Consider the following 57091-nt stretch of genomic DNA (forward strand, 5'->3'; position numbering starts at 1 on the left):
TGGCGTCGGCGGAAAGACGGCGATTTTAACAGGCCGCATTGGCGCTACGCCCGCATTCGGGCAACAATTCGCCCCGGATACGCCGAGCAATGGAACCTTCGATGCGCCGCAGCCTTGCCTTACTCCTGTCTTTCGCGCTGTGCCTGCCCGCCGCGGCCGCCCTGGCCCAGGCCGGTCTGCGCACCGAAGGCGACGTCGCCGGCGCGCAGAGCCCCTACGACGCCGAGGTGCCGGTCAACAGCCAGAGCGAGGCCGACCGCAATGGCGCGGTGGCGCGCGCGCTGGGCGTGGTGCTCGGCAAGATCTCCGGCGACCGCGCGGTAATGTCGCGCCCGGGGGTGACCCAGGCGCTGCGCAACGCCAAGAACTTCGTCGACAGCTACGACTACCGCCAGGACCAGGGCACCTCGCCGAGCGGCGCGCCGACCTTCCGCACCACCCTGATCGCGCGCTTCCGGCAGAGCGACGTCGACGGCCTGGCCGCGGCGCTGGGCCTGCCGCTGTGGCCGCAGCCGCGGCCCAAGCCGGTGCTGTGGCTGGCGATCGACGACGGCAGCGGCCCGCGCCTAGTCGGCGTGCAGCAGTCCAATGCCGCGCGCAGCGCGCTGGACCGCGCGATCGAGCGCGGCTACCGGCTCGGCCTGCCCACCGGCAGCGCCGCCGAGCAGGCGCTGGTCGGCGCGATCTGGCGCCAGGACACCGCCGCGGTGGCCAGCGCCTCGTCGCGCTACAGCCCGCCGATGCAACTGATCGGCAAGCTGTACCGCGGCAAGTCCGGCGGCTGGACCGCCGACTGGGTGTTCGTCGACAGCGGCAAGACGCTGTCCAGCTGGTCGGCCAGCGACGCCGACGCGCGCCGCGCGATCGCTGCCGGCGCCGACGGTGCCGCCGACGCGCTGGTCAAGCGCTACGCCAAGGCGTCCAGCACCGGCCCGGCCGGCGTGTACCGGGTGGTGATCAGCGGCATCCGCAGCGCCGACGACTACCTGCGCGTGTCCGCGGCGCTGCAGAACACCTCGGTGGTGCGGCGCATCGTGCCGATCCAGGCCAGCGGCGACCGCCTGGAACTGGACCTGGACCTGCTCAGCGGCGTGTCCGGCCTGAACCGCATGCTCGGCGCCGACAGCCCGCTGCAGCCGGTGACGGTGCCGGTCGAGGGTGGGCCGATCATCCTCAACACCGAGCGCACGGAGTACCGGCTCAAATGACGCTGTCCCCCGAAGCGGAAATCGCCCAGTTCCTGCGCCGCCTGAAATGGGCCGCGGTGATCCTGGGCGTGCTGTGGGTGATAGCGCTGCTGGCGCCGATTCTGACCCCGTTCGTGCTGGCGCTGCTGCTGGGCTGGCTCGGCGATCCGCTGGTCGATCGCCTGGAGCGCGCCGGCCGTTCGCGCAACATGGCAGTCACCCTGGTGTTCGTGCTGATGGTGCTGTTGCTGGTGCTGGCGCTGCTGATCCTGGTGCCGATGCTGGAACGGCAGATCGTCACCTTCATCGACGTGCTGCCGCAGGCGCGCGACTGGTTCACCGGCACCGCAATCCCCTGGGCCGAGCAGAAGACCGGGCTGCAGCTGATGGCGTGGCTGGATCCGGAGCGGCTGATCGAATGGATCCGCGGCCACTGGCAGCAGGCCGGCGGCGTCGCCGCGACCTTCTTCGGCTATCTGTCGCGCTCGGGCTTCGCCATGGTCACCTGGGTGGTGAACCTGGTGCTGCTGCCGATCCTGACCTTCTACTTCCTGCGCGACTGGGACATCCTGGTCGAGCGCGTGGCCGCGACCATCCCGCGCAACCACGTCGCCACCGTCGGCCGCCTGGCGCGGCAGTCCAACGACGTGCTGGGCGCGTTCATCCGCGGCCAGTTCCTGGTGATGCTGGCGCTGGGAGTGATCTACGCCGGCGGGCTGAGCCTGATCGGGCTCAACCTGGGCCTGCTGATCGGCATCGTCGCCGGCCTGATCAGCTTCATCCCGTATCTGGGCGCGACCACCGGCATCCTGCTGGCGATCCTGGCGGCGCTGGTGCAGTCCAAGGGCTTCGACCTGCAACTGATGATCCTGGTCGGCGTGGTGTTCACCGTCGGCCAGTTGCTGGAAAGCTACGTGCTGACCCCGCGCATCGTCGGCGACAAGATCGGCCTGCACCCGGTGGCGGTGATCTTCGCGGTGATGGCCGGCGGCCAGCTGTTCGGCTTCCTCGGCATGCTGCTGGCGCTGCCGGTGGCGGCGGTGGCCAACGTGCTGCTGCACTACCTGCACGAGCAGTACCGGCAGAGCGAGCTGTATGCCGGCGACAAGTCGGCGATCCTGCTCGATGGCAGCGCCGAGCGCGCGCCGCTGATCGAACTGCCGCCGCGTAGCTCCGACCAGCCGTGAGCGTGCCGCAGCTGCCGTTGGCGTTGCGCTATCCGCCGGAGCAGCGCTTCGACCGCTATGTCGGCGCCCCGGCCGGGTTGCTGGCGCAATTGCAGGCCGTCGCCGACGGCAGCGACGTGGACTGGATCTACCTGTCCGGCCCCGCCGGCACCGGCAAGACCCATCTGGCGCTGGCGCTGTGCGCGGCCGCCGAGCAGGCCGGGCGCAGTGCCGCCTACCTGCCGCTGCAGGCCGCATCCGGGCGCCTGCGCGACGCGCTGGAAGCGCTGGAAGGCCGCGACCTGGTCGCGCTGGACGGGCTGGAGGCGATCGCCGGGCAGCGCGAGGACGAAGTGGCGCTGTTCGATTTCCACAACCGCGCGCGCAGCGCCGGCGTGACCCTGCTGTACACCGCGCAGGCGATGCCCGACGGCCTGGCGCTAACCTTGCCCGACCTGCGCTCGCGGCTGGCGCAATGCACGCGCATCGCGCTGTCGCCGCTGGACGATGCCGGCCGTGCCGCGGTGCTGCGCGAGCGCGCGCAACGCCGCGGGCTGGTGCTGGAAGATGCGGCGATCGACTGGCTGCTGACCCATGCCGGCCGCGACCTGGCCGGCCTGGTCGCGCTGCTGGAGCGCCTGGACCGCGAATCGCTGGCGGCGCAGCGGCGGGTCACGGTGCCGTTCTTGCGGCGGGTGTTGGAGGGGCCGGGATTGGGGATTGGGGATTCGGGATTCGGCAGCAGCTGAGTTCAAGCAGCCTGTTTGCGCCCAGCGCGCGGGGTGCGCAATCGAATTCGGTTTGGGAAATCCTGCTGCCAGCCGCGGCAGGCGCGTGTCGGCGTGCTCAGCTTTTGCCGAATCCCGAATCCCCAATCCCCAATCCCGGCACGCGACCCAGCTCGCCATCCAACTCTGCCAGTCGCTGCGGCGTCCCCACATCGGTCCACCGGCCGCGATGGTGCAGGCCGTGGATGCGGCCGGCGGCCATGTGCGCACGCAGGATCGGCGCCAGTGCGAAGCGCGGCGGCGTGGCGTGGTCGGCAATCGGCGTGGCGAATGCCGCCTGCCAGTCGCGCAGCAGCTCCGGCCGATAGACGCCCACGCCGGCGTAGGTCAGCAGCGGCGCGCCGTCGCTGCGCAGCGTGGTATCGGCATGCAGCGCGAAATCGCCGTGCGCGGCGTAGGCCGGCGGATCGACCAGCGCCAGTTGCGCCAGTCCGGCCGGTTGCGGCGTCAGCTGCGCGAAATCGAAATCGGTCCAGATGTCGCCGTTGACCAGCAGGAACGGCGACGGCCCCAGCAGCGGCAACGCGTGCAGCATGCCGCCGCCGGTCTCCAGCGGCGTGGCGCCTTCGTAGGAATAGGCGATGCGCAGGCCGAACGCGCTGCCGTCGCCGAGCGCCTGCGGGAACTGCTCGGCCAGCCACGAGGTGTTGATCACCACCTCGCGCACGCCCAACGCCGCCAGCTTGCGCAGGTGCCAGACAATCAAGGGCGTGCCGCCCACCGCCAGCAACGGTTTGGGCGTGCGTTCGGTCAGCGGGCGCATGCGCTCGCCGAAACCGGCGGCGAAGATCAGCGCCTTCATGCGCCGGCCGCCGCGCGCTGCGCCAGCGCCGGCTTGATCCGCGCCTGCAGCAGCTGCGCCAGCGGTTGCAACTGCGGGTGCCGCGGCAACACCTCGTCGAGGTAGCCGATGAAGCGCGGCACGTTGTCCAGGTACCAGGTCTTGCCGTCGCGGTAGTTCAGCCGCGCGAAGATGCCCAGGTTCTTCAGGTGCCGCTGCACGCCCATCCAGTCCGCATCGCGCAGGAACTGCGCCAGCGGCGGCAGCGCGATCCCGGCCTGCAGCGCACGCGCGTGGTAGCACGCCAGCCAGGTATCGACCCGCGCCAGCGGCCAGCTCACCGTGGTGTCCTTGAACAGGCTGATCGGGTCGTAGGCGACCGGGCCGAGCACGCAGTCCTGGAAATCCAGCACCGCCGGGCCGTCGGCCACCGGCATCAGGTTGCGCGGCATGAAGTCGCGGTGCACCAGCACCCGCGGCTGCGCCAGCGCATTGTCCATCAAGCGGCGCTGCACCAGTTCGAGCGCATCGAGCTCGGCGCAGTCCAATGCCAGGCCCAGGTGCCGGCGCAGGAACCACTTTTCGAACAAGCCGGCATCGCGCTGCAGCAGCGCCTCGCCGAACACGCCCAGGTCCGGCGGCGGTGCGATCGTCTGCAGCCGCAGCAGTTGCCCGAGTGCGGCATCGAAGTGGGCATCGGCCGAGGCGACGTCCAGCGTCTGCGCCAGGGTCGGTCCGCCAAGATCCTCCAGCAGCAGGAAGCCGGCCTCCGCGTCCTGCGCCAGGATCGCCGGCACGCGAACGCCGCCTTGCTGCAGCAACGCGTGCATACGCAACCACGGGCGCACGTCCTCCAGGCCCGGCGGTGAATCCATCAGCACGCGGCTGGCGCCGGTGCCGTGGCTGCGCCAGTAGCTGCGCCAGCCGGCGTCGATCGACGCGCGCTGCAGCGTCGCCTGCGCATCGCCCAATGCGGCGCGCGCCCATTGCTGGCGTTGTGCGGCGCGCAGGTCCGGCGCGTCGGGAAGATCTGTGCTGGAACTCATCGGGACGCTGCGGCGGACATTGGCCGCACAGCGTAAACGTGCGGCGTCGGCATGGCGAGCCGTGCCGGCGCCGCGGTGCGGCGTCAGCGTTTGCCGAGGAACAGCCGCAGCAGCGCGAGCAGGGCGATGGCGCCGAGCAGCGCGCCAAGGAAGCCGGCCGGCTCGCCGCGGCTGTACCAGCCCATGTAGTGGCCGAACCAGCCGGCCACCAGCGCGCCGGCGATGCCGAGCAGTACGGTGAACAGGCAGCCGGAGCGGCCGCCGCTCGGACCCAGGAAGCGCGCCAGCAGGCCGACCACGAAGCCGACCAGGATGACGTACAGCCAGCTGTCGCTGCCGAACAGGTTGTGCATGGGAGCGTACCGAAACGTGGAAGTGAAGCGGATCGTGCCAGATTCGCCCGCCACGCGGCGTGGATGCAGGCGCGGCCGGCGATGTCCTTTAAGCGGCCATGCAGGCGCGGCTCGCGCGCACGCGGTGGCGACGCACCAACGCGGGCAGGGCTCGCAGCTTGGCGGCCGTCGTCGCCGACGGCCGCCGCAGGCTCAGCAGCAGCCGTGCCCGCCGTGCTGCTCGCCGCCGGCCACCGCGGCGCTGCCGGTGGTCTCGCCGCGCACGCTGGCGGCATGGTGCTCGGCGATCACCTTCGACACGCAGGCGGTGACCCGCTTGCCCATCGGGATGTGCAGGAACTCGTTCGGCCCGTGCGCGTTGGAATGCGGTCCGAGCACGCCGGTGATCATGAACTGCGCGCCGGGGAACTTCTCGCCGAGCATGCCCATGAACGGGATCGAGCCGCCTTCGCCCATGTACATCGCCGGCTTGCCGAACGCCGCCTGCGAGGCGGCCTCGATCGCCTCGGTCAGCCACGGCGACTGCGCCGGCGCGTTCCAGCCCGAGGACGACTTCTCCAGCGCCAGCGACACCTCGGCGCCGTACGGCGGATCGCGCAGCAGCACGTCCTTCAGCAGTTCGCCGGCGCGCTTGCCGTCCAGCGTCGGCGGCAGGCGCAGCGACAGCTTCACCGCAGTCTCCGGGCGCAGCACGTTGCCGGCCGAGGCCAGCGGCGGCAGGCCGTCGGCGCCGGTCACCGACAGGGCCGGGCGCCAGGTGCGGTTGAGCACCAGTTCGGTGAGATCCTCGTTCATCGGGGTCATCCCCGGCAGGAACGGGAACTTGCTGTAGACCTCGTCGCCGAGCACCTCGGCGACCTTGCTGGCCTGCGCCAGGCGTTCTTCCGGAATCTCCGAATACAGGCCCTCGATCTTGATCCTGCCGGTGGCCTCGTCCTCCAGCCGCGACAGCAGGTCGCGCAGCACGCGGAAGCTGGACGGCACCACGCCGGACGCATCGCCCGAATGCACGCCTTCGCTGAGCACCTTGACGCTGAAGTTGCCGCCGGCCAGGCCGCGCAGCGAGGTCGTGCACCACAACTGCTCGTAGTTGCCGCAGCCCGAATCCAGGCACACCACCAGCGACGGCTTGCCGATGCGCTCGGCCAGGTGGTCGACGTAGGCGGGCAGGTCGTAGCTGCCCGATTCCTCGCAGGCCTCGATCAGCACCACGCAGCGCGCGTGCGGGATGCCCTGGTCCTGCAGGGCCAGGATCGCGGCCAGCGAGCCGAACAGCGCATAGCCGTCGTCGGCGCCGCCGCGGCCGTACAGGCGGTCGCCCTTGAGCACCGGCGTCCACGGACCCAGGTCGTCGTCCCAGCCGGTCATCTCCGGCTGCTTGTCCAGGTGCCCGTACAGCAGCACCGTGTCCGCGCCGGTCTCCGCGCCGGTGGCCGGCACTTCCAGATAGATCAGCGGCGTGCGCCCTTCCAGCTGCACCACCTCGACCACCAGGCCCGGGATGGCCTGCGCGCGCGCCCAGCGCTCCATCAGCCGCACCGCATCGTCCATATAGCCGTGGGCGACCCAATCGGCGTCGAACATCGGCGATTTGTTGGGGATGCGGATGTAATCGACCAGCTGCGGGACGATGTCGTCGTCCCACTTCTCGCTCAGGAAACGGTCGATCTTGGCATTGTCCATCGTGGAACTCCGGGATTTGTCGCAAAAGAGGTGGCCACCATTCTACGCCGCGGTCCCCGTGTAGGGTTTTTCCTACACGTTGACGCGCCGTTTACCTGCTGTTTGGAAAGGGCGTTGGCGATAGGCTGTACCCATGTGGCGAGGGATGCTTTCGACACCGGCAGGAGAGGCCGGTGAAGTCCCCATCCAAGTCACAAGGAGTGTTGCCATGCAGTCTTTTATCGTGGTCCTGAAGTCTCTGGTCCTGGCGTTGCTGCTGACCGGTTCCGCGCTCGCCGCGGACAAGGTCAACATCAACTCCGCTAGTGCAGCGGAAATCGACCGGGTGTTGTTGAACGTGGGTGCCTCCAAGGCACAGGCGATCGTCGACTACAGACAGGCGCACGGCCCCTTCAAAAGCGTCGAGGACCTGACGCAGGTGAAGGGAATCGGACTCAAGACGGTCGAACGGAACCACGACCGGATCGAAGTGGGAGCCACGAAGGCGACCACGCCGACGGCAGCCAGGACGGCAGCCGCCAAGCCGGTGGAAAGGCGTTAAACGGATTTAAGGATTAAACGGATTTAAAAGCATTCAAGGGATTTGAAAGGACAGAGGATACGGCTGGCGCAGGACGCGCGGTCGCGACCTCGCTGAGCAGGACGCTCAGCGGGGGAGGCAGGAAGCCGACAAGGACGTACATCGTCGCCCGGTGTTGCACAGTGAAGTGCAGCCGGGCGACGTTTTTTGTGGGCGAAGGTTTTTGTCGGGCGCTTCGCGCCGGTCGGCTCGCCGCGATTCGGTACTCCTGCTGCCGGCGGCTGTCCCTGCTGCAGACAGCTGCCATGGCGGCGGGCGCATGGGCAAGGTGCGGTCGCACGCGCGTCCGACTGGCTCCTGGAACCATGAGGCGCTGCGCGTCGTACCCTCACCCCAACCCCTCTCCCGGTGGGAGAGGGGCCAGGTTGTTCCTTCTCCCGTCGGGACCATGGCCCCCTTTTCGGGGGAAGGTGGCCCGCAGGGCCGGATGAGGGTACGGGCCCAGCCTCTCGCGCCCGCACACAAGCATCCTACCTGCCCAATAGCCACGATCCCGCAGCGCCACGCATGGTCGCCTCGCTGCGACTTGCGCTGGCGCGCCGATGTGTCTTGCGCCGGCGCGACTCGCCGATGTCGCAGAACGGGCGATGGCCGTCGCGATTCTCGAAAGGTCGCGTCGCAGGCCAGTTGCCGCATTTCCCTGGAGCTGCAAAACTTCCGGTTCCGGCTGGCGTTTGCCAGCACCATTCGTACTTGCTGACGGCCGGGATAGGCGCGGGAAACCGCAGATGCCTGCCGCTGTCGCGGCATCCGGCAGCGCCGCCGGATCGTGCAGAATGCGCCGATGGACTGGTGCAACATGCTTTCGCGGGTGATCCCCGCCAACGACTACCGCCGCGAGCGCTGGCGCAACGGACTGGGTTGGACGCGGGAGATCCTGCGCCTGCCGCAACCGGACAGCGATGACTGGCTGCTGCGCCTGTCGATCGCGGAGATCGAGCAGGACGCGGCCTTTTCCAGTTTCCCCGGCATCGATCGCGAACTGGTGCTGCTGCACGGCGCCGGCCTGCGCCTGCGCTTCGACGACGGCGCCGTGCATCTGCTCGAACCGCCGTACGCGCGGCTGCGCTTCGCCGGCGAGCGGCCGCTGCGCGGCGAACTGCTCGACGGCCCCACCCACGACTTCAACCTGATGTGGCGTCGTGATCGCCTGCGCACGCAACTGCTGCATCGGCCGCTGGTCGGGCCGATGCTGTTCTTCGCCGACCCGCAAATCTGTTGGGTCGTTCATCTTCTGGCAGGGCAGGCGCAGTTCGATGCCGACTGCGGATTGCCGCCGCTGGCCGCCGGCGACAGCGCCTGGTTGGCCGCCAACACCAGGCAGCGCTTCGCTTTGAGCGGTGGCGGCGAGTTGCTGGCGATCCGCATCGAACCGCTGGCGACGCCCGCCGACTGAGCTTTCGGCGCCACGCGCGTGGCTCTTGCGGGGTTGCCGCCGACCGCGTCCAATGCGCGAACGCGGCTATCCCGGAGCCGTGGACCGGAACGAACAGGTGGCCTCGGATAACAGCAGGTGGTTGGCGAAAGTATTGGTAGTGGACGACGACGCGGCCTTGCGCGACCGGATTCGCGATTATCTGGCCCGTTTCAACTTGCAGACCCACGATGCCGAAAGCGGCGTACAACTGTATGCGCAGCTGGCGGCCGATCGCTATGACGCGGTGCTGCTCAATGCCGGCCTCGGCGGCGGCGAAGGACTGAACCTGTGTCGGCAGCTGCGCGACCGCGGCGGCATCGCGATCGTGATGATGGCCGACCAGGCCGAGCCGGTGGATCGGGTGATCGGCCTGGATCTGGGCGCGGACGACTATTTGAGCCGTCCACTGGACCTGCGCGAACTGGTGGCGCGGCTCAACGCGGTGTTGCGGCGTACGCGTGCGGCGCCGCCGCCAGCGCCGGCGCAGGACGGCGCGTGGCAGGTCGATGCCTATCGGCACCAGGCGGTCGCGCCGGATGGCCGTGCGATCCCGTTGTCGCCCAGCGAATTGCGCTTGATGGCGGTGTTCCTCGAGCAGACCGGCAACGTGCTCAGCCGCGAGGACCTGCGGGCGGCGATCGGCGACAGCGACGGCAGCGTTCCCCAGGGCGGTCGCGGCATCGATCTGCAGGTCTCGCGGCTGCGGCAGAAGCTGGGCGACGACCCGCTGGTGCCGCAATGGATCCGCACCGTGCGCGGCAAGGGTTACCTGTTCGAGCCGCATCGGTTGGGAATGCCTGCAGCGCGCTGATCCCGTGCCGCGTTGCAGGCGGCATGGAGATCGGTTCAATTGTGCCTGCACGCCGGGCATCGCCGATTCGCGTGTCAGTTGCAGGCACCGCTCGCGATGCACCGCGCATGGCCGCGCCTATGTGGCCGGCGCGATGACACTGCCGGCGCGCGCGCCCGGCACGCGTTCGACCAGCGGCTGCCTCGCGCCGCACCGTATCGTCGGTCGCGGCTGCAATGTGATTTTTATCGCGTGTTTCAGTGTCGATACAAAGTCGATATCTTGCTGACAAACCCTGCATCGACACTGCCTGCGTCGGGTTGCCGCGTCGGCGCAGCCACGACCGCAGCGATGGCTGCGTTCCACGACTGCACTTCATGACCACAGGGGGTCAGCATGATCAGCAGCATCAGCAGTGGCGGTTCGGCCTACGCCGTCGGCCGCACCAGTACCGCCAGCAGTGCGCTCGCGCAGCCAGCGCAGGCGGAGCAGCAGAATCCGCTGCAGCAAATGTTCAAGAGTATCGACAGCGACAGCGACGGCAGCCTCAGCAGTTCCGAGCTGAGCGCGGCGCTGAAGTCCAGCGACAGTGATGGCGACAGCAGCTCGAGCATCGATATCGACGGCTTGCTCAGCATACTCGACCAGGATGGCGGCGGTACCGTCAGCGAAAGCGAGTTCGCCAAGGCATTGGCGCCGCCGCGCCATGGAGGCGGCGACAAGGTGAATGCCGAGTCGATCCTCAACAGCCTGGATACCAACGGCGACGGCACCATCAGCAGCGAGGAGTTGCGCGCGGCCAGCCAGGGCAGCGACAGCAGCGACCTGTTCGCCACGCTCGACAGCGACCAGGATGGGGGAATCAGCCTGCAGGAGCTGAAGGAGGGCACGCGCCCGATGGGACCGCCGCCGCCGCGGGATACGCAGGGTAGCGACGCTGCCAGCGCCGGTACCGGCAGTTCCACCGCCAGCTCGGGTTCCAGTGCCAGCAGCGACAGCGGCGCGCAGGATGCCTATGCCTTGCTGGCCAAGTTGGCGTCGAACCAATACCGCAGCTTCGCCAGCGGTGCCAGCGCATCGAGTTCGTTCTCCGTCGCCGCTTGATCGAGGCGGTCCGCCGGGGGGGGGGGGCCGTCCGCCCCGTCGTGAGCGGCTGGCGCACGGCGCACTTGTTCCGCTACGTGCCGACGCAGCGCAAGGATCATCCAGGCAGATGCCGCACGAGAGCGGTGCGCGCATGCATATCTCCTGCGTGTCGCCGCGGCAGGCCTTCGTACGAAGATCTGCGGTTATCCGTCGGCGCTGCCGACCTGACGGGTGCGACTGTTCCTGCACATCGGAGCGCAGTGGATTGATGGCGTACAGCCGCTTCCGCGCTTACGTCGACAGGTCGTGTTCGGCTCGTGCGTCGTTCAGCGCGCGGCGCACGCCGCTGGCGTGCTGCGCCGGCGCCGTGTCCGACAACGTGCATCGCAGGCGATCGACCGATCCCACGCTCCATGCAGTTCAGCGCTGGCCACGGCTCACAACGGGAACATCTGCAAGGCGATCTGTTCCCATGTGTCGCGCGGTCCGCTGACCGGAACCTGCTGCATGCAAAAGCCGAGGTCCGAATCGGGCCTGATCAAGGAGGTGGCCATGAGCTGGCGGCGCAGGGTTGGCGCATCGTAGCCGTCGAGCAGGCCGTAGGCATCGAGCAGCGCCTTCACCAGGATCGGGTCGCCTTGCGCCATGAAGATCAGCGGTGTCAGCAACTCGAACAGATCGCACTGGCCGACGATCGCATCGCCGAAATCGAGCAATCCACTGAGGGTCCACTTTCCCTGAATGTCGTGCGCCATCAAATTCCAGGGATGGATGTCCATGTGGATGAAGCGCGTCTGCGCGGGTGGCGAAAAATCGCCCGCCGCCTCGATGTAGGGCAGGACTTGCGCCAGCAGATGCGCGGGCATCGCGTTGCGCCGATGCCGCGCGAGGCAGTCGCAGATCAGCGTGGCGATGTAGTGCCGCCACTCCACCCGGATCGCGATGTCGGCATCGAACGCGACGCTGCGCAGTTCGCGCAGCAGCGTTCCCACCTGCAGCATGATCGAACGCTTCTGGCCGACATCCAGCGCCGGCCAGACATCGGCCAGCGAGGATCCGGGCAGGCGGCTGCAGATCACGAACACCCAATTGTCGACCACGCCGCCGCCGATGAGACGCGGCGTCTGCAGCGACAATTTGCCGTCCAGCAACGGCGCGACGAGGCGTTCCTTTTCGCCTTGCCGGCGCCAGTTGGGCGGCACCAATTTGACGATCACCGCGTCGCCAAGCTGGAACAAGGCATTGGCGCCTTCCGGGATCCGCTTCCAGTCATCGCCCGGCAAGCGAAACGCCTGCCGAAGCCGATTCAATACCGGCATCCAGTAGCTTAATGGCGCGGTCTCGATGAGCTCGCAGGACTGCGCAATGCTGGGATGTTCGGGCAAACAGGCGATGGAGATTTTCATTTCCGAAGGTGCTGGCGTTGCGCCCGCGATCATACGCCGGCACGCTTGCGGCCGCCGGCCGCGCAGGCTTTGGCGCTTTCGCATGTGTCGTGCATCGTGCAGGAAAGCAGTCTGCGAGATCGCGTCATCCCATCGTCGGTGGTGGGATGACACGCGCGTGGCGAACCATCGCACTCACTTGGTGAAGCGCGGACGCCAACCGTCGGAGCGTAGGTGCATGCGATGGAGCTTCACCAAGTAGCTGAGCGCGACCATTGCCGCGGCGAAGTCCGCGCCGCACCGATGCCCAGCGCCCGACGCGGACCGAATGCGCCGGCAACTTCAGCCGACGATGGGCGCACTATTTGCGTCGCGTCCACTCCGGCGGCCAGACGCAGCGCCATGACCCGTCTACGCAACGTAGGTTAGAGAGTTGCATCAGACTGCCGGTCGGCCTTGTCGGGGTCAGGTGGATACGGCAAGGGCGCAGGCAGGCCGCGTGAGTCGCGGCCACGCGTGGCCGCGCCTGGTTTGCATCGCTCCAACGCCGGCGCAAGCCCAGGCGTCAGTACACGTCGCGCCGATAGCGCCCTTCCAGCAGCAGGGTTTCCTTGCCCAGCCGCCCCAGCACCTCCTCCAGCACCGCGTCCACGCCGGGGGCCATGCCGCGCAGGCTGCCGCAGACGTAGATCGCCGCGCCTTGCGCGACCCAGTCGCGCAGGTCCGCTGCGGCCGCGCGCAGCGCATCCTGCACGTAGCGGTGCGCGCCGGCATCGCGCGAGAACACCGCATCCAGCCGCTGCAGCGCGCCGTGCGCCAGCCAGGTGCGCAGTTCCTCGCCGTAGTGGTCGTCGTGCGCGGCATGGCGTTCGCCGTACAGTAGCCAGGTGCGGGACGCGCCGGCGTCGATGCGGGCGCGCAGGTGCGCGCGCAGGCCGGCGATGCCGGTGCCGTTGCCGATCAGGATCAGCGGCCGCGCCGGATCGGCCGGCGGATGGAAGTTCGGATTCGGGCGCAGCCGCAGGGCGATCTCGGCGCCGATCGGCGCGGTGTCGCATAGCCAGCCGCTGCCCAGGCCGGGCGTGCCGTCCGCGTGCAGCGCGCGGCGCAGCAGCAGGCGCAGCGCGCCGTCGCTGGGCATCGAGGCGATCGAGTATTCGCGATGCGGTAGCGGCTGCAGGCGCGCGGCCACGGCTGCGGGCGCAGTGCCGGCGACCTGGTCCGGCTCCGGCAGGTGGCTGCGCGCCAGCAATGCGGCCAGCGTCGTCGGCGCCTGGCCGGGGCGCTGCAGCGTCGCGGTGCCGTCCAGGCCGCTGGCCTGCAGCCAGGTCTGCACCACGGCGTCGCCATGGCACGGGCCGATCTCGGCCAGGTCGCCGGCCTGCCACGCAGGCAGTGCGCCGTCGGCAGGCAGCAGCGCCAGTTCGAACACCGCGCCACCGACACTGCCGGGATTGCACAGGCGCCGCTGCTGCAACTGCCAGCGCTGGTAGGCCGGCGGACTCCAGTCGGGTTGCTCGCTGCTGCCGGCGAGCTGGCCGAGCAATTGCTGCCAATGGCGCAGCGCGGCGTCGTCGGCGTTGTCCACGTCGATGCGGTCGAACAGCGGATGCGCGCCGTGCTGGCGCAGCCAGGCATCGAGCTGGCGGCCGAACGCGCAGAAGTGGTCGTAGCGGCGATCGCCCAGCGCCAGCAGCGCGTAGCCCAGTTGCGGCAAGGCCGGCGACTGCGCCATCGTCTTGCGCAGGAACGGCAGCGCGTGGTCGGGCGGATCGCCTTCGCCGCTGGTGCTGACCACGAACAGCGCCTGCGTCGCGCCGGCCAGCTCGGCCGCGGTGACGTTCTGCAAGGGCAATACGCGCACCGGCTGGCCCGCCGCGCGCAATGCCGCGGCACTGCGCAGCGCCAGTTGCTGGGCGAAGCCGGTCTGGCTGGCCCAGGCCAGCAGCAGCGGCGCTTCGTCCTGCTTGCCCGCGCGCGGCGCGCCGCGGCGGCCGCGCCACCACAGCCAAAGGCAGGCTGCCGCGTAGGCGGCCGTTGCCAGCGCCGCGTAGAGAATGCGCTGCTGCGATGGCGCGCCGTTCCACCATGGCTGCGGATGCAGCCGCAGCAGCGCATAGCCGATCGCGCCCAGCAGCGCGAACGTCGCCACGTGCCCGACGGCATTCCAGTTGCGTTGCGACCGCGGCCGGGTCATGCGTCGAGCAGCGCGGCGAAGGCGCTGCTGAGCCGCTCCTGCACGCGTTCGCCATCGCGCAGCAGGAAGCGTGCCGCCAGCCGTTCGCGCTCGGCGCAGGCCAGGCCGGCGTCGGCGCCGAGCACGCTCAGCGCGGTGGCCCAGGCATCGGCCTGCATCGCATCGGCGGCGACCACGCTGACTGCCGCCAGCGATGCCGCGATCGGCGTGCCGCTGCGCGGATCCAGGGTATGGCTGTAGCGCTGGCCGTCCTGTTCGAAGCGGTGCCAGCGATCGCCCGAGGTGGCGACCGCGCGGCCGTCCAGCGCCAGCACCCGCGGCGGCGTCGCCGCCTGGGCGTCCTCGTCCGGCGCCGATTCCACCAGCACCCGCCACGGCTGCCCATCGGGCTTGCGGCCATAGCCATAGAGTTCGCCGCCGACCTCGACCAGCGCGCTGGCCACGCCCTGCGCCTGCAGTGCGCGCACCGCCAGATCCACGCCGTAACCCTTGGCGATCGCCGAAAGATCCAGGCGCAGGCCGCCGGGCTGGCGCAACGTGGCGCCGTTCTCGTCCAGCACGAGTTGCCGCCAATCGCCGGCGGCGCGCGCCTGGCGCAACGCCTCCGCATCGGGCACGCGCTGGCTGCCTGCGTCGGCGCCGAAGCCCCACAGGCCCAGCACCGCGCCGATCGTCGGATCGAACGCGCCGTCGCTGCGCCGCGCGATGTCCAGCGCGCAACGCAGCACCTCGGCGAACGCCGCGGGCAGCGCGTGCACGCTGCCGGCGGCGGCGCGGTTGTAGCGGCCGATGTCCGAGTCCGCTTCCCAGGTGCTCATCTGCGCGACCACCTGGTCCAGCTGCGCCTGGATCGCCGCGTGCAGCGGATGCAGATCGCGGCGGCGGCGCAGCACCAGCTTCGCGCTCCAGGTCGTGCCCATGCTGCGACCGCCGAGCGTGGCGATCTCGGTCTCGGCATCGACATCGGCCTGGGGCGCGAGCGGCGCGTTCATGCCGCTACGTGCCGCCATGCGCAGGGCGTGCGCGCTGTCGCCGTCACTGCGGCAGCACTTCCAGCGTCGCCACGTAGCTGAGTCGGCGCTGTTTGGCCTGCGGCATCGAGGTCTTGGTGTCCTCGCTGGTGGTTTCCAGCCAGTACATGCCCGCTTCCGGCCAGGTCACGCTGAAGCTGCCCTGCGCGTCAGTGGTGAGCTTCAGTTCGTCCTGCGCGTTGCGATAGCGGGTGCCGCCGCGCACGATCTCCACGTCCAGCCCGGGCGCCGGCTTGCCGTCGATGTGCAGCTTGAAGGTGGCCTTCTCGCCAGCGAACAGGTCGTTGGGATGGGTCACCGGCACCAGTTCCAGGCCGCGGCCGCTGGGCTTGAGCGCGGTCTGGTTGGGTGCGCCGTTGGTGACGAAGGTTTCCACCCGGCCCAGCGACTGCGACACCTGCAGATCCTTCGCGCCCTTCGGCACTTCGCTGGCGAAGCTGGCGGCGTTGCCGCGCCAGCGCTTGCGCTGGCCGTTCTCGTTCCAGTTGGCGAACAGGCCGTCGTTGACCAGGGCCAGGCGGTAGGTGCCGGTCTGCGCCAGCTCCACGTCGAACACGCTGCGGTACTTGCCGGTGGCCGGGTTCTGCGGCTGCACGACGCTGCCGTCGGGCGCGGTGATGACCAGGTTGTCCAGGCGCAGCGGCACGTGGTTGAAGTAGAACAGGTCGTTGGACACCGCCGCATCGACGGTGATCCACGGCTTCTCGCCGGCGAGCACGGTCTGCGACGGTTGCAGCCAGGCCTTGTGGGCGAGGGCGGAGAACGGCAGCACCGCGGCGATGGCCAATGCCAGCACGAAAGAACGCTTCATGGACTTGCTCCTTGCGAGGAAAGAGGGAATCACGGCTTGGCGCTCAGGCGCACCGCGCCCAGTTCGCTGCTGCCTTGTGCGCTGCCGGTTATGCCGGCCTTGGCCGGCCACGCGAACGGGATCTTCAGCAGCTCGCGGCCGCCGACTTCGCGCGCGGCTTCGACCACCAGCGTGTACTGGCCCGGCGCCAGGCCCTTGAGCTGCTGCGCGTCGGTGAACGCCAGCGCGTGTTTGCCGGCCGGGCGGGTCGGGCCGCTGACGCCGTCCACCGGCATCTGCAGCGTGCGCCCGCTGCGTCGCCACCACTGGCGCAGGTCCGGCAGCCACTTGGTGCCGTGGCCTTCGGCGGTGTCCTTGGATTGGTACCAGACCGCCAGGTTGCGCGCGACCTGCTGGTCGGCGCCTTCCACCCAGATCGCGACATAGGGGCGGTGATATTCGGCGACGTTGAGCTTGGGAATCTCCACGTCCAGTTCCAGCGTGGCCGCATACGCGGGCATCGACAGCAGGCCGCTCAGGGCGATGGTCAGGGTGACGCGCATGCGAGGCTCCATGAAGTGAAAGAGGTGGATCGGATCAGTGGATCAGCAGCAGTGCGATCAGCAGCGGAATCAGCAGGCCCAGCCCAACCAGCGGCCAGGTCATGCGCCGCTGCCGCGCATGCAACTGCAGCAGGAACAGGCCGGTGATGCAGAACACCAGGCAGGCCACCGCGAACAGATCGATGAACCAGCCCCACGCCGGGCCGGTATTGCGGCCCTTGTGCAGGTCGTTGAAGTAGGAGATCCAGCCGCGGTCGGTGCGTTCGTATTCGACCGCGCCGCTGCCGCGATCGATGCTCAGCCAGGCATCGCTGCCGGGGCCGGGCAGCGCCAGGTACACCTCGTCGGTCGACCACTCGGCCGCTTGCCGGCCCAGGCTCAACGCCAGTTCGCGTTCCAGCCAGGCCGACACCGGCCGCGGCAGCGGCGCGTCGCCATCGGCGCGGCCGCCGAGCCGCTGCAGCAACGCGGCCGGCAGCTGCGCCGTGCGATTGAGCACCTGCGGTTTGGCCTCGATGCGCGCGGCATGGTTGAGGGTCAGCCCGGTGGCGGCGAACACCAGCATGCCGATCAGGCACAGCGCCGAGCTGATCCAGTGCCACTGGTGCAGCGTGCGCAGCCAGAAACCGCGGCGCTGCTGCGCCGTGGCCAGATCGGGGGAGGAGGAGTCGGACAACGCGGCGGTCGAATCGAAGTAGGGCGGAATGCATTCTACATAAATGAGAATTAGTCGCAATTGCGACGATGCTGCCGCCGCGTGCGTGGCCCGGCAATGGTCGGGCTCCACCCTCCAACGCGGCGGCGCCGTCGGCGTTGACCGCCCGGGTCAGGTCTCGGACCAGTCGCGCAACAGGTTGTGGTAGACGTTGCTCAGCCGCAGCAGCGCCCCGGCGTCGGCCTTGCTTGCGGTCAGCGCCTGGATCGCCGTGTCCAGTTCGAACAGCAACTGCCGCCGGCTGGCGTCGCGTACCAGGCTCTGCACCCAGAAGAATGAGGCCACGCGCGCGCCGCGGGTGACCGGGAGCACCCGATGCAGGCTGCTGGACGGATACAGGATCAGGTCGCCGGCCGGCAGCTTCACTTCGTGCTCGCCGTAGGTGTCGCTGATGACCAGTTCGCCGCCGTCGTACTCCTCCGGTTCGCTCAGGAACAGGGTGCAGGACAGATCGGTGCGCAAGGTCAGCGCCGGCTGCGTGGCGCTGGCGGCCTGGGTCATCACCGCGCCATCGACATGGAAACCGTACTCGCCGCCGCCCTCGTAGCGATTGAAGCGCGGCGGGATCGTGCGCAGCGGCAGCGCGGCGGCGAAATACAGCGGGCTGCGCGCCAGCGCGCTGAGCACCGCCTGGCCGAGCTCGTGCTTCAGCGGCGAGGCGTCGGGCAACTGCAGGTTGCGTTTGACCTGCGCGCCCTGGGCGCCGACCGTCTCGCGGCCGTCGGTCCAGTCGGCGCCGGCTAGCGCCTGGCGGAAGCGCGCGACTTCGTCGGCGCCGAGAATATCGGGAATGTGCAGCAGCATGGGGCGCTCCGGCAGCGGCCGCCTTCGGCTGAAGGCGGCCGCTGCGCATGGATGGACGAAGCGGCGGTCAGAACTTGATTTCGGCGCTCAGCATCGCCGAGCGCGGCGCGCCCGGCGTGTAGCGGAAGCCGCTCTTGTTGATGGCCGCGACGTAGTCCTTGTCGAACACGTTGTACACGTTCAGGCGCAGGTTGAAGTGGTCGTTGATCGGGTAGCTCACGATCGCGTCCCATACCGTATACGACTTCACCAAGGCCGGCGTGCCCACCGCGCCGTCGGTACCGCGCTTCATCTCGCCTGAGTAGCGGGCGCCGCCGCCGACGGTCAGGCCGAACGGCAGGGTATAGGTGGTCCACGCGGTGAACGCGCTGTCCGGGGTGTAGGCCAGGTCCATGCTGCCGTCCTGCGACACCTTGGCGCCTTGCTTCACCTGCGCGTCGAGCTTGGTGTAGCCGGTGGAGATCGACCAGTTGTCGCTGAGCTTGCCGACCGCCGACAGCTCCACGCCCTGCACCTGCTTCTCGCCGGTCTGGTAGTACAGCCCATCGCTGCCCTGCGCGATCTCGTTGCTGACGTCGGTGCGGAACAGCGCCATGGTCACGAACAGGTTGTCGTCCAGGAAGTTCCACTTCGTGCCGACTTCGGCGGTCTTGGCCTTCTGCGGGTCGAAGCTGGGATTGTTGGCGTTGTTGGCCGACGCGCTCAGTTCCAGCGCGCTGCCGCCGGGAGGCTGCTGCGAGATCGCGTAGTTGGCGTACAGGCTGATGTTGTCGGCCGCCTTGTAGACCGCGCCGAGCTTCCAGCTGAACAGCGTATCGGACACGTCGTCGTCCACGCCGACCGCGGTGGTGCAGGGCACGGCGGTGGAGGTGGCGGTGGTGCAGGTCAGGCTGTTGAAGTCGGTCTTGTAGTGGTCGGCGCGCACGCCGGCGGTGACCAGGAAGCTGTCGCCGAACTTCAGCGTGTCGAAGGCGTAGGCCGAAAACGTGGTGGTGGTGCCCTTGCTGTGCGCGCCGTTGCGCGCGGTGAACAGCGGCGTGGTGTTCCAGTCCGGGGCGTAGACGTTGGCCGGGTTGGCGGCCAGCCAAGCGGCGCGGTTGACGATGTTGTGGCCCCAGCTCTGCAGCTCCTCGCGCGCGGCTTCCACGCCGGTGCTGAGGTTGTGCTGCACTGCGCCGGTGGCGAAGTCCACGCGCAGGTTCAGCTGGTCGGTGAGGATGGTGTACTCCTGGTCCTTGAACGTGGGCAGGCTGCGCGCCACCGTCCAGGTCGAGGTGTCGGCGGGGTTCGGCGTGCGCAGGTTGGCGGTGTTGGGCATGAACGCGAACAGCAGGTAGTCCTGTTCGTTGCGGCCCCAGCGCGCGGTGTTGGTCAGCTTGACCGTATCGGAGAAGTCGTGCTCGAAGCGGAACGTCGCCATCTTCGCGGTCACGTCGTCGTGGTCGTAGCGGGTGCCGTAGAAGTTCTCGCTGTCCACGCGCGGCGCGTTGGTCAGCCACGGACGCGCGGGATCGGGCGAGGTGTAGCCGGGCAGGCCTAAGGTCGGCACGCCGCCGTCGGGCACGTTGTCCTGTTTCACGTACAGCAGGTCGAGGTAGTAGCGGGTGTCGCTGCCGAGGCCGAATACCAGCGACGAGGCCAGGCCCCAGCGCTTGTTGTTGACGTGGTCGCGGCCGATCGCATCGCTGTCCTGGCCCATCACGTTCAGCCGCAGCGCGCTGCTGGCGCCCAGCGCCTGGTTCCAGTCCGCGGTCACGCGGCGCTGGTTGTCGCTACCGCCGGACAGCGTGCCGCTGACCGCATCGGTCAGGTGCGCCTGCTTGGTCACCAGGTTGATCGCGCCGGTCGGCGCGCTGCGGCCGTTGTCGGTGCCGGCCGGGCCCTTCTCGACTTCGATCTGCTCGATGTTGAACACATCGCGCGAGATCGAGCCCAGGTCGCGCACGCCGTCGACGAAGATGCTGCTGGAGCTGTCGAAGCCGCGCATGTAGATCGCATCGCCGGTGGTGGTGTTGCCGTTCTCGCCGACGTAGAAGGTGCCCACGCCCGGGCTGTTGCGCAGCGCTTCGGTCAGCGTGGTGGCGCCCTGCTCGTTGAACAGGTCCTTGCTGATCACGTTGATGGTCTGCGGGGTGTCGATCAGCGGCTGGGTGAACTTGGGCGAGTCAGGCGCTTCCACCAGGTAGCGCTTGGCGCGCTGCGCTTCCACGTCGACCTTGCCCAGGGTGGTGGGCTGGTCGGCGGCCGCTGCATCGGCGGCGAGCGCCGGAGAGGACAGCAGGCTCAGGCCGCTCAGCAGTGCGGCGGCGGTGAGGGTCTGCGCGGAGACCTGGCGGGAAACGGCGTGCTTGCGGCTCTTGATCGGGGAGGTCATGGAGGGTTCGGCTATGCAGGATGGAAGGGCGGTCCGCCGCGCACGCCGTCGCCGTGTCCGCGAGGACAGGGACGTGCGTGCGAAGGTCGGAGGATGGCCGGATGGACCGGCTGCCGCTGGCCGCTTAACGCGGACATCACATCTATTTCCGCGCAAATGCGAATTATTTGCAATAGCTTTCGTGACAATGCATTACATGGCGGTCCGCGGCGCCGTTCCCCCGGACCGCCGTGCCCGCATCTTGTTCTGCAGTAGATATTTGAAAAATAAAGCTTTTCGGGGCGAGCGCAACAGGGCGCTCAGTCGCGGTCGTCGCGGGTCCAGAGTCCGCCGTGTTCGGACTTCACCGGGAACTTGGGCACCGGGCTGTAGGCCGGTGCGCACAACGGGCGGCCGTCGCGGATGTCGAAACGGGCACCGTGCAGCAGGCATTCGATGCTGCCCGCGGCGGCATCGAAGGTGCCGGGGGACAGCTCGTAGTCCTCGTGGCTGCAGCGGTCCTCCAGCGCGTAGAACGTGCCGTCGAGGTTGAACACCACGATCGGGGTGGCGGTGACCTCGTCCCACACCGTCGCGGTCTCGCCCGGCAGCAGTGCGCCGTCGGCGCAGACGAAGGTCCAGGTCTCGCTCATGCGGCGCCGCCCAGCGGCTTTTCCAGCAGCTCGAAACGCAGGTCGTCGCGCTTGGGTGCGCCGAAGCGTGCGTCGCCGTAGGGGAAGGGCTTCTTGATTCCGGTGCGGCGGTAGCCGCGGCGCTCGTAGAACGCGATCAGTTCCTCGCGCGCGTCGATCACCGTCATCTGCATCACCGGCAGCTGCCATTCCTCCCAGGCGATGCGCTCGGCCTCGGCCAGCACGGTCTTGCCCAGGCCGCCGCCCTGCGCCTGCGGCTGCACCGAGAACATGCCGAAATAGCCGGCGCCGTCGTCGTCGGCGATGTGCGCGCAGGCGATCAGCTCGCCGTCGCGCTCGGCCAGCAGCACCAGGCTGCGCGGACGCAGGATGTCGGCGCGCAACACCTCGCGGTCGATGCGGTTGCCGTCGAGCAGGTCGGCCTCGGTGGTCCAGCCGACGCGGCTGCTGTCGCCGCGATAGGCCGAGGTGACCAGGGCTGAGATGGCGTCGATGTCGGCGACGGTGGCGGTGCGGAAGGTGAGGGTGTGCATGGGGGGATTTTAGGCTGGGAAGCCGGGAATGGGGAATGGAGAATCGGGAATCGAGAGCGTGCGCTCACTGCGTTGGCCGGGCGTAGCCCGCGCGCTGAGCGCTTTGCCGATTCTCGATTCCCCACTCCCGATTCCCTGCTTACATCAACAGCTTGCGCACCTTCAGCAACGCCGCCACGAAGCGCTCGATCTCGGCGTGGGTGTTGTAGAACGCCAGCGAGGCGCGGCAGGTCGCGGCGACGCCGTAGAACTGCAGCAGCGGATGCGCGCAGTGCTGGCCGGAACGGATCGCCACGCCTTCCAGGTCCAGCAGCGTGGCCAGGTCATGGGCGTGCGCGCCTTCGACCAGGAACGACACCACCGCGGCCTTGCCCGGCGCGGTGCCGAAGATGCGCAGGCCGTCGATCTTCTGCAGTTCCTCGGTGAAATGCGCCAGCAGTTCGGTCTCGCGCGCTTCCACGTGCTGCAGGCCCAGTGCGCTCAGGTAGTCCACCGCCGCGCCCAGGCCGACGAAGCCGGCGATGTTCGGGGTGCCGGCCTCGAACTTGTGCGGCGGATCGTTGAACACGGTGCCGTCGAAGCTGACTTCCTTGATCATCTCGCCGCCGCCGATGAACGGTGGCATCGCCTGCAGGTGCTCGCGCCGCGCCCACAGCGCGCCGGTGCCGGTGGGGCCGCACATCTTGTGCCCGGTGATGGCGTAGAAGTCGCAGCCGATCGCGGCCACGTCCAGGGCGCGGTGCGGCGCGGCCTGCGAGCCGTCGATGACGCTGACGATGCCGCGCTTGCGCGCCTCGCGGCAGATCTCGCGCACCGGATTGACCGTGCCCAGCACGTTGGAGACGTGGGTCAGCGCCAGCAGCTTCACGTCCGGTGTCATCGCCTTGCGCAGCGCGTCCAGGTCCAGCGCGCCGTCGGCGGTGATCTCGGCGACCTTGATGGTGGCGCCGGTGCGCTGCGCGACCAGTTGCCACGGCACGATGTTGGCGTGGTGCTCCATCCGCGACACCAGGATGCTGTCGCCGGCCTTGAGCCGCGGCAGCGCCCACGAGTAGGCCACCAGGTTGATCGCGAAGGTGGTGCCGCTGCACAGCACCAGTTCGTCGGCGCGCACGTTGAGGAAGCGCGCCAGCTTGTTGCGCGCACCCTCGTAGGCATCGGTGGCCTCGGTGCCGAGCGCATGCACCGCGCGGCTGACGTTGGCGTTGTAGCGGCGGTAGAACTCGTCCAGCGCCGCGATCACCTGCAGCGGCTTCTGCCCGGTGTTGGCGTTGTCGAAATAGATCAGCGGCTTGCCGTGCACCTGCCGCATCAGCAGCGGGAAATCGCTGCGGACCTTGTCCCAGTCCGGCGCCTGCTGCGGCGCCGTGGCGTGCGGGGCCGCGCTGCTCATGCCACGCCCGCGGCGGCCAGCGCCTGATCCAGGCGTGCGACCAGGAACTCGCTCAGCCCCGCATCCAGCACGCGCAGCGGTTCGCGGCAGAACGCGGCGGTCAGCAGTTGCTGCGCGCGCTCGCGCGGCAACCCGCGCGAACGCAGGTAGAACAGCGCATTGGCGTCGAGCTGGCCGACGGTGGCGCCGTGCGCGGCCTTGACCTCGTCGGCGTCGATCACCAGCACCGGCTGGGTGTCGATCTCGGCGTCGGCGGACAGCAGCAGGTTCTTGTTCGACAGGTTGGCGTCGCTGCCGTCGGCACCTTGGCGGATGTGGATGCCGCCATGGAACACCACCCGGCTGCGCGCCGCGGCCACGCCGCGCCACAGCAGTTCGCAGGCGGTGTCGCGGGCGATGTGCTCGATGCCCAGGCGGGTGTCGATCTGGCGGCGGCCGTTGCCGAGCAGCACGCCGTTGGCGACCAGCCGCGCGTTGTCGCCTTCCAGGCGCACGTTGAGCTCGTGCCGCGACAGCGCGCCGCCCAGCTCCAGGTCGATGCGCCGGTACTGCGCGTCGCGCGCCAGCACCGCGTCGGTGCGCAGCAGCGCGGTGACGCCGGACGCGTCCGCCTGCACCCGCGCGTGGGTCAGCTGCGCGCCGGCGGCCAGGTGCACGTGCGCCAGGGTGTTGCTCAGGTGCGCGGCCTCGCCCAGGTGCAGGTGATGCTCGACCAGCGACAGCGCCGCGTCCTGGCGCAATTCGATCAGGTGGCGATGGTGCCAGGCATGGTCGCCGGCGCCGGCGGTGGACACGAACACCAGGTGCAGCGGCAGCGCGACCTGCACGCCGGCATCCACGCGCAGCACGCTGCCTTCGTCGGCCAGTGCGGCATTGAGCTGGGCGAACACTTCGTCGCTGCGCTCGAAGCGGCGGCCGAGGAAGCGCATCGCGTCGTCGCCGCTGCGCAGGATCGTGGACAGGCGCTGCAGCTCGACCCCGGCCGGCAGGCCGGCCAGGTCCGACAGCGCATCGCTGGCGCGGCCGTTGACGAACACCAGCCGCGGCGCGGGAATGCCGTCGACGATGGCCGCATCCACGGCCGGCGCCGCGCCCGGCGCCTGGCTGAAGCTGCGCCGCTCCAGCGCACGCAGCGAGGTGTATTTCCACGCCTCGCTGCGCGGGCCGGGCAGGCCGTCGCGCAGCGCCTGTTCCAGCGGCGCGCGGCGCGCGCCGTCGCCGTGGAAGGCGGCGGCCAGGGAGTCGAGCAGGGCGCTCATCGGACCGTCGCCTCCGGCGCCACACGGTCCTTCAACCATGCGTAGCCGTGCGCTTCCAGTTCCAGCGCCAGTTCCGGGCCGCCGCTCTGCACGATGCGGCCGTCGGCCAGCACGTGCACCACGTCTGGCTTGATGTAGTCGAGCAGGCGCTGGTAATGGGTGATGACCAGGAACGCGCGCTCGGGCGAGCGCAGCGCGTTGACGCCTTCGGCGACGGTCTTCAGCGCATCGATGTCCAGGCCGCTGTCGGTCTCGTCGAGGATCGCCAGCTTCGGCTCCAGCACCGCCAGCTGGAAGATCTCGTTGCGCTTCTTCTCGCCGCCGGAGAAACCTTCGTTGACGCCGCGGTGCAGCAGCTCGTCCTTCAGATGCAGCACGGCGAGCTTCTGCCGCACCAGCTTCAGGAACTGCATCGAATCCAGTTCGGCCTCGCCGCGCGCCTTGCGCTGCGCGTTGAGCGCGGCGCGCAGGAAGTAGGTGTTGTTGACCCCGGGGATTTCCACCGGGTACTGGAACGCCAGGAACAGGCCGGCGGCGGCGCGTTCTTCCGGTTCCAGCTCGAGCAGGTCGCGGTCTTCGAAGCGCACGCTGCCCTGGGTCACCTCGTAGCCCTCGCGGCCGGCGAGGATATTGCCCAGCGTGGATTTGCCGGCGCCGTTGGGACCCATGATGGCGTGCACCTGGCCGGGCTGCACCTGCAGCGACAGGCCCTTGAGGATGTCCTTGCCGGCGACGGAAGCGTGGAGGTTTTCGATAGTGAGCATGCAGATGGTCCGTCAGAATTCTTGTGTAGCCCCTCTCCCGCCGGGAGAGGGGTTGGGGTGAGGGTACGGCGCGAAGCGTCTCGTGGAGTTTGGGGGCGCGAGACTTCGCACGTACCCTCATCCGGCGCTTCGCGCCACCTTCTCCCAATGGGAGAAGGGTGCTGTCGTCAGCCGACCGAGCCTTCCAGGCTCACTTCCAGCAGCTTCTTGGCTTCCACCGCGAATTCCATCGGCAGTTCGCGGAACACCTGCTTGCAGAAGCCGTCGACGATCATCGACACCGCGTTTTCCTGGTCGATGCCGCGGGCGCGGCAATAGAACAGCTGGTCGTCGCTGATCTTGGAGGTGGTGGCCTCGTGCTCGACCGTGGCGGTGGGGTGCTTGACCTCGATGTACGGAAAGGTGTGCGCGCCGCACTGCTTGCCGATCAGCAGCGAATCGCACTGGGTGTAGTTGCGCGCGCCCTCGGCGCTGCGCTCCACCTTGACCAGGCCGCGGTAGGTGTTCTGACCGCGGCCGGCGCTGATGCCCTTGCTGACGATCTTGCTCTTGGTGCGCTTGCCGATATGGATCATCTTGGTGCCGGTATCGGCCTGCTGGCGGTGATGGGTCAGCGCCACCGAATGGAACTCGCCGACCGAATCGTCGCCGAGCAGCACGCAGGAGGGATACTTCCAGGTGATCGCCGAGCCGGTCTCGACCTGGGTCCAGGTGATCTTGCTGCGCGCGCCGCGGCATTCGCCACGCTTGGTCACGAAGTTGTAGATGCCGCCGACGCCGTTCTCGTCGCCCGGGTACCAGTTCTGCACGGTCGAATACTTGATCTCCGCGTCTTCCAGCACCACCAGCTCGACCACCGCCGCATGCAGCTGGTTTTCGTCGCGCATCGGCGCGGTGCAGCCTTCCAGGTAGGACACGTAGGCCTTGTCCTCGCACACGATCAAGGTGCGCTCGAACTGGCCGGTGTGGCCGGCGTTGATGCGGAAATAGGTGCTCAGCTCCATCGGGCAGCGCACGCCCTTGGGGATGAACACGAAGCTGCCGTCGGAGAACACCGCCGAATTGAGCGCGGCGAAGTAGTTGTCGCCGACCGGCACCACGCTGCCCAGGTACTGCTTGACGATCTCCGGATGCTCCTTGATCGCCTCGGACATCGAGCAGAAGATCACGCCCTTCTCGGCCAGTTCCTTGCGGAAAGTGGTGCCGACCGAGACCGAGTCGAACACCGCGTCCACCGCCACGCCGGCCAGCTTGGCGCGCTCGTGCAGCGGCACGCCGAGCTTGTCGTAGGTGTCCAGCAGCTCCTTGGGCACGTCGTCCAGCGAGGCGTACTTGGGACCCTTCGGCGCGGAGTAGTAGCTCAGCGCCTGGAAATCGATCGGCGCGATATTGAGCTTGGCCCAGTGCGGCATCGGCATCTTCAACCAGTGCCGGTAGGCGGCCAGGCGCCACTCGGTCATCCACTCCGGCTCGTCTTTCTTGACGGACAGGGCGCGCACGACGTCTTCGTTCAAGCCGGGCAGGAACGAATCGGATTCGATGTCGGTAATGAAGCCGGCGTCGTAGCGACGTCCCAGCCGTTCCAGGATTTCAGCGTTTTCGGTGGCCATGGGGGCTGCCTACAGGTCAGGTGGTCGCGAAACGCACGGCGATCGGACGCCGTCTGGTTTCGCCGGAAGAGGGAAGCGGGTGCAGCATCTGCGCCAGGGTCACGCCGCGCAGGGCATCGGCGACCACGTCGTTGATCAGCCGCCAGTTGGAACGCACGCCGCATTTCTGTGCGATGCTGCACTGGCTTTCCTGGTGGCTGCATTCGGTGATGGCCAGCGGGCCTTCCATCGCCTCGACGATCTGGATCAGGGTGATGGCGTCGGCCGGGCGCGCCAGCCGGTAGCCGCCGTGCACGCCGCGCAGGCCTTCGACCAGTCCGGCCTGGGCCAGCGGCTTGAGCAGCTTGCTGACGGTGGGCGGCTCCAGTCCGGACTGTTCGGCCAGTTCGGTCGCGCTCAGCACCTCGCCGGGACGCGCGGCGAGCACGGTCAGCACGACGGTGGCGTAATCGGTCAACTTGGTGACGCGGAGCATGGGGCAACAGCCGGAATTCAATGCGGACCGAAATTGTACGCTTTTGCGGCGGCGGCGTCCAAGCCGCGCGTTCATGTTTTTCGCTATCGCTGCGATCGTTGCCGCCAACAGCCGCGGTGCCGCTGCCGGCGCGATCCGAAGGGGCTTGGGATCGCCGCCGATGTGCGCCAGAATCAGCACTTTCCCGTTCCGGACCGCCGCATGCCCCGCAAGATCGCCGCCCGCAAGTCCCGCATCCATGGCAATGGCGTGTTCGCCGTGCTGCCGCTCAAGAAAGGCGAGCGGGTCATCGAGTACAAGGGCCGCCGCCGCACCCATGCCGAAGTGGACCGCGACGAGGCCGGCGATGTCGAGACCGGACACACCTTCCTGTTCACCCTCAGCGACGACTATGTGATCGACGCCAACTACGAGGGCAACGACGCGCGCTGGATCAACCACAGCTGCGCGCCGAACTGCGAGGCGGTGATCATCGAGGCCGAGGGCGACGACCGGCGCCTGGACAAGGTGGTGATCGAGACGCTGCGCGCGATCAAGCCTGGTGAGGAGCTGACCTACAACTACGGCATCACCCTGGGCGAACGGCATACGCCGCGGCTGAAGAAGATCTGGGAATGCCGCTGCGGATCCAAGAACTGCACCGGGACCATGCTGCAGCCCAAGCGCTGAGCGCGCGCCTGCACGTGGCCTAGACGCGCGGCTCACGACGCTGCAACCGCGGCGCTCCTAGGGTGATTCTCCCCCTGTAGAGGAGTTTCCCATGAGCACAGCATCTTCCCTGTCCGGCAAGCGCGTCGCGGTCCTGGCCACCGACGGCTTCGAACAGTCCGAGTTGCAGGAGCCCAAGCGCCTGCTGGAATCGTGGGGCGCGCAGGTCGATGTGATCGCGCCCGGCGATGCCTCCAGCATCCGCGGCTGGAACAAGAAGGACTGGGGCGACAACGTCCCGGTCGACAAGCGCCTGGCCCAGGCCGATGCCGGCGACTACGACGCGCTGGTGCTGCCGGGCGGGGTGATCAATCCGGACAACCTGCGCACCGAAGCCTCCGCGATCCGCCTCATCCAGTCGTTCGCCAGCGCCGGCAAGCCGGTCGCGGCGATCTGCCACGGCCCCTGGCTGCTGGCCGAAAGCGGCCTGGTGCGCGACAAACAGGTGACCTCGTGGCCATCGGTGAAAACCGACCTGAGCAATGCCGGCGGACGCTGGCAGGACGCGGAAGTGGTGGTGGACGGCAACCTGATCACCAGCCGCAAGCCGGACGACATTCCCGCGTTCGCCGCGGCGGTGGCCAAGGCGCTGGGCTGAGTTCGGCACCCAGCGTGCGCAACGAGAAACGGCGGCCTGTGGGCCGCCGTTTTTCTGTAGGAGGGGCTTGAGCCCCGACCGGGTAATGCAACAGTCGGATCGATCGAATCGGGAAAGTGTCGCGGCTGAAGCCGCTCCTACAGTGCGCCCAGTGGGCAGGCCGCAGTTCCTGTAGGAGCGGCTTCAGCCGCGACGGGCGGCATCCGGCGCCTGACGCTGTCCCACTACCGGTTAGGTTGCGGCATAACGCCCTGTCGATCGTCGCGGCTAAGACGCCTTGCGCGACTCGCAGCGAAAGCATTGCGCAATTCTTTCCTCGCGCTGATCCGAGGCGCGCAGCGTCATCGCATCACTTGCCTCAGCGCAGGATCACTGCCCCGACAGCGCACCGGCCGGCACCAGCTTGCCGATGTCCTGGTTGAAGTGCACCACCAGCTTGCCGTTCTCCACCGCCGCCGATTCGATCTGCACATTGCCCATCACCCCGGCCAGCGCCGGATCCAGCTTGTAGATCGGTTCCTTGCGCGCGTAGTCGTTCAGCCACACGTTGAGCAGTTCGCGGGTGTTGGCGTCGAGCTTGCCGCCGTTGGCGGCCGGGCGGAAGTCGTCGATGGTCGGCGATTGCAGGTGGAAGCCCTGGGTCTGCTGCTCGTAGCGCAGCCCGCTGGTCAGCAGCACCGTGCCCAGCGGGGTCGGCGCACCGCCGCCGGTGGCCATGCTCAGGTCGAACTGCATTTTCAGCCGGTCGCCCGGCGGCAGCGACAGCTTGGGATCGCGGATGGTCATCTTCACCAGGCCGCCGAGCGCCTTGTGCGTCTGCGGGAAGCTGCCGTCCAGGTACTGCTGCACATCGGCGGCGCCGACACTGACCTGTTTGCCCTGGATCATCGGCTCGGCCTGCAGGTGTGTAGCGGCAACGAGGGTCAACAGCGCGGCGGCGCGCAAGGTCAGCAGGCGGAGCTTCATGGGAGGTGGTGCCTTGGCGGAATCAGGGGTTCAACATAACCGCAGCCGGTGAATGCGCGATTAGCGGAACAGGGAAGTGGAGCGGTTCGACCCGTGGAGACGCATGGGCCGGATCGTCTTACGCGGCGGTCGGCGCCAGCCGCGCCAGGATCGCATCCAGTGCCGGACGCAGCGGCGCCAACAAGGCCTGCGCCTCGCTGTCGCTGCGCTCGCCGAGTCCGCGCAGCAGCTGCGTGCCGATGGTCAGTGCGGCGCGCTCGTCGCCATGCAGGCCGGGATGGCGTTGCGCCGCTTCGAGCAGGCGCATCCAGTCCTGCCGGCAGCGGGCCTCGAATTCGATGGTGCAGCGGCCTTGGCATTGCAGCCCGTCGGCCTCGATCGGCGTGACGGTGATGCGGTAGCGTTGGGAGGCGGTCATGGGCGTGCGCACAGCGGGTCGGTCGATCCAAGATAGGCGCCGTGCGCCGCTATCACGAGAGGGATGGCCGCGACGCTCTGTTCTAGCGCGCGCCATCAAGCATTGGATACCACCAGTTGTGCCGAAGGCGGCGGACGCGCGGTTTGGGCCTTGGCGGCTGCCGATCAGCACTACGCGGCGTGGATCGGATCGTTTGGTGAAGCGCGTCGCCATGCCCATCGGCAAACGGTCGGCCAGACCCGGTGCGGATTATTTGGACGCGATGCTGCGCCCCGTCGCGACCGTTCAGCGCGCCGCGCGCAGCAGTGGCAGCGGATCGTAGGCGCCGCCCTCGGCATAGACGCCGTAGTGCAGATGCGGTGGCGTGCCGCGCGCGTTGCCGCTGTCGCCGACCGTACCGAGCGGATCGCCGGCCTCGACCAGGTCGCCGACCTGCAGTTCCGGCGCCCAGTCCTGCAGATGCGCATAGTAATGGCGTTGCCGGGCGGGACCCATCACCCACACCTGGCGGCCGCCGAGGCCGTGCTCGGCGACGGCGACGACGATGCCGCGGGTGGCCGACAGCACCGGGGTGCCGCGCTTGGCGAAGATGTCTACGCCGGCGTGCTGGCGATCGCGGCCGCGTGGCGCGCCGAAGGTGGCCGCGACGCGGCGCGGGTCCACGCCTTGCACCGGCATGCGCAGCGCGGTCGGCGGCGGCTGCCGCGCCAGTTCCCAGCCGGCCCGCGCGCGCAGCGCCCACGGTTGCTGCCAGGCCCAGGCCAACGCCAGCGCCGTGCAGGCCAGCGCCGCCAAGCGCAGCAGCCAACGGCGCAGCGTCCGCGCAGGCGAGGGCGCTGCCGTCGGCATCGCCTCAGCCAATCTGCGTGCCGGCCTGCTTCTGCAACTGCTGCTTCAACGCGTCGTCGATGCCGAGCTGGCGCGCCAGTTCGTCCAGGTAGCTGCGTTCCATGAAGCTCTGCTCGTCGGCGGCGAGCAGGCTGGCCAGGTACATCTCCGAGGCGATCTCCGGCGTGGTCGCGGCCTGCGCCACCTCGGCCGGATCCAGCGGCTTCTCCAGTTCGGCATGCAGCCAGAGCTGCACGTCCTCGTCGCCGTTGAGGCGGGTGAACTCGCCTTCGATCAGTTCGCGTTCGCGGGTGTCGATGTGGCCGTCGGCCTTGGCCGCGGCGACCAGCGCGCGCAGGATCGCCTGGCTGTGCTGTTCCACTTCCAGCGGCGGTAGCCGGTCCAGCGTCTGCGGTTCCTCCGGCGCGACGGCACCGAGTTGCTGGCGCTTGTAGTCGCCGTACGCGCGATAGGCCATCACCCCGAGCGCGGCCAGGCCGCCATAGGTCGCCAGCTTGCGCGTGGTGCGGTTCTTGCCCAGCAGCAGGCCGAGCGCGCCGCCGCTCAGGGCGCCCTTGCCGAAGTCGGCGTTGAGCATGCCGCCGAGGCCGCCGCTGTTGGCGGAGGATCCCGCGGAGGCGGACGTGCCGGTCTTGGCCATGGCCTGGCCGGCGGCGCCCTGCGCCGATTGCAGCAGTTGGTCGAGAAAGCCCTGTAGCTTCATGCACGCATTCCTGTCGAGTGGTGCCACAGGTATAGCGGGCATCGCCTTAGCTGCCTGTCAATCCGGCTGCGGGCGGTGGCGAGCGCGCAAAAAAACGAGACGGCGCAGGCCGTCTCGTCAGGTGTACTTGCCTGGGTCAGGCGACGCTGCTCAGAGCGCGGCGTCCTTGAGCTTCTTCAGCGGGCGCACCTTCAGCTTGGTGGTGGCCGGCTTGGCGGCGAACCACTGCTCTTCCTTGGTGAACGGGTTGATGCCCTTGCGCTTCGGCTTGGCCGGCACGCTGACGGCGGTGATCTTGAGCAGGCCCGGCAGGGTGAACGAACCGGCGCCCTTCTTGCTGACCGAGCCGGCCACGGCGTGCTCGAGCGAGGCCATCACCGCGCGCACGTCCTTGGCGACGACGCCGCTGGCTTCGACGATGTGGGCGACCAGCGCGGACTTGCTCAGCGCTTCCTTGATCGGCTTGGGAGCGGCCGGCTTGGCGGCGGTCTTGGTGGCTACTTTCTTCGCTGCCTTTTTCGGGGCAGCCTTTTTCGCGGTCTTTGCCATGATGTCCTGATTCCGTAAACGATAGGTGGTTGGGTCGCGCCGACCCCGTCGGCATGGCGAAATGTAGGGCATGTGCTACTCCGCGCCAATAGGCAAACCGCAAAAAGACGCGGAAAACGCCTCGCACCGGGTTTTTTTGCGCCGCAATGGCGGATTTGGACCGGGAAAACGGTGGCGCGCTGCCGCTCGGCGCCGCGTTGAAGCGTTCATGCCGAGTCGCGATCGGGCATCGCCGCCGCCACGCCGCCGCGATCGGTAATGCTGGAATCCAGTGCGCAGGCGGCTGCCCGGACCGGTCCGGCGGACAGCGATCTCGCTCGCCGCGTCGCCGTCTGTTTCCGATGCGCGCGGCCGAGCGCGTGCGTTTCGGAGGTGGCGCGGCCGCTGCCGTGGAGGCGCAGGCTTGCGCCGCGAGAACGTCGCCAGCGATGCCCGAAAGTGCGCCGCCCGCGACGTGCATTGCGCCGCACAAGGCCATAACGCGCGCTGCTCTATCGTGCCTCCCTCATTCACCACGGGAGTACCGCATGGGCATTTCGCGTCACGCCACCGCGCATTGGGAAGGCGATCTGAAGAGCGGCAAGGGCCAGCTGAGCACGCCGCAGAGCGGTCTGCTGGAGAACACCCGCTATGCCTTCAGCAGCCGCTTCGGCGACGAGAAGGGCACCAACCCGGAAGAGCTGATCGCCGCCGCGCATGCCGGCTGCTTCACCATGGCGCTGTCGGCCAAGCTCAGCGAGGCGGGCTTCCCGCCGACCTCGCTGGACACGCGCGCCGAGGTCGATCTATCGATGGAAGGCGGTCCGCAGTTGTCGCAGATCCGGCTCAAGGTCAAGGCCGTGGTCCCGAACATCGAGGCGGCGCAGTTCCGTGCGCTGGCCGACGACGCCAAGCAGAACTGTCCGGTGTCCAAGGCGCTGAGCGCCGTGCCGATCAGCCTGGAAGCGGAGCTGGGTTGAGCGTCGGGCCTGGCGCGCCGCCAGGCCTTTTCCCCAATAGACGGTCAGGCCACGCCGGCTACCGGCTCGCGTGGTCTGGCCGTTTGCCGTTGCATGGGAACGGTTCCAGTCGCGATAAGCGCGAGCCCCTGCTGCCGTGCCAGCTGTCGCCGCGCTAAACAGGCGCCGCCGACCGGTCCCAATTCAGTCTTGTTTCACCGGCACGGACCGAGCATGCGGTTGCGCGATCCACGCGCCTGGAATCTTCGACATGAACAAGCTCTCGACCCGTCTTCTGACCGCCGCGCTCGCCGTGGGCGTGGTCGGCTCCGCCGCTGCGCAGGACTACGGCCGCTACGATGGCTATCGCGATCGCGGCTACGCGAATAGTGGCACCTACGATTACGCCCGTGTGGTCCGTGCCGATCCGATCATCGTGCCGGTGCGCGGCCCGCGCGAAACCACCGAGCGTTGCTACGAGCGCCCGGCCTCGGATGGCTATGTCGAAAACGGCTACCGCAACGACGGCTACTACAGTAACGGCTACCGCGGCAGCGACGGCGGGCGCAGCGCGGCCACGGTGGTCGGCGGCATCGCCGGTGCGCTGCTGGGCAGCCGCGTCGGCGGCGGCAACGGCCGCTTCGTCGGCACCGCGGTCGGCACCATGGTCGGCGGCCTGGCCGGGCGCTCGATCTACGACAGCAATGCCCGCACCACGGTGCAGACCGGCTCGGTCAGCGTGTGCGAACCGGTCGCCTACCGCAGCGAAAGCTACGACCGTGTGGACGGCTACGACGTGACCTACGAATACGGCGGCCGCTATTACCACACGCGTAGCGCGGAGCGTCCGGGCGACCGCATCCGGGTGCGCGTGGACGTGCTGCCCGACTGAACGATGCGGACGCTTCGCTGAGGCGTCCAAGGGCGTCGGCTGCCAGCGTCGCTACGCTGGCGGCCGACGACGATTCTTCAGGCCGCCCGTTCAGGCCGCTGCAGCCAGTGGCTATTGGTCTGACACTCAGCGCCAGTCGATGCGTCCGTCGATCACCGTCTGTACCTGGCCGCCGGACCAGACCTCGCCGGTGCTGTCCACGCTCAGGGTCAGCAAGGCATCGTGGCCGACCTCGCGGCCCTGGCTGACCACGTAGCGGCCGTCGCGGCCGGGCAGTGCGCTGCGGTGGTCCAGCCACGCGGCGAGCACGGCGTTGGCGGCGCCGGATGCGGCATCCTCGAACCGGCGGCCATTGCCGACGAACGCACGCACCGCCAGCTGATACGTCTGTTGGTCGGCCCGCGCGTAGGCGAACACGCCCATGCTGGCGGTGCTTTCGGCCAAGGCGGCGATCGCCTCCCACTCCGGCGCCAGGCTGCGCAACGCGGCCTCGTCGGCGATTTCGACCAGCCACCAGCAGCGGCCGCCATCCATGCGCACCGGCGGTTGCGCACCCAGCGTCCAGCCGGCCAGCGCCGCGGCCAGGCGTGGATCGGCGGCGTCGGCGATCTCCGCGACCTGCGCGCGCGGGGTGCGGATGGCGATGCTGCGCACGCCGCCGTCCACGTTCACGCGCAACGGCAGCAGTCCGGCGATGCCTTCCTGGACCAGTACGCCGTCCTTAGGCGTGGCGATGCCTGCCTCCAGCACCGCATGCGCGGTGCCGACGCTGGGATGGCCGGCGAACGGCACTTCCTTCTGCGGACTGAACATGCGGATGCCGTAGCTGGCGTCCGGTTGTGTCGCCGGAAACACGAAGGTGGTCTCCGGCAGCCGCGTCCAGCGCGCGATCGCCTGCATCGCCGCCGCGTCCAGGCCTTGCGCATCCAGCACCACCGCCAGCGGATTGCCGGCGCCGGGGCGCGGGGAGAACACATCCAGTTGCAGGAAACGGCGCGTGGTCATGGCGGGGCGCTTGAAGGTGGGGGCGCGCAGCTTAGCAATCGAAACGTAAACACGATGCTGGGCCGGCGCATGCGGGCTTGGCCGGCAAGCGCCAGGAGCGCTGCGCTTGGCATAGAATCGCAGGTTCCGCCCGGCGTTCCGGGCCTCTTTCCCTCCACCAGACCCCACACACGAAATGTCCTCTTCCCCCCCTGTCGATCGTTGGATCGTCCTCAAGTTCGGCGGCACCTCGGTGTCGCGTCGTCATCGCTGGGACACGATCGGGACGCTGGCGAAAAAACGCGCCGACGAGACCGGGGCGCGGGTGCTGGTGGTGGTGTCGGCGCTGTCGGGGGTCACCAACGAACTGACCGCGATCGCCGACGGCAGCGCCGACAGCGCGCAGCGCGTGGCCGCGCTGGAGCAGCGCCACCGCGACTTCCTGGGCGAACTGGAACTGGATGTGGACAGCGTGCTCGGCGAGCGCCTGGCGGCGCTGCGCGGATTGCTCGACGACCCGCGCGCGGCGAGCCGCACGCTGGACTGGCAGGCCGAGGTGCTGGGCCAGGGCGAGTTGCTGTCGTCCACGCTGGGCGCGGCCTACCTGCGCGCCAGCGGCCTGGATTTCGGCTGGATGGATGCGCGCCAGTGGCTGGACGCGCTGCCGCCGCAGCCGAACCAGAGCGAGTGGTCCAAGCGCCTGTCGGTGTCGTGCCAGTGGCAGTCCGACAGCGCCTGGCGCGAACGCTTCGTCGCCCAGCCGGCGCGAATGCTGATCACCCAGGGCTTCATTTCGCGGCACCAGGACGGCGGCACCGCGATCCTCGGCCGTGGCGGCTCGGACACCTCGGCGGCGTACTTCGGCGCGCTGCTCGGCGCCAGCCGGGTGGAGATCTGGACCGACGTGCCGGGCATGTTCAGCGCCAATCCGCGCGAAGTGCCGGACGCGCGCCTGCTGACCCGGCTGGACTATTACGAGGCGCAGGAAATCGCCACCACCGGCGCCAAGGTGCTGCATCCGCGCTCGATCAAGCCGTGCCGCGACGGCGGCGTGCCGATGGCGATCCTGGACACCGAGCGCCCCGAGTTGCCCGGCACCAGCATCGACGGCAACGCGCGCACCGTGCCCGGGGTCAAGGCGATCAGTCGCCGCAACGGCATCGTGCTGGTGTCGATGGAAGGCATCGGCATGTGGCAGCAGGTCGGCTTCCTGGCCGACGTGTTCGCGCGCTTCGCCAAGCACGGGCTGTCGGTGGACCTGATTGGTTCGGCCGAGACCAACGTCACCGTGTCGCTGGACCCGAGCGAGAACCTGGTCAACACCGACGTGCTGGCGGCGCTGTCGGCCGACCTGGCGGAGATCTGCCGGGTCAAGATCATCGTGCCGTGCGCGGCGATCACCCTGGTCGGACGCGGCATGCGCTCGCTGCTGCACAAGCTTTCGGACGTGTGGGCCACGTTCGGCAAGGAGCGCGTGCACATGATCTCGCAGTCGTCCAACGATCTGAACCTGACCTTCGTCATCGACGAGGCCGACGCCGAGGGCCTGTTGCCGATCCTGCACGCCGAGCTGATCGACAGCGGCGCGATGCCGGTGGAAGAAACCGAGGTGTTCGGCCTGCGCTGGCGCGAGATCACCGGCAGCGTGCGTGCGCGGCCGACGCCGTGGTGGCACGCCGAGCGCGAGCACCTGCTGCGCCTGGCCGAGGCCGGCACGCCGCGCTATGTCTACCATCTGCCGACCCTGCGCGAGCGCGCCCGCGCGCTCAAGGCGATCGCCCCGATCGACCAGCGCTATTACGCGATCAAGGCCAATTCGCATCCGGCGCTGCTCGAGGCGCTGGTCGCCGAGGACTTCGGCCTGGAATGCGTGTCGCACGGCGAACTGCGCCGGGTGTTCGACACCTTGCCGGAGTTGTCGCCGCGGCGCGTGCTGTTCACTCCCAGCTTCGCGCCGAAGGCCGAGTACGAAGCCGCGTTCGCGCTGGGCGTGACCGTCACCGTGGACAACGTCGAACTGCTGCAGCGCTGGCCGGAGCTGTTCCGCGGCCGCAACCTGTGGCTGCGCATCGACCTGGGCCATGGCGACGGCCACCACGAGAAGGTCAACACCGGCGGCAAGGCCTCCAAGTTCGGTCTGTCGGCGACGCGGGTGGACGAATTCGTCGAAGTCGCGCGCACCCTGGAGATCCGCATCGTCGGCGTGCATGCGCACCTGGGCAGCGGCGTGGAAACCGCGCAGCACTGGCGGCGCATGTGCGACGAACTGGCCGGTTTCGCGCGCCGCATCGGCAGCGTGGAAGTCATCGACATCGGCGGCGGCCTGCCGATCGCGTACAGCGCTGACGACGAGCCGTTCGATCTCGACGCCTGGGCGCAGGGCCTGGCCGAGGTCAAAGCGGTGCACCCGGCGTTCCGCCTGGCGATCGAACCGGGCCGCTACCTGGTCGCCGAATGCGGCGTGCTGCTGACCCGGGCCACCCAGGTGATCGAGAAGGACGGCATCCGCCGCGTCGGCCTGGATGCGGGCATGAACGCGCTGGTGCGCCCGGCGCTGTACGACGCCTGGCACGACGTGGCCAACCTGAGCCGCCTGGACCGCGAGGCCGATGCGGTGTTCGACGTGGTCGGGCCGATCTGCGAATCCAGCGACGTCTTCGGCAAGCGCCGCCGCCTGCCCGCCGCCACCGCGGCCGACGACGTGATGCTGATCGCCGACGCCGGCGCCTACGGCTACGCGATGGCCAGTACCTATAACCAGCGCGAGCTGCCGCGGGAGGACGTGATCGATGCGCCCGCAGGCTGAGTTCATTGCGCTCAGCGCCGTCGCCGGCGGCGCGGCGATCATGTTGGCCACCGCGGCCGATCGGGCGGGCACGAGCCTGCCGTTGCAGTGGGCCGACAGCATCAAATGGCTGGCGCCTGCGCTGATCGCGGCAGGCGCCGGTGCGTGGTTGGCATGGCGCTGGCAACGCCGCTGGCCTGCCGGCCGTGCGGGCGCGATGGCATTGCGCACGCTGCTGCTGGGCGCGTGCAGTTATGTGCCGGCGCTGACGTTGTATCTCGTGGTGGTGTTCGTGACGTCCGCCGATGCCACGCAGAGGAGCTCGAACTGGGAGCTGTTTCCGCTGGCGTTCCTGCTCGGTTGCCTGCCATGGCTATGGGCGGCGTTGCCGTTTTCCATGATCGAATTTTTCCTGTGCCGACGCTACTTGCGTCGCACGCGCGTTCTTGCAGGTAGTCCATGACCGCTTTCGACAAACAGCAGATCACCACCTTCCGCTTCGTGCGCTGTACGTTCGACGCCGATAGCGGCGTCGCGCGCCTGGTCTATGCCTTCGACCAGGGCCCGGAACTGGTGGAGACGATCACCGTGCCCGGCGCGCCGTTCGTGCTGGACGCTGCGCGCGCGCAGGCGCTGCAGCGCGCGCTGCGCCTGCTGCATCTGATCGCCGGGGTCAGCTACTACAAGGCCGCGGTGCCGCCGCAGATCGCCATCGACGACTACGCGATCGACGCCGAGACCGCCGCGCTGCTGGACAGCGTGTACCTGCACGGGCTGGGCGAATTCGCCTACCGCAACGGCCTGGACCTGCGCGAGCGGATTCGGTTTCCGGCGACCGCGGGCAACGAGCAGGACGCTGCGGCGCTGGGCTTGCGCGCGCACGCGCTGGTCGCGATCGGCGGCGGCAAGGATTCGCTGGTCAGCATCGAGGCGCTGCGTGCCGCCGGCGTGGAGCAGACCGTAGCCTGGATCGGCGGCTCGCAGCTGATCCGCGCCTGCGCCGAGCGCACCGCACTGCCGACCTTGAACATCGGCCGCGCGCTGGCGCCGGAGCTGTTCGAACTGAACCGGCAGGGCGCGTGGAACGGGCATATCCCGGTGACCGCGGTGAACTCGGCGATCCTGGTGTTCGCCGCATTGCTGCAGGACGCGGGCCAGGTGGTGTTTTCCAACGAGCACTCGGCCAGCTACGGCAGCCAGATCGCCGGCACCGGCGAGGTCAACCACCAGTGGTCCAAGGGCTGGGCCTTCGAGCAGGCGTTCGGCGCGCAGGTGCAGCGCTACGTGGCCGCGGACCTGCACTACTACTCGCTGCTGCGCCCGCTGTCGGAATTGGCAGTGGCGCGGCAGTTCGCCAAGAACGACCACTACGACGCGCATTTCTCCAGCTGCAACCGCAACTTCCACATCCTCGGCGAGCGCCCGGCGCACCGTTGGTGCGGGGTGTGCCCGAAGTGCCATTTCGTGTTCCTGGCGCTGGCGCCGTTCATGCCGAAGACGCGGCTGGTGCGGATATTCGGCCGCAACCTGCTCGACGATGCGGCGCAGGCGCCGGGCTTCGACGCGCTGCTGGAATTCCAGGACCACAAGCCGTTCGAATGCGTCGGCGAGGGCCGCGAATCGCGCGCGGCGATGGCCACGCTGGCGGCGCGCGCGGAATGGAAGGAAGACGCGCTGGTGGCGCGTTTCATCCGCGAGATTCAGCCGCAGCTGGAGGCCGGCGACCTGCGCGTGGAACCGCTGCTGGCGCTGGACACGCAGCACCGCATTCCGGCCGAGCTGTGGGAACGCGTGCGTGCGAATTTCGCAGCTTGAGGGGTTGCGCGTCGCACTGTGGGGCTGGGGCCGCGAGGGTCGGGCGGCTTATGCCGCGGTGCGTGGCCGGGAATCGGGAATCGGGAATGGGGAATCGGCGGCGGCATTGCCGCTGACGGTGTTCTGTTCGGCCGACGAAGTGCCGGCACTTGTCGCGCTCGGCGACCAAGCGCTGCGTGTGGAGACCGAGGCCAGCGCCGAGCGGCTGGCGGCATTCGACGTAGTGATCAAGTCGCCCGGGATCAGCCCGTATCGGCCCGAGGCGCAAGCCGCCGCTGCGCAAGGCACGCGCTTCATCGGCGGTACCGCGCTGTGGTTCGCCGAACGTGCGGGCGCCGACGGCGTGGTGCCGGGCAGCGTCTGCATCACCGGCACCAAGGGCAAGAGCACCAGCACCGCGCTGCTGGCGCACCTGTTGCGCGCCGGCGGCCACCGCACCGGCCTGGTCGGCAACATCGGCCTGCCGCTGCTGGAAGTACTGGCGCCGCCGCAGCCGCCGCAGTACTGGGCGATCGAACTGTCCAGCTACCAGACCGGCGACGTGGCGCGCAGCGGTGCGCGGCCGCAGCTGGCGCTGGTGCTGAACCTGTTCCCGGAACATCTGGACTGGCACGGCAGCCAGGCACGCTATGTCGAAGACAAGCTGGCGCTGGTGACCCAGGCGCGGCCGCGCATCGCCCTGCTCAATGCCGCCGATCCGCAGCTGGCGGCGCTGGCGCTGCCCGACAGCGAGGTGCGTTGGTTCAATCGCGAAGACGGCTGGCACATGCGCGGCGATGTCGTGCATCGCGGCGAGGTGGCGGTGTTCGACAGCGCGCACGTGCCGCTGCCGGGCCGGCACAACCGCGGCAACCTGTGCGCGGTGCTGGCCGCGATCGAGGCCCTGGGCCTGGACGCGGCGGCGCTGGCGCCGGCCGCGGCGGATTTCCGGCCGTTGCCGAACCGGCTGCAGACCCTGGGCGAGCGCGACGGCGTGGCCTATGTCAACGACTCGATCAGCACCACGCCGCACGCCACGCTGGCGGCGCTGGAGTGTTTCCGCGGGCGCCGCATCGCGCTGCTGGTCGGCGGCCACGACCGCGGCCTGGACTGGCAGGACTTCGCCAAGGCGATGCGCCAGGGGGCGCCGCTGGAGATCGTCACCATGGGCAGCAACGGTCCGCGCATCCACGCGCTGCTGGCGCCGCTGGCCGCCGCTGGCGGCTTCGGCCTGCACGCCGCCGCGGACCTGCCGGCAGCGGTGGCATTGGCGCGCTCGGCGCTGGGCGAGGGCGGCGGTGTGGTGCTGCTGTCGCCGGGCGCGCCCAGCTTCGGCGCCTACCGCGACTACGTGGCGCGCGGCCGCCATTTCGCCGAACTGGCCGGATTCGATCCTGACGCGATCAGCGCGATTCCCGGGCTGGGCATCGCCTGAGCTGTTTGCTCCTGCATCGAACCGGCATGCGCGCCGCTGACCAGACGCCGTGGCTGGAGCATTTCGATCGAGATGACGCTGTCTGTGGGAGCGACTTCAGTCGCGACGGGCTTTATCGGTAAGGTCCGTCGCGACTGATGGCCCGAGGCCACCCGGAGTCGCACCAACAGGTGTGCAAATCGCCGAAAGAAAACGTTCTAGACTGCCGGCTGGTCCCAATGGGAGAGACGCGATGCGCATTCGTTCGATACGCTGGATCGGCCTGCTGGGCCTGGCCTTGGCGCTGCCGTTGCCGGCGCTGGCCGCGATGCAGGCCAAGCCGGTGGAATGGAAGGTCGGCAAGGACAGCTTCAGCGGCGTGCTGGTCTACGACGATGCCGACCACGACAAGCGCCCGGGCCTGGTGATGGTGCCGAACTGGCGCGGCGTCAACGCCTCGGCGATCGAAAAAGCCAAGCAGCTCGCCGGCGACGATTACGTGGTGCTGCTGGCCGACGTCTACGGCAAGGGCAAGCGCCCGGCCAACGATGCCGAGGCCGGGCAGTTCGCCGGTGCGCTGAAGAAGGACCCGGCGACGCTGCGCGCGCGTGCATTGAAGGCGGTCGAGGTGCTGAAGGCGCAGGCCGGCAAGGCGCCGCTGGACGCTGCACGGATCGGCGCGGTCGGCTTCTGCTTCGGCGGCACGACGGTGCTGGAACTGGTCCGCGCCGGCGCGCCGCTGGCGGGCGTGGTCAGCCTGCACGGCGGCCTGGCCACGCCGTCACCGGCGGCCGCGGGGAGCGCGAAGACGCCGCTGCTGGTGCTCAACGGCGCCGACGACAAGAGCGTGAGCCGCGACGACATCGCCGCCTTCGAGCAGGAAATGAACGGCGCCGGCGCCGATTGGCAGTTCGTCAACTTCAGCGGCGCGGTGCATTGCTTCGCCGAGGCCGATGCCAACAGCCCGCCGGGTTGCCAATACAACCCGCGCGCGGCGAAGCGTGCCTTTCGCATGCTGCACGATTTCTTTGATGAGCGATGGGATTAGGGATTCGGGATTGGGGATTCGCAAAAGCGGCAGGTCTGCGCTTTACGAATCCCAACCCTGTCAGGGCACGCGCGCGCGTCGGATCAGCGCTTAAGTTCGACTGCGGAGCACGCGTTTCGGAACCATGGGGATTTGCAGAAGCCGCATCGCCGCTTCTGCGAATCCCCAATCCCGAATCCCCGCTTTCCACAGCCGAATGGCTGGTCATCCCGTCCGACGCGCACAGCGCGCCGGATCAATGCCTACGTTCGACCGCGTAACGCGCCAACCCGCGCAGCGCGGCCACGGCCTCGCTTTCCGGCAGACCGTCCAGCGCGCGTTCGGCGGCGGCGGCGTATTCGGCGGCGCGGCGCCGGCTGTAGTCGAGCCCGCCGCTGGCCTGGATCGCCGCCAGCACTTCCGGCATCGCGTCGGCATCGCCTTGTTCGACGATATGGCGCAGGCGCTGGCGGGTCGCGTCGTCGGCGTGCGCCATTGCGTGGATCAGCGGCAGGGTGGCCTTGCCTTCGGCCAGGTCGTCGCCCAGGTTCTTGCCCAGGTCGGCGGCGTCGGCGGTGTAGTCGAGCACGTCGTCGGCGATCTGGAACGCATAGCCCAGGTGCATGCCGTAGTCGTACAGGCGCTGCTGCACCTCTTCGGACGCGCCCGAGGCCATCGCCCCGAGCCGGGTGCCGGCGGCGAACAGCACCGCGGTCTTGCGCTCGATCACGCGCAGGTAGGCGGCCTCGTCGGTATCCGGATTGTGCACGTGCAACAGCTGCAGCACCTCGCCCTCGGCGATGCGGTTGGTGGTGTCGGCGAGCAGCCGCATCACCTGCATGCTGTCCAGCTCGACCATCAGCTGGAAGCTGCGCGAGTACAGGAAATCGCCGACCAGCACGCTGGGCGCGTTGCCCCACAGCGCGTTGGCGGTGCTGCGGCCGCGGCGCAGGTCCGATTCGTCGACCACGTCGTCGTGCAGCAGGGTCGAGGTGTGGATGAATTCCACGATCACCGCCAACTGGTGGTGCACCGGCCCGCCGCCGGCGCAGGCGCGCCCGGCCAGCATCACCAGCATCGGCCGCAGGCGCTTGCCGCCTGCAGAGACGATGTGCTCGGCGATCTGGTTGATCAGCACCACGTCCGAGGCCAGACGGCGGCGGATCAGGGCATCGGCGGCGCTCATGTCGGGCGCGGCCAGCGCCTGGATCTGAGGCAGCCCCAGGGCGGGGCGGAGGTCTTCGGCGAGGCTCATGCGGTCGGACTAGGGGGAATGCAGGGATTATAGGCCACCCCGGCGAGGGCTCGCCTGACGCCTGAACCAGGGGAAGGCTGATATCCGCCGCCAGCCCGGTATAATTCACTGTCTGTGCCCGTTTCCGAGCGGGCGACCCTATCCGACATGCCCGCGCCCGAGCGGGTTCACCACCCCGAACGGAAGAATTCCATGGCCCGCGGCATCAATAAAGTCATCCTCGTCGGCAACCTCGGCAACGACCCCGACACCAAGTACACCCAGGCCGGCATGGCGATCACCCGCATCAGCCTGGCCACCACCAGCGTGCGCAAGGACAAGGACGGCAACCAGCAGGAGCGCACCGAATGGCACCGCGTGGTGTTCTTCGGCAAGCTCGGCGAGATCGCCGGCGAGTACCTGCGCAAGGGCAGCTCGGTCTACGTCGAAGGCTCGATCCGCTACGACAAGTACACCGGCCAGGACGGCGTGGAGAAGTACTCCACCGACATCGTCGCCGACGAGATGCAGATGCTGGGCGGTCGCGAAGGCGGCGGCGGTGGTGGTGCCGGCATGGGCGGCGATCGCCCGCAGCGTGCGGCCGCACCGCGCCAGGAACGCCCGAACCAGGGCGGCGGCGGGCAGGGCGGCGGTGGCCAGGACTACGCGCCGCGCCGCCAGCAGCCGGCGCCGCAGCAGTCCGCGCCGATGGACGATTTCGCGGACGACGATATCCCGTTCTGAGAATACCTTTGCATAGATGTAAACAAAGGCTCTTGGCGCGTTTGCCAAGGGCCTTTTTTAATTGTTAACGTTTCGGTCACGATCAGGTCTATCATTCACTGCAGGTGGCCCAGGATCGTGCCTTCAAGGGTATGTGCCTGCAGGTCTGGTACGCGGACGACCACGCCGAGGCGTTGCTGTACCGACAAGCCGCGCAGTATGAGAGCGGCACTACGGAGGCGCCCATCAAGTTCCCTGCCGACATCGGCGTGATTGCAGGGGAGCAGCGCAAGATGGAGTCAGGGGCGATCGTCCGGATGGATGCGCTCTCGTCCGTACATCATGGCCCTTGGGTACTGGTGGCGGTGGCTTGCCGGCACTACAGGATACCGTTCCCCTAGCAACTGTGGATGCCATTCTTGGTTGCCAGGCAGGGGATGCAGACGCCCGACCAAGACGCAACGACTGCATAACCGGCTTGGACTGATGCGATTTTTGCAGGTCTTGGGAGCGGGCGTGGCTTTCCCTAGTAAGGACGGCGGCAGAGGAGGCGCATCGGTAGCCTTCAGCCACTGCCCGTCACCTTCCGTCGCATGGGGACCAGCCGGGAACTTTCGGTGAAGATGGTTCTGGAGCATAGTCGCGCCACGCCCGGCTAGCGGTCGCATCGGCGGTCGCGCTCATCGACTTCGTAGCCGACACCTACCGACACCGAGAGGCGACGAAGGGCGAGGGGGGCGCCGGGATGAAAACCGGGCGGCGATGAGCATGTCCTTGCATAGTTCCGCGCCCTCGCACACCACCGCGTGCAGTGCCATACTTAAGCCAGCTCAGTCATGGAAAGGCATAGCTCTTGATGAAGACACGGACTCTCCCCGCAATGTTTCTCGTACTGGTTGCAGCAGTTGCCTGCGATCACGTCGACAAGCCGCACTTACAGCCGGGAGTTGCTTCCATCTCGCTGCAGTCGCTGACAGTTGGCAGCAACAAGGCGCGGGATGGAGTTCTTACGCAGCCGATCACTGTGCTGGACGCGCTGACCATTGAGGTCGCGTTGAATTCCGCTTCGCCGGCAGATGCCGATCCGATCAAAGCGCGATTCATCAACTTGGCAACTGGCCAAGTAGCTTCCACTGGGTCCGGTGCCGTCGCCGACAAGCGAGCTACATTGACTCTGACCCCCAAGGGCCGTCGGGAATGGGAACCAGGACGTTACTTGCTTGAAGTAAGTCTAGGCAGCTCTTTGTTGGGGACGCGTGACATCGACATCTCTGCGTCAGCGCCTGCAGGTTGATCCTCCGTAGAAATCGCGCGCAGGAACGCTGTCAGCTGCCTCTGTTCGGTCACCGTCAGGTTCACGGCCCGGCCGCGCCCAAGGCTGCGGTAGTAGATTTCACGCTCTACCGCCTTCTCCAGCGTGGCCACACTTCCATCGTGCATGTATGGCGCGGTAAGCGCGACATTACGCAAGCTGGGGGTGCGGAACGCGCCCAGGTCGGCCGGCCTGCGCGTCACCACGAAGCGACCCAATTCGGCGATCTCCCGCTCGGAGAGCACCAGGGTACCCAGCGGTTGATTGATGCGCCTGGCCTGTTCCAACCGGCCTAGTAGTGCAGCGACATCGCCAGCAATCTGCTCAAAACCGACGCCGGCATGATGGAACTTCTGATCGGTAAAGGTAGCTGGGCTGCCAGCAAGTAGGTGACACTCCGTACAGGCCGCCTTGCCAGTGAAGAGTGCGAGACCAGCACGCTCATCTGCGTCTAGCAGTGACGGCTCTCCAATGCTTCTGTCGTAACGCGTCGGCTGACGTGGCAGGGCGCGCAGGTACTGCGTCAGACCTTCTGCGACGGCCGATTGGTCTAGCTGATTTCCATCAGCATATTTGGCATAGCGTGGCTGCGCGTTGATCCGCGCCAACAGCATACGCACGTCCGCCAGCCCCATCTCCTGCGAATTGGTGAACGCCTGCAGCGCTACTACCTTGAGATGGCGCTCCCGGCCATCCCAGAACAGCGTTGAGTAGACAGTGGCATCGGCCAGATCAGGCGCGTTTCGCGTGCTTACCCGGCCGTGCACGCCTACCGAGACCTCGCGGCCGTCGGTGAATGATTTGGCGGGGACGTGGCAGTCCGCACAGCTGACCGCACCATTAGCACTCAAGCTTCGATCAAAGAAAAGTTCGCGCCCTAGTGCAACCGTGGCCGCGTCACCCTGCGCGCCTGGAAGCCGTGCGGCTCGCTCGCATCCGGCCAATCCAGTTGCGGAAAAAATTGTGACTGCGGTAGCAAAAAATAATCTGAACTTCATTTTCCGCCACGCGCTCCATCGCTGTTGATGTTATTGCTTGACACACAAGATCGCATTATGCAAAAAATATTGAAGCTAAAGAACTGCCAACGGAAGGCATGCTGGGCCAGGCAATCTGGCCTACGTGCTGATGCTCAACAGTGCGCAAAAGCAGATGGGGCCAAAGGATATGGACGTTCCGCAACACCGCGTCGTACGACGTGCCGGTTGGCTCTATGCGCTTCTCGGCATTTCCATCATTGATTTCAGCATTGCGCGTCGCATCGGGTTGCGCATTGCTGGGTTCATCGCCCTGCTCGTGGGGAGCGAATCGGCATTGGCTGCTGCCTATGTCTATGACGCCAACGGGCGGCTGATCGCGGTCACCAATGAAGCGGGCGATACAGCGCGCTATCACTATGATGCCCTGGGGAACATTACCCGCGTCCAGCGCCTGCCATCGGGTGCGCTCGCCATCTTCGATTTCGCGCCGCGCCAGGGCGGCGCCGGTGACAGGGTCACGCTGAGAGGGCTGGGCTTCAGCGCAACGCCGGCGCAGAACGTCGTTCGCTTCAATGGCGTGGTTGCCGAAGTGGTCACCGCTAGCACAGGCAGCTTGACCACCATCGTTCCAGCAGCCGCCACAACTGGAGTGCTGACTGTCACCGTAGGCAATCAATCCGCCAGCAGCGATGTCCCGTTCGTTGTCGAAGCCCAACCCCGCGCGCCCCTCATTACCGCCGTCAGCCCGCATATCACCTCGGTCGGGGCTGCCCTCACCATCAGCGGACAGTCGCTGCTGCCGCTTGCTGGGCAGACCAGCGCTCGCCTTGGCCTTGCGCCGCTTCTCCTTAGCCAGGCCAGTAACTCAACACTGCAGGCCGAAGTTCCTGGTGGTGCGAGTAGTGGCCGGATTAGGGTCACTACACCCTACGGCAGCGCTATCAGCGCAGACGACGTGCTTGTCGTGCCTGCGGGAATTGATGACGTGGCCATTGGTACGGCGAAACGCTTGGCCATCGACGGGCAGCTCAACGATCTTTCGACGGACTCTGCGGGGAAAAGCGTAGCGATCCTGTTCGAGGCGCAAGGCGGTGACTACATCAGTGCGCAGTTCTCCGAGCTGACCAGCGAGCTGAACTATGCCCTGTATGGCATCGGCAACAAACGCCTCGCCACGGGGACGGTCTCAGCCAACGCGCCGAGCTTCCATATGCCCGCGCTGAAGTCAGCCGGGACTCATCTGCTGGTGTTGACCCCCAAGGCAGGCCCGCTGACGTGGAAGTTGCAACTCGAGCGGTCCGCCGTTCTGGAAATCGACGGCACCGTTCAGGATGTAAGCACAAGCATCGCAGGGCAGAGTCGCAGGCTGGTCTTCGATGCACGCAAAGGTATGCCACTTGGCTTGGGACTTGCGGAAAAAACAGGGCCTCCCGCATGGGGTTCGGCTACGGTGACCGTGCAAGGGCCAGACGGAGGCCAAGCAGGATTCCAGCAGTGCGCGCAAGCGAACAATGGATGCAGTCTCAATCTTTCCGCATTGAATACGGGTAGACACGCGGTTCTCGTCACGCCCGCAGCCTCTGGAACCCGCCTTCTTGCGTTCCAGGCGGCTCTGTCAACCGATGCGCAACACACCCTGGCGCGCGGTACGCCACTAGCCCTTTCCCTTCCGCGCGCAGGCCAGAACGCTAGGCTGAGCTTCACTGGAGCCGCAGGCGAAGTGCTCGGCCTGCTGATTGCAGGACAAGCCACCCTACCTGCCGGCCGCAGCGTCTATTACCGCGTCAACCGCCCAGACGGAACGCTCTGGAAGTCTGTCGCAGCCTCAAGCGGACTGGTGCTGAACCTGGCACTCCCTGTCACCGGCACCTATGACGTCTTCGTCGACGCCGGATACGGTGAAACACTTGCCACGGAGGTGCTGCTGCGCGGCAGCGAGGGAAGCCCTGTCATCGGCGGCGCCACGTCGACACATGTGGCGGCACGCGCGGGTGAGGCGGCGTACTTCCAGATCACTGCGTCGTCCGGCGACTCCCTCGGCCTGGGCATCAGCAATCTGACGATTGCCAACGGCAGTGGCGCGGCTGTGAACGTATACCGGCCCAACGGCACGTTGCTGGCCAACACCACTTGCCATGCAGCGAATGCCGGCTGCGATCTCAACCTGTCCTCGCTGGAGGACGGCGTGCATGGCGTGGAGGTGGTGCCGCTGGATCCGGCGCAGACCATGCAGTTCGACGCCACGGTCTCCCGTGACCTCGCGGTGAACATGGTCCGAGCAACTCCGACTTCCCTGAGCTTGCCGCGCCATGGACAAAACGCGCGCCTGGCATTCACCGCCGCGGCAAATGAAGTCATCGCGCTCAAGATTACCGCCCAGACCACGCAACCGTCTGGTGCCGGCGTGTACTTCCGCGCACTCCGCCCAGATGGTGTGACCGTCACCTCTGGCTACGCCGCAGGCGACAAGACGCTGCTGATCGACACCAGCGTTGCCGGAACCTATCAGATCTTCGTCGACCCCGAGAACGGTGCGACCGCGGCTGCGACGCTGACTCTGGAAGCAGGCGTGCTAGGTCAAATGGAACTGGATGGCAGCATCGGCGAGTACGAGAGCGCCGCAGGCAAGGACGTGTCCTTCGCCATCAACGCGGTAGCCGGCAAACATCTCGGGTTCGGCATCAGTCACTTGAGCGTGAACAGTGGCACGTACGTGCGTATCTACGCCTATACGCCGAGCGGCGCCAGCGTTGGAAACGAAACGTACTGCTACGTGAGCAACGGCGGCTGCGACGTCCAGCTCTACAACCCGGTCAGCGGCACCTACAGCATCGTGATGCGGCCGGTGAGCAGCACGCAAACGATGAAGTTCAGGGCAACCCTGTCATCCGCGTTGCGCTCGACGCTATCCCGCGATGTCCCCTTCAATCTAAGCTTGGACCGGCGTGGCCAGGACGCGCTGATGACCTTCAGTGGGGTCGCCGGCGAAACGGTGGCGCTGCAGATTGCCGGCCAGTCGAGCCTGCCTGCGGGCAGGACGGTGGCCTACCGGGTCTACAAGCCCAGCGAACGCCGCAGCAGCTATCACATCGCCAGCATTGCGCCGGAGACCGGTGGTGCCCTCAACATTCGTTTACCGGAGAATGGCGAGTACTGGGTGTACGCCGATCCTCAGTTTGGCGCAGCCGCAGCGGCGAGGATCACTCTGTCCACAGGCAGCACCAGCGGATTGGTGCTGGATGGTGCGTCGGCGGCATTCATCGCTGACCAGCCAGCGCAGACGGCGCACTATAGCTTTAACGCAATCGCCGGGCAGCACATGGGCTTTGCGGTCAGCGACCTGGGCGTCTCCGATGGAACGTATGTGCGCATCTACGCCTATGGGCCCAACGGCAACAGTATCGAGGATGATTCGTACTGCTATGTGGAGCGCGGCGGCTGTGATGTGGATATCTACAATCCCGTCGCCGGCAGCTATAGCGTGGTGGTCGTGCCATCGGTCGCCGGACAGCGCATGCAGTTCACCGCCACGCTGTCCAGTAGCGCTCCTGTCGCGCTAGCCGCTGACACCCCGACAATGCTGCAGCTGTCTCGGCGGGGCCAGGATGGAATGCTGACCTTCAATGGCAGCCAGGGCGAAACCGTTGGCTTGCAGATTGCGGGCCAAGCGAGCGCTCCTGCTGGCAACACAGTGCGCTATCGGATCTACAAACCGAGCGAGCGCCGGCCGAGCTACCAGTTTGCCGACATCACTCCTCTCAATGGCGGGGCGCTGAACATGTCGCTGCCTGAGACCGGAACCTATTGGATATGGGCAGATCCAGACAACGGTGCCACCGCAAGTGCCCAGATCACGCTCTCCACGGGAACCACCAGCGGGCTGGTCCAGAACGGCGGCGCGGCGGGAGTGGAGACCATCTTGCCCGGCCAGACCGCGTACTTCCGCTTCAATGCAACAGCCGGCCAGCACCTCGGTTTCGGTCTGAGCGACCTGGTCGTGAGCAGTGGAACGCTGGTGCGCATCTACGCCTATGCGCCGAACGGCAACAACATTCAGGACGACTCGTATTGCTACGTCGCCGACGGTGGCTGCGACATCGACATCTACAACCCCGTCACGGGCACCTACAGCGTCATGGTCGTGCCCGAACACGGCGATCAAGCGATGCAGTTCAATGCAACGCTCTCGTCCAGCGCGGGTGTCACCCTGGAGCGCGATGTTCCGGCAGTGCTTGATCTGACGCGCCGCGGCCAGGATGGTCTGATGACGTTCAACGGAACCCAGGGCGAGAATCTCGCTTTCCTGGTCGCTGGCCAGACGACCGTACCTGGAGATCGCCAGGTGACCTATCGGGTCTTCAAGCCAAGCGATCGTCGGCCTAGCTACTACATTCACTCCTTCAACGCCCAGACCGGCGGATCGGTGAACATGGTACTGCCGGAGACGGGGACCTATTGGATCTTGGCAGATCCGATCAAAGGCGCCACCAGCCGCTCGCACGTAACGCTGTCCACAGGTACGGTCAGCGGCATGGAGCGCGATGGTGCAGTGGTCCAGTTCGCATCCACACACCCAGGGCAATCAGCCCACTTCCGCTTCAACGCGACAGCGGGCCAACACCTCGGATTCGCTGTCAGCGATCTGACCGTAAGTACGAACAACTATGTGCGCATAGATGCGTATGCTCCAAATGGCAACGGCATCGCCGATACATCCTATTGCTATGTGGCCGATGGCGGCTGCGACATCGATATCTACAATCCTGTAGCCGGGACATACAGCATCATCGTGTCCGCCGCGGAACCCGGTCAGACCATGCAGTTCAAAGCGGGGTTGAGCAGCAGCGCTGGCCCTGCACTGGCACGCGACACACCGTTGAACCTGCAATTGGATCGTCGTGGAAAAGATGCGGTCATGACCTTTGCTGGCAACGCGGGAGAGTCGGTGGCGCTTCTTGTCGCCGGCCAATCTACTGTTCCTGCAGGGAAGATGGTCCGTTACCGCGTCTACAAGCCTAGTGAGCGGCGACGCTCCTACGAACTCGATGTCATCACGCCCATAACAGGGGGATCGACCAATCTGATCCTTACAGAGTCGGGGACCTACTGGCTGTGGGCGGACCCCGACAATGGCGCAACCACCAACGCACGGGTGACGTTGTCCACCGGGAATGCGAATCCGCTTGTGCAGGATGGATCGCCAACTCAGTTTGCCTCGACCCAAGCGGGTCAATCGGCACACTTCCGCTTCCCGGCGACAGCCGGTGCTCACCTGGGCTTTGCCATCAGTGGCCTAAGCCTGAGTGAAGGCAGCTATGTACGGGTGTACGCCTATTCGCCCACTGGTACCGGCATCGCCGACACGTCTTACTGCTATGTCAGTGACGGCGGCTGCGACATCGATTTCTATAACACGGTTGCTGGCGATTACAGCATCTTGGTGCAACCCACCACGACCGGACAAACCATGCAGTTCACTGCAACGTTGTCCTCCAATGCTGGGGTCGCCCTCCAGCGCGGTGTCGTGGCGCCCCTGCCGCTTTCGCGCCGTGGTCAGGATGGTCTGCTGACCTTTACCGGCACCCAAGGCGAGAAAGTCACCCTGCAGGTCGCCGCGCAAGTCACACAGCCTGCTGGTGGCCGTGTCGTCTACAGCGTGTTCAAGCCTAGTGACAGGCGTCGTGGTTACGCGATAAGCACCACCGGCCAAACCACTGCAGGCAACTTAAACGTGACATTGCCAGAGACGGGAACGTACTGGATTCTGGTCGACCCGGATCTTGGCCGGTCAGCCAGTGCCAATGTTTCCGTCTCGACCTCGCCCTAAGCGCCGTCAGCGAAGAGATCAACGACTATGAAGAATGGAATCTACAAGGTACAGGCAGTCAGCCGCATGCGCTCCAAGGTCTTCGTGGTGGGGATGCTGCTGGGAGCGCTGTCGATGGTCGGCTCGCTGTGGCATCTGGAAGTGGGTTTGCTGCCCGCTGCTCAGGCCAGCGCGGCGGAAAGCGCCCTGGGCGACGTTATGCAGCCGTTGGCGGCACTAGCGCAACGCGTGCAGCTGAAGGATGGTCGCTGGCTGCAACTGAACGCCGCCGGCACGCAGCTTCGAAAAGAGGGGGCGGGTGCAACTCCGTCGGACAAAGCGCTGGATCTGCCGGAAGTTCGCATCAACCCCAGCTTGACGCTACTGCCGAGTGGTCGCGTGTTGATCTGGGGCGGTACCGACGGTCACGGTACCTTGCGACGCGATGGGCTCTGGTATGACCCTACGCTGGACGCGCTTTCAGTTGCCAACGACCTGACGCTGTCTCCGCGTGCAGGCCACACCGCAACGGTGCTGACGGACGGTAGTGTACTGTTCGCCGGCGGCGACACCGCGTCGGCAGGCATGCCTGCCGAGCTTTGGGATGAACGCAGGAACCGCGCGTTGGCGCTTGCCGACGAGACCAGCATCGCGCGCCGTGGTCATACGGCGCTGCTGCAGAGTGACGGGCAGGTGCGCATTGCCGGTGGCGTCGATCGCCACGGAACACGTCAGGAAACAGATCTGGTCTACAGCCAGAACGGCGGGCGATTCTCCAATGCACTGTCGCAGCAAGACCATCTTCCAGCCGGACTGGCTGGCTCGATCCCGGCCCAGGGAGCCAAGGACGTGCTGCCGTCCCAGCGTTTGTCGGTACGCTTCGCGCAACCCGTCAACATGGCCGATTTTTCCACGTCGTCGGTCACCTTGATCGGCCCCGGCGGCACTACCCCCATCGAGGTCATGCCGGCCGAAGGCGGCCGGCTGCTGTTCGTCTCGCCGAAACGGTCGCTGTTCCCCGCCTCCCACTACACCCTCATGGTTGACGGTGTGCGTACCCGGGAAGGAAAGCCACAGCCGCTGGTGGCGATCGACTTCAGCACCGCCGCCCTTGACGCCGCTGGAAGCGCCACCGAGACCGCAGATACTGCAACAGAGCCGGAGAGTGAGCGAGTCACCACCGGGGATGCGCGTCATCGGAGTGGCTGCGATCAGACGGGAAGCGCCGCTCAGCCCTGTCGCGCGCACGGCTTTGTCGACAATGGCATCTGGTACCCCGGCCGTGACAACACCGATAGTCGGTGGCGCATCTACAGCGATGAGAAGCGCGTCGAGTTGGCCGGATACTCGGCCATCATGGCCGCGCGCTACAAACTGACCGCGCTGCGCGGCCGCGTGGTCCGCGTGGACCAGATGCCGGTCGCCAATGTCGAGGTCAGCATCGGCAGCATCACGACCCGAACCAATGCCGACGGCTGGTTCGCCCTGTTCGACTTGCCCCAGGGCCATCAGGAGCTGTACGTCGACGGCAGCACCGCCAATGTCGGCGCTGACCAGTATGGGCAGTTCGTGGTCGGCGTGGACATCAAGCCCGGTCGCCTCAACGAATTGCCGTACCTGATGCACCTGCCCAAGATCAGCGCTCGGGACAAGGTGCGCATCGCCTCCCCGCTGAAGCAGGACCTGGTCATCGGCCATCCGGACATCCCGGGGCTGGAGCTGCACATACCCAAAGGCACGGTCATTCATGACCGCAAGGGGCGACTGGTCAACGAGATCGCGATCGTGCCGACGCCGGTCAACAGGGCGCCATTCCCGGTGATGGAAAACCATCCCATGGCGTTCACGGTCGAGCCCGGTGCATCTCAGGTGCGCGGGCTGGATCCCGACGCGCGCAATGGCATCCGTGTCTACTACCCGAACTACGACAATTACAGGAAGGGAACCGAAGCCGACTTCTGGATTTACGATCCAACCGATGGCTGGCGGGTGTACGGGCGCGGCACGGTTTCCAAGGACGGACGCCATTTCGTGCCGGAACAGGGCGTCGCCCTGCACGAAACCATGGGCGGCATGTACAGCGTTCCTGGGGGAAATGGCGCAAGCGAGCCCAACCTGGCCGCGGACAACTCCGGGCAATGCGGCTGCAGCGGCGATGCTGCCGTCGCCGGCGATCCGGTCGACCTGAAGACCGGCGAGTTCACCCACGCCGAGACCGACCTCTCCATCGACGATATCGTGCCCATTACCGTGGGGCGCAATTATCGGCCCAACGATCTCAAGCGCGGCGTCTTCGGCATTGGCATGTCGTGGAATTGGGGCTACACCCTCAATCGCCCCAGTACCGCCAACTACGACGTCCTGGAACTGGTGCAGCCCAATGGCTCATCGTTGCGGTTCGACAGGATTTCCGGCACCGGCAACCAGGGCGAGTGGCGGCAGGCCGGCTCCAATACCCGCTTCGCCGGCGCGTTGATCAAGACCGTCTACGACTCGGATCCGACCCAGCCCTGGGGGCGAGCGTTCCTGCTCACCCTGCGTGACGGTTCCCGGATGCAGTTCTCCAGTTGGAACGACATCCGCGTGCGCTGGATCGAGGATCGTCACGGCAACCGCACGTCGCTGCTCTACAACGCAGGCCTGATATCGGAGATCATCTCGCCCAGCGGCCGCTCCGTCGCCATCGCCTACGACGGCAGCAATCGCATCAAGACACTGCGCGACCATACTGGCCGCGAGTGGTCGTACAGCTACGACAGCAACGGCCTGCTCTCGAAGGCAACGTATCCGGATGCGACGTTCCGCCAGTACACGTTCCAGACGCGTGTTCAGAACGGAGCCATGGCTCAGCACCGCATCGAGTCGATCACGAATCAGCGCGGGCATCGCCTGCTGCTCAACCGCTTCGAGACGGTCAATGGCGTTTCGACCGGGCGGGTGATCAAGCAGACCCAGGCCGATGGCGGCGAGATCAGCATCGACTACGCCCACGTCGACAACGGGGTGACCGGCACGCTGGTTACCGAGGTTGATGGCAGCAAGCGCAGGATTGTATTCGCCGATGGCACCCCTTACCCGGTCTCGGAGACACTGGCGTATGGGACTGCGGAAGCGCAGACCTTCACCTACGAGCGCAACAGCAACGGCCAGCTGATTCGCAGCACCGACCCGCTGGGACGAAAGACCGAGTACAGCTACAACGCGGACGGCCAGACCACACAGATCATAGCGATGGCGGGCACAGCGAAGGCCCGGACCCTCAGCATGACGTACAACGCCGATGGCGACCTGACGTCCATCACCGACCCGCTGAACAGGGTCACGCGGCTGGGCTACCAGAACCGCTGCCTGAGTTCGGTGACCGATACGCTCAATCGCACCGCGCTCTATCGCTGCAACGCCGCTGGCCAGATGATCAGCGCCACCGATCCACTGCAACGGACACTACAGCTCCACTACGACGGATTCGACTTGGTCGGGGTTACCGATACCCTGGGGCGTCGCACCAACTATCGCATCGATTCCCTGGGACGCGTGGTCGCAACAGAAGACCCGCAGGGCAACGTCGTCCGCCGCGAGTACGACGTGATGGGGCGGGTCAAGAAGCTGGTCGACGCGCATGGCATGGCATTGGAGTACGGCTTCGATGCCAACGGCAATGTCGCCGCTGTGTTGCTGCCCAACGGCAATGGGATCACCTACACCTACGATAGCCGCGACCGTCCTTTGACCCGTACCGATGCGACTGGAAAGGGCGAGCAGTGGACGTACGACCTGGCTGATCGCGTCACCAGCCACATCGACAGGCTGCAGCGCGCTGTCGTCAACACATACGACGTGTTGGGACGACCGAAGACCACCACCTTCCAGGATGGCACCAAGGCCACCTATACATATGACGCCGGCAATCGCCTGCGTGCGCTTACGGACACTGGCGCGGTAGGCACACTGAGCTGGGACTACGACGACTTCGATGCGGTCATTGCCGAATCCGGCCCGCAGGGAACCGTCGGGTACGCCTACGACGGTGTCGGCCGTCGCAAGGAAATGCGTGCAGGTGCGCAGGCCCAAGTCATCTATACCTATGACGATGGCGACCGCCTGCGGCAGCTGGACCAAGGGATGGAGAGGGTCCAGTTCGACTACGACGATGTCGACCGTCTGGGGACCTTGACGCTGCCCAATGGCGTCGAGGCCGTACACGGCTACGATGAAGGCAACCAGCTGACCAGCCTGGCCTGGCAGAAGCCCAGCAAGCCGGCGATCGGTACCTTGAGCTTCGACTATGACCGCAACGGACAGGTCGTCAGCCAGAGCGGCAGCTTTGCCAGCCAGGTCTTGCCCGCGGCAACAACGAGCACAAGCAGCTTCGACGACGCCAATCGTCAGCTGACGCACAACGGTCGCACGCTGACCTACGACGACAACGGCAACCTCATCGGCGATGGGGTGCGCAGCTATGTCTGGAACGTCCGCAACCAGTTGGTGGAGATCCGTGAAGGGACCAGCACCATCGCTGCATTCGGCTATGACCCGCTCGGCCGGCGAGTCGCACGGACCGAAGGAGGCGTTGCCACCCAGTACCTGTACGACGGGCAGAACGCGGTGCAGGAAGCGGTCGGCAACAACGCCAATCCGATCCTGACCGGACTCGGCGTCGATCAACGTTTTGCTCGCAACGGCGCGGGCGGTCGAACCTACTACCTGACCGACCATCTGGGCAGCACGCGCGGGCTGACCAACGCGTCCGGCGATCTTCTCGAGCGCTACGACTACACCCCCTACGGGCAATTGCAGAACGCACCAAGTGGCTCCACCAACCCGTATCGCTATACCGGCAGAGAGGAGGACGAAAGCGGGCTCTACTACTATCGGGCGCGCTACTACAGCCCGGAAATGGGCCGCTTCATCAGCGAGGACTCCTACGGCTTCGCCTCCGGCGATGCGAACTTCTACGCCTACGCACTGGGCAACCCGATCAGCTACAACGATCCTTCGGGGCATATTGC

At 67.3% G+C, this 57091-nt stretch carries 47 protein-coding genes (1 of these 47 cut by a window edge); 20 read left to right on the forward strand and 27 right to left on the reverse strand.

Going from position 1 to position 57091, the window contains the following annotated elements:
• The first annotated feature begins 89 nt into the window (after nucleotides 1-89).
• From HEP74_RS06675 to hda, 3 genes are read left to right on the forward strand one after another with little or no spacing between them, the layout of a single operon-like run.
• Complete coding sequence (locus HEP74_RS06675) at nucleotides 90-1208, forward strand: DUF2066 domain-containing protein (protein WP_185815740.1); 1119 nt, start codon at nucleotides 90-92, stop codon at nucleotides 1206-1208.
• Entirely contained in the window at nucleotides 1205-2374 is a 1170-nt protein-coding gene (locus HEP74_RS06680; RefSeq protein ID WP_185815741.1) for an AI-2E family transporter, read from the forward strand. Before HEP74_RS06675 ends, HEP74_RS06680 begins: the two co-directional genes overlap by 4 nt.
• A complete protein-coding gene (gene hda / locus HEP74_RS06685) occupies nucleotides 2371-3102 on the forward strand; it encodes a DnaA regulatory inactivator Hda (RefSeq protein ID WP_185815742.1) in 732 nt (243 codons plus the stop codon). Before HEP74_RS06680 ends, hda begins: the two co-directional genes overlap by 4 nt.
• 97 nt (nucleotides 3103-3199) lie before the next feature.
• Here hda and murU read toward each other — a convergent pair whose 3' ends face one another.
• From murU to HEP74_RS06705, 4 genes are all read right to left on the reverse strand, one after another.
• The gene (murU, locus tag HEP74_RS06690; protein WP_185815743.1) at nucleotides 3200-3943 is read right to left on the reverse strand and encodes an N-acetylmuramate alpha-1-phosphate uridylyltransferase MurU; all 744 of its coding nucleotides are present in this window, start codon (nucleotides 3941-3943) and stop codon (nucleotides 3200-3202) included.
• Nucleotides 3940-4968, reverse strand: a complete 1029-nt coding sequence (locus HEP74_RS06695; RefSeq protein WP_185815744.1) for an aminoglycoside phosphotransferase family protein — start codon at nucleotides 4966-4968, stop codon at nucleotides 3940-3942. The genes murU and HEP74_RS06695 overlap by 4 nt, the downstream gene beginning before the upstream one ends.
• An 83-nt stretch (nucleotides 4969-5051) precedes the next feature.
• The gene (locus HEP74_RS06700) at nucleotides 5052-5321 is read right to left on the reverse strand and encodes a GlsB/YeaQ/YmgE family stress response membrane protein (RefSeq protein ID WP_039956005.1); all 270 of its coding nucleotides are present in this window, start codon (nucleotides 5319-5321) and stop codon (nucleotides 5052-5054) included.
• Between the two features lie 192 nt (nucleotides 5322-5513).
• Complete coding sequence (locus HEP74_RS06705) at nucleotides 5514-7004, reverse strand: M20 family metallopeptidase (RefSeq protein WP_185815745.1); 1491 nt, start codon at nucleotides 7002-7004, stop codon at nucleotides 5514-5516.
• Between the two features lie 133 nt (nucleotides 7005-7137).
• Between HEP74_RS06705 and HEP74_RS06710 the strand changes: the two genes are divergently transcribed.
• The 4 genes from HEP74_RS06710 to xopAW all read left to right on the forward strand — a co-directional run bounded on the left by HEP74_RS06710 (nucleotide 7138) and on the right by xopAW (nucleotide 10895).
• Nucleotides 7138-7545: a ComEA family DNA-binding protein gene (locus tag HEP74_RS06710; protein WP_185815746.1), complete on the forward strand. Its 408-nt coding sequence runs from the start codon at nucleotides 7138-7140 to the stop codon at nucleotides 7543-7545.
• 838 nt (nucleotides 7546-8383) lie between these two features.
• A complete protein-coding gene (locus HEP74_RS06715) occupies nucleotides 8384-8980 on the forward strand; it encodes a HutD/Ves family protein (protein WP_524540789.1) in 597 nt (198 codons plus the stop codon).
• Between the two features lie 121 nt (nucleotides 8981-9101).
• A complete protein-coding gene (locus HEP74_RS06720) occupies nucleotides 9102-9812 on the forward strand; it encodes a response regulator transcription factor (protein ID WP_255427908.1) in 711 nt (236 codons plus the stop codon).
• Between the two features lie 375 nt (nucleotides 9813-10187).
• A complete protein-coding gene (gene xopAW, locus HEP74_RS06725) occupies nucleotides 10188-10895 on the forward strand; it encodes an EF-hand domain-containing protein (protein WP_185815749.1) in 708 nt (235 codons plus the stop codon).
• A 419-nt stretch (nucleotides 10896-11314) separates the two neighbouring features.
• Here xopAW and HEP74_RS06730 read toward each other — a convergent pair whose 3' ends face one another.
• The 15 genes from HEP74_RS06730 to HEP74_RS06800 form a co-directional block, all read right to left on the reverse strand.
• Complete coding sequence (locus tag HEP74_RS06730; protein ID WP_185815750.1) at nucleotides 11315-12283, reverse strand: phosphotransferase family protein; 969 nt, start codon at nucleotides 12281-12283, stop codon at nucleotides 11315-11317.
• A 544-nt stretch (nucleotides 12284-12827) separates the two neighbouring features.
• The gene (locus HEP74_RS06735) at nucleotides 12828-14459 is read right to left on the reverse strand and encodes a sulfite reductase subunit alpha (RefSeq protein ID WP_185815751.1); all 1632 of its coding nucleotides are present in this window, start codon (nucleotides 14457-14459) and stop codon (nucleotides 12828-12830) included.
• Nucleotides 14456-15451: an FAD:protein FMN transferase gene (locus HEP74_RS06740; RefSeq protein WP_185815752.1), complete on the reverse strand. Its 996-nt coding sequence runs from the start codon at nucleotides 15449-15451 to the stop codon at nucleotides 14456-14458. Before HEP74_RS06740 ends, HEP74_RS06735 begins: the two co-directional genes overlap by 4 nt.
• Nucleotides 15452-15494: 43 nt before the next feature.
• Entirely contained in the window at nucleotides 15495-16301 is an 807-nt protein-coding gene (locus HEP74_RS06745) for a DUF4198 domain-containing protein (protein ID WP_185815753.1), read from the reverse strand.
• 29 nt (nucleotides 16302-16330) lie between these two features.
• On the reverse strand, nucleotides 16331-16843 hold the full coding sequence (locus tag HEP74_RS06750) for a DUF2271 domain-containing protein (RefSeq protein ID WP_185815754.1): 513 nt from the start codon (nucleotides 16841-16843) through the stop codon (nucleotides 16331-16333).
• Nucleotides 16844-16877: 34 nt separating this feature from the next.
• On the reverse strand, nucleotides 16878-17519 hold the full coding sequence (locus HEP74_RS06755; RefSeq protein ID WP_185815755.1) for a PepSY-associated TM helix domain-containing protein: 642 nt from the start codon (nucleotides 17517-17519) through the stop codon (nucleotides 16878-16880).
• A gap of 150 nt (nucleotides 17520-17669) precedes the next feature.
• On the reverse strand, nucleotides 17670-18362 hold the full coding sequence (locus HEP74_RS06760; RefSeq protein ID WP_185815756.1) for a Fe2+-dependent dioxygenase: 693 nt from the start codon (nucleotides 18360-18362) through the stop codon (nucleotides 17670-17672).
• A 67-nt stretch (nucleotides 18363-18429) separates the two neighbouring features.
• Nucleotides 18430-20736, reverse strand: coding sequence for a catecholate siderophore receptor Fiu (locus HEP74_RS06765; protein WP_185815757.1), 2307 nt, complete (start codon nucleotides 20734-20736; stop codon nucleotides 18430-18432).
• 299 nt (nucleotides 20737-21035) lie between these two features.
• On the reverse strand, nucleotides 21036-21368 hold the full coding sequence (locus tag HEP74_RS06770) for a non-heme iron oxygenase ferredoxin subunit (protein ID WP_185815758.1): 333 nt from the start codon (nucleotides 21366-21368) through the stop codon (nucleotides 21036-21038).
• Nucleotides 21365-21901 carry a GNAT family N-acetyltransferase gene (locus tag HEP74_RS06775; protein ID WP_185815759.1) on the reverse strand — a complete coding sequence of 179 codons (537 nt, stop codon included), beginning with the start codon at nucleotides 21899-21901 and terminating at the stop codon, nucleotides 21365-21367. The genes HEP74_RS06770 and HEP74_RS06775 overlap by 4 nt, the downstream gene beginning before the upstream one ends.
• Nucleotides 21902-22040: 139 nt before the next feature.
• Nucleotides 22041-23294: a cysteine desulfurase gene (locus HEP74_RS06780; protein ID WP_185815760.1), complete on the reverse strand. Its 1254-nt coding sequence runs from the start codon at nucleotides 23292-23294 to the stop codon at nucleotides 22041-22043.
• Nucleotides 23291-24553, reverse strand: a complete 1263-nt coding sequence (gene sufD, locus HEP74_RS06785; RefSeq protein ID WP_185815761.1) for a Fe-S cluster assembly protein SufD — start codon at nucleotides 24551-24553, stop codon at nucleotides 23291-23293. Before sufD ends, HEP74_RS06780 begins: the two co-directional genes overlap by 4 nt.
• On the reverse strand, nucleotides 24550-25317 hold the full coding sequence (gene sufC / locus HEP74_RS06790) for a Fe-S cluster assembly ATPase SufC (RefSeq protein ID WP_185815762.1): 768 nt from the start codon (nucleotides 25315-25317) through the stop codon (nucleotides 24550-24552). The genes sufD and sufC overlap by 4 nt, the downstream gene beginning before the upstream one ends.
• A gap of 167 nt (nucleotides 25318-25484) precedes the next feature.
• Nucleotides 25485-26927, reverse strand: a complete 1443-nt coding sequence (gene sufB, locus HEP74_RS06795; protein ID WP_185815763.1) for a Fe-S cluster assembly protein SufB — start codon at nucleotides 26925-26927, stop codon at nucleotides 25485-25487.
• Between the two features lie 16 nt (nucleotides 26928-26943).
• Nucleotides 26944-27402 carry an SUF system Fe-S cluster assembly regulator gene (locus HEP74_RS06800; RefSeq protein WP_179566171.1) on the reverse strand — a complete coding sequence of 153 codons (459 nt, stop codon included), beginning with the start codon at nucleotides 27400-27402 and terminating at the stop codon, nucleotides 26944-26946.
• Between the two features lie 201 nt (nucleotides 27403-27603).
• On the opposite strand from HEP74_RS06800, the gene HEP74_RS06805 reads away from it, so the two are divergent.
• Nucleotides 27604-28071: an SET domain-containing protein gene (locus HEP74_RS06805; RefSeq protein WP_145701832.1), complete on the forward strand. Its 468-nt coding sequence runs from the start codon at nucleotides 27604-27606 to the stop codon at nucleotides 28069-28071.
• A gap of 91 nt (nucleotides 28072-28162) precedes the next feature.
• Nucleotides 28163-28708 carry a type 1 glutamine amidotransferase domain-containing protein gene (locus HEP74_RS06810; protein WP_184410628.1) on the forward strand — a complete coding sequence of 182 codons (546 nt, stop codon included), beginning with the start codon at nucleotides 28163-28165 and terminating at the stop codon, nucleotides 28706-28708.
• A 369-nt stretch (nucleotides 28709-29077) separates the two neighbouring features.
• On the opposite strand, the gene HEP74_RS06815 is transcribed toward HEP74_RS06810, so the two are convergent.
• The 5 genes from HEP74_RS06815 to HEP74_RS06835 form a co-directional block, all read right to left on the reverse strand.
• The gene (locus HEP74_RS06815; RefSeq protein WP_185815764.1) at nucleotides 29078-29674 is read right to left on the reverse strand and encodes a DUF1439 domain-containing protein; all 597 of its coding nucleotides are present in this window, start codon (nucleotides 29672-29674) and stop codon (nucleotides 29078-29080) included.
• A gap of 118 nt (nucleotides 29675-29792) precedes the next feature.
• Nucleotides 29793-30092 (reverse strand): DUF3861 family protein, encoded by a 300-nt coding sequence (locus tag HEP74_RS06820; RefSeq protein WP_185815765.1) that lies wholly within the window; start codon nucleotides 30090-30092, stop codon nucleotides 29793-29795.
• 285 nt (nucleotides 30093-30377) lie between these two features.
• Nucleotides 30378-30941 carry a M23 family metallopeptidase gene (locus HEP74_RS06825; protein ID WP_185815766.1) on the reverse strand — a complete coding sequence of 188 codons (564 nt, stop codon included), beginning with the start codon at nucleotides 30939-30941 and terminating at the stop codon, nucleotides 30378-30380.
• A 4-nt stretch (nucleotides 30942-30945) separates the two neighbouring features.
• Nucleotides 30946-31644, reverse strand: coding sequence for a tellurite resistance TerB family protein (locus tag HEP74_RS06830; RefSeq protein WP_185815767.1), 699 nt, complete (start codon nucleotides 31642-31644; stop codon nucleotides 30946-30948).
• A 150-nt stretch (nucleotides 31645-31794) separates the two neighbouring features.
• Complete coding sequence (locus tag HEP74_RS06835; RefSeq protein ID WP_145708001.1) at nucleotides 31795-32193, reverse strand: HU family DNA-binding protein; 399 nt, start codon at nucleotides 32191-32193, stop codon at nucleotides 31795-31797.
• A 527-nt stretch (nucleotides 32194-32720) separates the two neighbouring features.
• Here HEP74_RS06835 and HEP74_RS06840 point away from each other — a divergent pair.
• Nucleotides 32721-33152: an OsmC family protein gene (locus HEP74_RS06840; RefSeq protein ID WP_185815768.1), complete on the forward strand. Its 432-nt coding sequence runs from the start codon at nucleotides 32721-32723 to the stop codon at nucleotides 33150-33152.
• A gap of 250 nt (nucleotides 33153-33402) precedes the next feature.
• Nucleotides 33403-34023: a glycine zipper 2TM domain-containing protein gene (locus tag HEP74_RS06845; RefSeq protein WP_185815769.1), complete on the forward strand. Its 621-nt coding sequence runs from the start codon at nucleotides 33403-33405 to the stop codon at nucleotides 34021-34023.
• Nucleotides 34024-34149: 126 nt separating this feature from the next.
• Here the strand turns inward: HEP74_RS06845 and HEP74_RS06850 are convergent, their stop codons facing one another.
• Nucleotides 34150-35028 carry a PhzF family protein gene (locus tag HEP74_RS06850; RefSeq protein ID WP_185815770.1) on the reverse strand — a complete coding sequence of 293 codons (879 nt, stop codon included), beginning with the start codon at nucleotides 35026-35028 and terminating at the stop codon, nucleotides 34150-34152.
• Between the two features lie 175 nt (nucleotides 35029-35203).
• On the opposite strand from HEP74_RS06850, the gene HEP74_RS06855 reads away from it, so the two are divergent.
• The 5 genes from HEP74_RS06855 (at nucleotide 35204) to HEP74_RS06875 (ending at nucleotide 42048) form a co-directional block, all read left to right on the forward strand.
• Nucleotides 35204-37813 carry a bifunctional aspartate kinase/diaminopimelate decarboxylase gene (locus tag HEP74_RS06855; protein ID WP_185815771.1) on the forward strand — a complete coding sequence of 870 codons (2610 nt, stop codon included), beginning with the start codon at nucleotides 35204-35206 and terminating at the stop codon, nucleotides 37811-37813.
• The gene (locus tag HEP74_RS06860) at nucleotides 37797-38255 is read left to right on the forward strand and encodes a hypothetical protein (protein ID WP_185815772.1); all 459 of its coding nucleotides are present in this window, start codon (nucleotides 37797-37799) and stop codon (nucleotides 38253-38255) included. The genes HEP74_RS06855 and HEP74_RS06860 overlap by 17 nt, the downstream gene beginning before the upstream one ends.
• The gene (gene murL, locus HEP74_RS06865; RefSeq protein ID WP_185815773.1) at nucleotides 38252-39607 is read left to right on the forward strand and encodes a UDP-N-acetyl-alpha-D-muramoyl-L-alanyl-L-glutamate epimerase; all 1356 of its coding nucleotides are present in this window, start codon (nucleotides 38252-38254) and stop codon (nucleotides 39605-39607) included. The genes HEP74_RS06860 and murL overlap by 4 nt, the downstream gene beginning before the upstream one ends.
• On the forward strand, nucleotides 39588-41021 hold the full coding sequence (gene murD, locus HEP74_RS06870; protein WP_185815774.1) for a UDP-N-acetylmuramoyl-L-alanine--D-glutamate ligase: 1434 nt from the start codon (nucleotides 39588-39590) through the stop codon (nucleotides 41019-41021). The genes murL and murD overlap by 20 nt, the downstream gene beginning before the upstream one ends.
• A gap of 232 nt (nucleotides 41022-41253) precedes the next feature.
• Nucleotides 41254-42048 carry a dienelactone hydrolase family protein gene (locus HEP74_RS06875; protein ID WP_185815775.1) on the forward strand — a complete coding sequence of 265 codons (795 nt, stop codon included), beginning with the start codon at nucleotides 41254-41256 and terminating at the stop codon, nucleotides 42046-42048.
• 235 nt (nucleotides 42049-42283) lie between these two features.
• Here HEP74_RS06875 and HEP74_RS06880 read toward each other — a convergent pair whose 3' ends face one another.
• Nucleotides 42284-43282, reverse strand: a complete 999-nt coding sequence (locus tag HEP74_RS06880) for a polyprenyl synthetase family protein (protein WP_185815776.1) — start codon at nucleotides 43280-43282, stop codon at nucleotides 42284-42286.
• Between the two features lie 192 nt (nucleotides 43283-43474).
• Here HEP74_RS06880 and HEP74_RS06885 point away from each other — a divergent pair, with 192 nt between their 5' ends.
• Nucleotides 43475-44005 (forward strand): single-stranded DNA-binding protein, encoded by a 531-nt coding sequence (locus tag HEP74_RS06885; RefSeq protein ID WP_185815777.1) that lies wholly within the window; start codon nucleotides 43475-43477, stop codon nucleotides 44003-44005.
• 104 nt (nucleotides 44006-44109) lie between these two features.
• Nucleotides 44110-44385, forward strand: coding sequence for a hypothetical protein (locus tag HEP74_RS06890; RefSeq protein WP_185815778.1), 276 nt, complete (start codon nucleotides 44110-44112; stop codon nucleotides 44383-44385).
• Between the two features lie 811 nt (nucleotides 44386-45196).
• On the opposite strand, the gene HEP74_RS06895 is transcribed toward HEP74_RS06890, so the two are convergent.
• Nucleotides 45197-46294 carry a cytochrome-c peroxidase gene (locus HEP74_RS06895; RefSeq protein WP_185815779.1) on the reverse strand — a complete coding sequence of 366 codons (1098 nt, stop codon included), beginning with the start codon at nucleotides 46292-46294 and terminating at the stop codon, nucleotides 45197-45199.
• 130 nt (nucleotides 46295-46424) lie between these two features.
• Between HEP74_RS06895 and HEP74_RS06900 the strand changes: the two genes are divergently transcribed.
• Together HEP74_RS06900 and HEP74_RS06905 are read left to right on the forward strand one after the other, a co-directional pair.
• Nucleotides 46425-52103: an IPT/TIG domain-containing protein gene (locus HEP74_RS06900; RefSeq protein WP_255427958.1), complete on the forward strand. Its 5679-nt coding sequence runs from the start codon at nucleotides 46425-46427 to the stop codon at nucleotides 52101-52103.
• Nucleotides 52104-52130: 27 nt separating this feature from the next.
• Nucleotides 52131-57091, forward strand: the 5' portion of a protein-coding gene (locus HEP74_RS06905) for an RHS repeat-associated core domain-containing protein (protein ID WP_185815781.1). 490 nt of this gene lie beyond the right edge of the window; only the first 4961 of its 5451 coding nucleotides appear in the window; it begins with the start codon at nucleotides 52131-52133; the stop codon falls past the right edge of the window.

Origin of the sequence: Xanthomonas sp. SS, from assembly GCF_014236835.1 — a bacterium.
Classification (GTDB): Bacteria; Pseudomonadota; Gammaproteobacteria; order Xanthomonadales; family Xanthomonadaceae; genus Xanthomonas_A.

What these genes read in the sequence shown, in the direction of transcription:
- HEP74_RS06675 (WP_185815740.1), top strand. Translation starts at nt 90, where the DNA reads ATGGAACCTTCGATGCGCCGCAGCCTTGCCTTACTCCTGTCTTTCGCG.
- HEP74_RS06680 (WP_185815741.1), top strand. Translation starts at nt 1,205, where the DNA reads ATGACGCTGTCCCCCGAAGCGGAAATCGCCCAGTTCCTGCGCCGCCTG.
- murU (WP_185815743.1), bottom strand. Translation starts at nt 3,943, where the DNA reads ATGAAGGCGCTGATCTTCGCCGCCGGTTTCGGCGAGCGCATGCGCCCG.
- HEP74_RS06695 (WP_185815744.1), bottom strand. Translation starts at nt 4,968, where the DNA reads ATGAGTTCCAGCACAGATCTTCCCGACGCGCCGGACCTGCGCGCCGCA.
- HEP74_RS06700 (WP_039956005.1), bottom strand. Translation starts at nt 5,321, where the DNA reads ATGCACAACCTGTTCGGCAGCGACAGCTGGCTGTACGTCATCCTGGTC.
- HEP74_RS06705 (WP_185815745.1), bottom strand. Translation starts at nt 7,004, where the DNA reads ATGGACAATGCCAAGATCGACCGTTTCCTGAGCGAGAAGTGGGACGAC.
- HEP74_RS06710 (WP_185815746.1), top strand. Translation starts at nt 7,138, where the DNA reads ATGTGGCGAGGGATGCTTTCGACACCGGCAGGAGAGGCCGGTGAAGTC.
- HEP74_RS06715 (WP_524540789.1), top strand. Translation starts at nt 8,384, where the DNA reads ATGCTTTCGCGGGTGATCCCCGCCAACGACTACCGCCGCGAGCGCTGG.
- xopAW (WP_185815749.1), top strand. Translation starts at nt 10,188, where the DNA reads ATGATCAGCAGCATCAGCAGTGGCGGTTCGGCCTACGCCGTCGGCCGC.
- HEP74_RS06730 (WP_185815750.1), bottom strand. Translation starts at nt 12,283, where the DNA reads ATGAAAATCTCCATCGCCTGTTTGCCCGAACATCCCAGCATTGCGCAG.
- HEP74_RS06735 (WP_185815751.1), bottom strand. Translation starts at nt 14,459, where the DNA reads ATGACCCGGCCGCGGTCGCAACGCAACTGGAATGCCGTCGGGCACGTG.
- HEP74_RS06740 (WP_185815752.1), bottom strand. Translation starts at nt 15,451, where the DNA reads ATGAACGCGCCGCTCGCGCCCCAGGCCGATGTCGATGCCGAGACCGAG.
- HEP74_RS06745 (WP_185815753.1), bottom strand. Translation starts at nt 16,301, where the DNA reads ATGAAGCGTTCTTTCGTGCTGGCATTGGCCATCGCCGCGGTGCTGCCG.
- HEP74_RS06750 (WP_185815754.1), bottom strand. Translation starts at nt 16,843, where the DNA reads ATGCGCGTCACCCTGACCATCGCCCTGAGCGGCCTGCTGTCGATGCCC.
- HEP74_RS06760 (WP_185815756.1), bottom strand. Translation starts at nt 18,362, where the DNA reads ATGCTGCTGCACATTCCCGATATTCTCGGCGCCGACGAAGTCGCGCGC.
- HEP74_RS06765 (WP_185815757.1), bottom strand. Translation starts at nt 20,736, where the DNA reads ATGACCTCCCCGATCAAGAGCCGCAAGCACGCCGTTTCCCGCCAGGTC.
- HEP74_RS06770 (WP_185815758.1), bottom strand. Translation starts at nt 21,368, where the DNA reads ATGAGCGAGACCTGGACCTTCGTCTGCGCCGACGGCGCACTGCTGCCG.
- HEP74_RS06775 (WP_185815759.1), bottom strand. Translation starts at nt 21,901, where the DNA reads ATGCACACCCTCACCTTCCGCACCGCCACCGTCGCCGACATCGACGCC.
- HEP74_RS06780 (WP_185815760.1), bottom strand. Translation starts at nt 23,294, where the DNA reads ATGAGCAGCGCGGCCCCGCACGCCACGGCGCCGCAGCAGGCGCCGGAC.
- sufD (WP_185815761.1), bottom strand. Translation starts at nt 24,553, where the DNA reads ATGAGCGCCCTGCTCGACTCCCTGGCCGCCGCCTTCCACGGCGACGGC.
- sufC (WP_185815762.1), bottom strand. Translation starts at nt 25,317, where the DNA reads ATGCTCACTATCGAAAACCTCCACGCTTCCGTCGCCGGCAAGGACATC.
- sufB (WP_185815763.1), bottom strand. Translation starts at nt 26,927, where the DNA reads ATGGCCACCGAAAACGCTGAAATCCTGGAACGGCTGGGACGTCGCTAC.
- HEP74_RS06800 (WP_179566171.1), bottom strand. Translation starts at nt 27,402, where the DNA reads ATGCTCCGCGTCACCAAGTTGACCGATTACGCCACCGTCGTGCTGACC.
- HEP74_RS06805 (WP_145701832.1), top strand. Translation starts at nt 27,604, where the DNA reads ATGCCCCGCAAGATCGCCGCCCGCAAGTCCCGCATCCATGGCAATGGC.
- HEP74_RS06810 (WP_184410628.1), top strand. Translation starts at nt 28,163, where the DNA reads ATGAGCACAGCATCTTCCCTGTCCGGCAAGCGCGTCGCGGTCCTGGCC.
- HEP74_RS06815 (WP_185815764.1), bottom strand. Translation starts at nt 29,674, where the DNA reads ATGAAGCTCCGCCTGCTGACCTTGCGCGCCGCCGCGCTGTTGACCCTC.
- HEP74_RS06820 (WP_185815765.1), bottom strand. Translation starts at nt 30,092, where the DNA reads ATGACCGCCTCCCAACGCTACCGCATCACCGTCACGCCGATCGAGGCC.
- HEP74_RS06825 (WP_185815766.1), bottom strand. Translation starts at nt 30,941, where the DNA reads ATGCCGACGGCAGCGCCCTCGCCTGCGCGGACGCTGCGCCGTTGGCTG.
- HEP74_RS06830 (WP_185815767.1), bottom strand. Translation starts at nt 31,644, where the DNA reads ATGAAGCTACAGGGCTTTCTCGACCAACTGCTGCAATCGGCGCAGGGC.
- HEP74_RS06835 (WP_145708001.1), bottom strand. Translation starts at nt 32,193, where the DNA reads ATGGCAAAGACCGCGAAAAAGGCTGCCCCGAAAAAGGCAGCGAAGAAA.
- HEP74_RS06840 (WP_185815768.1), top strand. Translation starts at nt 32,721, where the DNA reads ATGGGCATTTCGCGTCACGCCACCGCGCATTGGGAAGGCGATCTGAAG.
- HEP74_RS06845 (WP_185815769.1), top strand. Translation starts at nt 33,403, where the DNA reads ATGAACAAGCTCTCGACCCGTCTTCTGACCGCCGCGCTCGCCGTGGGC.
- HEP74_RS06850 (WP_185815770.1), bottom strand. Translation starts at nt 35,028, where the DNA reads ATGACCACGCGCCGTTTCCTGCAACTGGATGTGTTCTCCCCGCGCCCC.
- HEP74_RS06855 (WP_185815771.1), top strand. Translation starts at nt 35,204, where the DNA reads ATGTCCTCTTCCCCCCCTGTCGATCGTTGGATCGTCCTCAAGTTCGGC.
- HEP74_RS06860 (WP_185815772.1), top strand. Translation starts at nt 37,797, where the DNA reads ATGCGCCCGCAGGCTGAGTTCATTGCGCTCAGCGCCGTCGCCGGCGGC.
- murL (WP_185815773.1), top strand. Translation starts at nt 38,252, where the DNA reads ATGACCGCTTTCGACAAACAGCAGATCACCACCTTCCGCTTCGTGCGC.
- HEP74_RS06875 (WP_185815775.1), top strand. Translation starts at nt 41,254, where the DNA reads ATGCGCATTCGTTCGATACGCTGGATCGGCCTGCTGGGCCTGGCCTTG.
- HEP74_RS06880 (WP_185815776.1), bottom strand. Translation starts at nt 43,282, where the DNA reads ATGAGCCTCGCCGAAGACCTCCGCCCCGCCCTGGGGCTGCCTCAGATC.
- HEP74_RS06885 (WP_185815777.1), top strand. Translation starts at nt 43,475, where the DNA reads ATGGCCCGCGGCATCAATAAAGTCATCCTCGTCGGCAACCTCGGCAAC.
- HEP74_RS06895 (WP_185815779.1), bottom strand. Translation starts at nt 46,294, where the DNA reads ATGAAGTTCAGATTATTTTTTGCTACCGCAGTCACAATTTTTTCCGCA.
- HEP74_RS06900 (WP_255427958.1), top strand. Translation starts at nt 46,425, where the DNA reads ATGCTCAACAGTGCGCAAAAGCAGATGGGGCCAAAGGATATGGACGTT.